Here is a 56,426-nt window from a genome sequence, read left to right on the forward strand (position 1 = left end):
CCGCCCGGCCCAGCCCATGAAGCCGGTCGACTAACAGTCGACCCTACCAGGAGCCCGCCACGAGGGGCTCCGCCGTTGGCCGGACACCCCGCGACAAACCCGCGCACGTGCGCAATCCCCACGAACGGCGGACAATGGAACCCTTGGCGGCCCGCCGCGCCGCCCCTCCCGCTTTCCGCTGCAAGGATTCCCCCATGGCCGCCCGCAAGTCCTCCGCCCCCCTGATCGAAGTCACCGCCCGTCCCGGCCAGCCGCTGGGCATGGCGCCGGCCACCTTCCTGCGCGATTTCTGGCAGAAGCGCCCGCTGCTGATCCGCAACGCCTTCCCCAACTTCCAGACCCCGGTGCAGCCGGAAGATCTGGCCGGGCTGGCCTGCGAGGAAGGCGTGCTTGCGCGCCTGATCGAGCACGACAAGACCCAGGACGGCTGGCGCGTGCGCACCGGCCCGTTCCAGGAAGACGTGTTCCCCGCCCTGCCCGACCACGACTGGACCCTGCTGGTGCAGGACGTGGACAAGTGGGACCCGGATGTGCGCGCCCTGATCGAGCACTTCAGCTTCCTGCCGCGCTGGCGCATGGATGATGTGATGATCAGCTTCGCCGCTACCGGCGGCTCGGTCGGCGCCCATGTCGACCAGTACGACGTGTTCCTGCTGCAGGCCCACGGCCACCGCCGCTGGCAGATCGATGCCAGCGAATCGATCAAGGGCAAGCAGCCGCCGCTGGGCTTCCGCCCGGACGTGGAGCTGAAGCTGCTGAAGGTGTTCAAGCCGACCCACGACTGGGTGCTGGCGCCGGGCGACATGCTGTACCTGCCGCCGAACGTGCCGCACCACGGCGTGGCCGAAGATCCGTGCCTGACCTTCTCGTTCGGCATGCGCGCGCCGTCCTCGGCCGAGTTGATCAGCGATTACCTGGACACCCTGATTGCCGATGCCGACGAGAACATCCGCTACCAGGATGCCGAGCTGAAGGTGCCGGCCGATCCGAACGAAATCGACACGGTGGCGATGGCACGCGTGATCACCGCGCTCAACGCCATCCGCATGAACGACCCGGACAAGCTGGGCGACTGGTTCGGCCGTTTCATCACCACCTACCGTGCAGCGGGCGAAGTGATGGCCCACCAGGCCGCGCCGGCCCCGGAGGAAGTGGTCCAGGCCCTGGCCTCGGGCCTGCTGCTGCAGCGCCACCCGTGGGCACGCCTGGCCTGGCGCCGGGCCAAGCGCGGCGCCAGCCTGTACGTCAGCGGCCAGGACTTCGCGCTGCCGGTTAAGGACGCCCAGCGTCTGGCCGGCGCCGAACAACTCGATGCCACCGCCTACCGTGGCCTGTCCGACAAGGGCCGCGCGGTGGTCCAGCAGCTGCTGGTCGGTGGCGTGTTCCAGCTGATCGATCCGAATGAGGTGTATGACGCTGAAGATGAGGATGACGGCGAAGACGCCGTGGTGCTCGGCGAGGTCGTCGAAGGCCGCGACCGTGTCGACGCGATCGACGCCGACGCGGTGTCCGACGATGTCCACACCGTGACCGTGCACGACGACGGCATCGAGGTCATCGTCAACTTCGAGGATCACGACGAAGACGACAGCGACGACGGTCGCGCCTGAGCCTTGCCATGATCCGGGTCCAGCAGGTCAGCCACGCCAACGCCCACGTCGCCATCCACGACGTGCGCCAACGCGTGTTCGTGCAGGAACAGGGCATCGCCGCCGAGCTGGAACGCGATGCGCTGGACCCGGTCAGCGCCCATGTGCTGGCGCTGGATGCCGACGGCCAACCGGTCGGCACCGGCCGGCTGGCCCCGGATGGCCGCATCGGCCGCATGGCGGTGCTGGCCAGCCATCGCAGCCGCGGGGTTGGCGAGGCCCTGCTGGAGGCACTGGTCGAGGCCGGGCGCCGCCTCGGCCTGGCCGAACTGCACCTGCACGCCCAGCTGCCCGCCCGCGATTTCTATGCCCGCCAAGGCTTCCTGCCCGAAGGCGAGGTGTTCGAGGAGGCCGGCATCGGCCACCAGCAGATGCGCCGCCGGCTGAGCGCCGCGAGCGCCATCGACAGCCGCGCCGAGGCGGTGGCCATCACTACGGCCATCATCCACCGCGCCCGTCGCCAGCTGTGGCTGCACAGCCGCCAGCTGGACCCGGGGCTGCTCGACGCGCCCCCGGTACAGGCGGCACTGCGCCGCTTCGTCACCGCCCGCCACGACAAGCAGCTGCGGGTGATCGTGCACGATGCCGCTGCGATCGCGTCTGCCGGGGCACCACTGCTGGCGCTGGCCCAGCGCCTGCCCAGTGTGATCCAGTTCCGCGAGGTCAGCGACCCGGTCGACCGTGCGCTGGCCTCGGCCTGCCTGCTCAACGATGCGGGCGACTTCTACTTTCGTCTGATCGGGCATCGGCTTGACGGCGAGGCCGGCATCGCGCTGCCGGCACGTTCGCAGCCGTTCGAGCAGCAATTGCAGCGCGTCTGGGACCGTTCGCGCGATTGCAGCGAACTGCGCGCGCTCGGCATCTGAGCGCGCACAGCCGGCTCAACCTGTCTGGAAGCGGCACCGGGGGACGCGGGATACCTCTGGTGGTGCCCCTTCGTGTCCGGTTGGGGGTACAATTTGGCTGTTTGAACGCGCCCGCGCAGGGCTATTCATCTTCCTGCCGGGTCCTTCTGAAGCCATACCCCACAAAGCGAATCAACACCCTCCATCGTGGACAATCAACTGAAGCAGTTTGCGCAATCTTCGCAACTCGCCGGCGGCAACGCCTCCTATGTCGAGGACCTGTACGAGCAGTACCTGGTCTCCCCGGATAGTGTCGATCCCAAATGGAAAACCTACTTCGACGGCTTCAAGGGCCGTGAAGCAGGTGACATTCCGCACTCGGCCGTCATCTCCCACATTGCGGACGCGGCCAAGGATGCGCTGAAGGCCGGTACCGGTAACGGTGCAGGCGACGAGCGCGAGCGCAATGTCGGTCGTCTGATCACCGCCTACCGTTCGCGCGGCCACCTGGACGCCCGCCTCGATCCGCTGGGCCTGGCCGCACCGGTCAACACCCCGGACCTGGGCCTGCCGTTCCACAGCCTGTCCGATGCCGACCTCAACAGCGAGTTCAGCACCGGCGGCGTCGGCGGCCAGCCGCGCATGAAGCTGCGCGACCTGCTGGCGCGCCTGAAGGCGACCTACACCGGCTCGATCGGTGCGGAGTTCATGCACATCTCCGAGGTCGAACAGCGCCAGTGGATCTACAAGAAGCTGGAAGCGGCCGGTGGCAACTACCAGCTGGACGCTGACACCCAGCGTCGCACCCTGGAGCGCCTGACCGCGGCCGAAGGCCTGGAGCGCTACCTGCACACCAAGTACGTCGGCCAGAAGCGCTTCTCGCTGGAAGGCGGCGACTCGCTGATCCCGATGATGGACACCATCATCCGCAGCGCCGGCAAGGATGGCGTCAAGGACGTGGTGATCGGCATGGCCCACCGCGGCCGCCTGAACGTGCTGGTCAACACCCTGGGCAAGAACCCGCGCAAGCTGTTCGACGAGTTCGAAGGCAAGTTCGAGCACGACGAACACGCCTCGGCCGGTGACGTGAAGTACCACATGGGCTTCTCCGCCGACGTCGCCACCGATGGCGGCCCGGTGCACCTGGCGCTGGCGTTCAACCCGTCGCACCTGGAAATCGCCGACCCGGTCGTGGCCGGTTCCGTGCGTTCGCGCCAGGAGCGCCGCAAGGACACCGCACGCAAGCAGGTCATGCCCATCCTGATCCACGGCGACGCGGCCTTCTCCGGCCAGGGCGTGGTCATGGAACTGTTCCAGATGTCGCAGGCCCGCGGCTTTGCCGTCGGCGGCACCGTGCACATCGTGGTCAACAACCAGGTCGGCTTCACCACCTCCAACCCGCTTGATACGCGTTCCACGCGCTATGCCACCGACGTGGCGAAGATGATCGCCGCCCCGGTGCTGCACGTGAACGGCGATGATCCGGAAGCGGTGGTGTTCGCCGCGCAGCTGGCCTTCGAGTTCCGCCAGAAGTTCGCCAAGGACGTGGTCATCGACCTGATGTGCTACCGCCGTTGGGGCCACAACGAGGCCGACGAGCCGGCGATCACCCAGCCGCTGATGTACCAGGTGATCCGCAAGCATGCCACCACCCGCGAAATGTACGCCGAGCAGCTGGAAAAGGCGGGCGTGATTGCCGCCGGTGCCGGCAAGGCGATGGTCGATGCCTACCGCGAGAAGCTGGACGCCGGTGAAGTGACCACCGAGCTGGCCAAGGTCGAGAAGACTCCGCCGACCAGCCCGCTGTTCGTCGATTGGCCGAAGCTGCTGGAAGGCAAGCTGTCCGACCCGGTCTCGACCAAGGTGGAGAAGAACAGGCTGGTCGAGCTGGCCAAACTGATCAACACCATCCCGGAAGAAGTGCAGCTGCACTCGCGCGTGGCCAAGGTCTACGACGACCGCCGCAAGATGGCCGCCGGCGAGATCCCGGGCGACTGGGGCTTTGCCGAGAACCTGGCCTACGCCACCCTGCTCGACGAAGGCAATGCACTGCGTCTGGTCGGCCAGGACGTGGGCCGCGGTACGTTCACGCACCGCCACGCGATCCTGCACGACCAGAAGACCGACAACTACTACATGCCGCTGCGGCAGCTGGTGGATTCGCCGGAGAAGGCCACCGTCATCGATTCGCTGCTGAGCGAAGAAGCGGTGATGGCCTATGAGTACGGCTTCTCCACCACCGATCCGAACACGCTGTGCATCTGGGAAGGCCAGTTCGGCGACTTCGCCAACGGTGCCCAGGTCGTCATCGACCAGTTCATCGCCGCCGGCGAAGCCAAGTGGGGCCGCATCTCCGGCCTGACCCTGCTGCTGCCGCATGGCTATGAAGGTCAGGGCCCGGAACACAGCTCGGCGCGCCTGGAGCGCTTCCTGCAGCTGTGCGCACTGGAGAACATGCTGGTGGTGGTGCCGTCGACCCCGGCGCAGGCCTTCCACATGCTGCGTCGCCAGCAGCACCTGACCACCCGCAAGCCGCTGGTGGTGATGTCGCCGAAGTCGCTGCTGCGCCACAAGCTGGCCGTGTCGACCCTGGACGAGCTGGCCAACGGCGAGTTCCAGCACCTGATCGGCGACGCCAATGCGGACGCCAAGAAGGTCAAGCGCGTGGTGCTGTGCTCGGGCAAGGTCTACTACGACCTGCTGGAAGACCAGACCAAGCGTGGCCAGGACGACGTGGCGATCATCCGCGTGGAGCAGCTGTATCCGTTCCCGCGTGCGCTGCTGGCTGCCGAACTGAAGAAGTACGGCAAGGCCACCGACGTGGTGTGGACGCAGGAAGAACCGCAGAACCAGGGAGCGTGGTACCAGATCCGCCACCATCTGCAGTTCTGCCTGGCCGATGGCCAGAACCTGCACTACGCCGGTCGCGCACGCTCGGCTTCGCCGGCTGCCGGTCACATGGCTGACCACGTCCGCGAACAGCAGCAGCTGGTCGCCGACGCACTGGTCAACCCGTTCAACGACACGTTCGCTGAATAATCCTCCCCCTATTTAGAAGACAAACCAGGAAGCTCCCGCAATGGCCACCGAAGTCAAAGCCCCGGTACTGCCCGAATCCGTCGCCGACGGCACCATCGCCACCTGGCACAAGAAGGTGGGCGACGCCGTCAAGCGCGACGAAAACCTGCTTGACCTGGAAACCGACAAGGTCGTCCTGGAAGTGCCGTCGCCGGTCGACGGCGTGCTCAAGGAGATCAAGTTCAAGGAAGGCGATACCGTGACCTCCAGCCAGGTCGTGGCGATCATCGAAGAAGGCGCCGTGGCTGCCGCCCCGGCCCCGGCCGCTGAAGAGAAGAAGGCTGAAGCCGCACCGGCCGCCGCTGCTCCGGCCGCTGCCGCCGCTCCGGCTCCGGCTGCCAAGTCGGCCGCCGACACCCTGCCGCCGGGCGCCCGCTTCACCGCCATCACCGAAGGCGTGAACCCGGCCGACGTCGACGGCACCGGCCGTCGCGGCGCGGTGACCAAGGAAGACATCGTCAACTTCGCCCGCAACGGCGGCGCCGGCAAGGCCGGTGGCGCACGCCCGGAAGAACGCGTGCCGATGACCCGCATCCGCAAGCGCATCGCCGAGCGCCTGATGGAGTCGAAGAACTCCACCGCCATGCTGACCACCTTCAACGAAGTCGACCTGTCCAAGGTCTCGGCTGCGCGCAAGGAGCTGCAGGACGAGTTCGTCAAGGCACACGGCATCAAGCTGGGCTTCATGAGCTTCTTCGTGAAGGCCGCTGCCAACGCGCTGCAGCGCTTCCCGCTGGTCAACGCCTCGATCGACGGCGACGACATCATCTACCACGGCTACTCGGACATCTCGATCGCCGTCTCGACCGAGAAGGGCCTGGTCACGCCGGTGCTGCGCAACGTCGAGCGCATGTCGTTCGCCGACATCGAGAAGACCATCGCCGACTACGCCAAGAAGGCCCGTGACGGCAAGCTGAGCCTGGAAGAACTGCAGGGCGGCACCTTCACCGTGACCAACGGCGGCACCTTCGGTTCGCTGCTGTCGACCCCGATCATCAACCCGCCGCAGAGCGCCATCCTGGGCATGCACGCCATCAAGGAGCGTCCGATCGCCCAGAACGGCCAGGTCGTGATCGCGCCGATGATGTACCTGGCGCTGTCGTACGACCACCGCATCATCGACGGCAAGGACTCGGTGCAGTTCCTGGTGGACATCAAGAACCAGCTGGAAAACCCGGGCCGCATGCTGTTCGGCCTGTAAGAAACCTCCCGCCCCTCCGCGCCTGCGCGGAGGGGTTCTGGTAATGCATCAAGGAATAATTCAATGGCTGAACAATTCGACGTCGTCGTCATCGGTGCCGGCCCGGCCGGTTACCACGCTGCCATCCGCGCGGCCCAGCTGGGCCTGAAGACCGCCTGCATCGACGCAGCGCTGGGCAAGGACGGCAAGCCGGCCCTCGGCGGCACCTGCCTGCGCGTGGGCTGCATCCCGTCCAAGGCGCTGCTGGATTCCTCGCGCCAGTTCTGGAACATGGGCCACATCTTTGGCGACCACGGCATCAGCTTCAAGGATGCCAAGATCGACGTCGAGGCGATGATTGGCCGCAAGGACAAGATCGTCAAGCAGTTCACCGGCGGCATCGGCATGCTGTTCAAGGCCAACAAGGTCGCCGCCTACTACGGCTTCGGCGAACTGCAGCCGGGCAACGTGGTCAAGGTCACCCAGCATGACGGTTCCATCGTCGAGCTGAAGGGTACCAACGTCATCATTGCGGCCGGTTCGGACTCGATCGAACTGCCGTTCGCCAAGTTCGACGGCGAGACCATCGTCGACAACGTCGGCGGCCTGGACTTCACCGAAGTGCCGAACCGCCTGGCGGTGATCGGCGCCGGCGTGATTGGCCTGGAACTGGGCAGCGTGTGGAAGCGCCTGGGCGCTGAAGTCACCATCCTGGAAGCACTGCCGGAGTTCCTGGCCGTGGCCGACGCCGAAGTGGCCAAGACCGCAGCCAAGGAATTCAAGAAGCAGGGCCTGGACATCCGCCTCGGTGCCAAGGTCTCCAAGACCGAGATCACCGGCAAGGGCAAGAAGAAGGAAGTCGTTGTCACCTACACCGACAGCGAAGGCGAAAAGGCCCTGACCGTGGACAAGCTGCTGGTGGCAGTCGGCCGTCGCGCCGCCACCAAGGGCCTGCTGGCGGAAGGCACCGGCGTCAAGATCAACGAGCGTGGCCAGATTGAAGTCGACGCGCACTGCCACACCGGCGTCAATGGCGTGTGGGCGGTCGGCGACTGCGTGCGCGGCCCGATGCTGGCGCACAAGGGCTTCGAGGAAGGCATCGCGGTGGCTGAGCTGATCGCCGGCCTGCCGGGCCACGTCAATTTCGACACCATTCCGTGGGTCATCTATACCGAGCCGGAACTGGCATGGGTCGGCAAGACCGAAGCCCAGCTGAAGGCCGAAGGCATTCCGTACAAGGCCGGCAGCTTCCCGTTCGCCGCCAACGGCCGTGCCGTGGCGATGATCGAACCGGCAGGCTTCGTGAAGATCCTGGCCCATGCCGAAACCGATCGCATCCTCGGCATGCACCTGGTCGGCGCCAACGTCTCCGAACTGGTGCACGAAGGCGTGCTGACCATGGAGTTCAGTGGCTCGGCCGATGACCTGGCCCGCATCTGCCACGCCCACCCGTCGCTGTCGGAAGTGATCCACGACGCGGCGATGGCAGTCAGCAAGCGCGCCATCCACAAGGCGAACTGATCTGCATCCGGGTAGGTGCCGACCGCTGGTCGGCACGCGCCTGCAAACGAAAAACCCCGCCTCGGCGGGGTTTTTCGTTGCCCATTTTCGTTTAGAGCCAAGCCCACGCTCGGCTCTACACCTTGGCAGCCGGCTTCTTCGGCGGATCGTCGCAGATGCGGTGTTGCACTACGGCCTCACCAATCTTCCATTCCTTCACCACCTTGCAGCGCTCCTTGACTTTCGGCACAGAAACCGCTGCAGCATTCGCCTCGTCAGCCGCAGCGGTCTGCTGGCGCTCCAGCCACACCGATGGCGGTGCTGGAGGTGAAGCCACGACGGGCGCAGCGATCAGTGCCAGAGCGGTCAACAGCATGACCCTCATGCGGCAACCGGCCCGCCGCCGAGCAACCGTGCCGGCAGCATGAACAGCGCACGCAGGAAGGCAAACAGCGCCGAGAAGGTGATGCCGACCAGACGGAACGGCAGGCTCAGCAGCCACACGAACGGCCAGGCGATCAGGGCGAGGATCGCCAGCGGCCAGCACAGCACGAACAGCAGGCACCACACACCGAGCGCGAACAGGGTCTTCATCACGGTCTCCTTGTGGCGGCACCCTGCCGCCTGCGGACACCTTGGCGCCCCGTCCCGCCGCCGACAAACGGTTTGCGACGAAACCGGGCTGGGGGCGATGAAACCGATCCAGCGCTGTTGTAGAGCCGAGCCCACGCTCGGCTGCTCATGGGAATGCGCCGACCAACGGTCCGCGACCACCGGAGGCAGAGAGCAGCCGAGCGTGGGCTCGGCTCTACAAGAGCTGCACCGCGCCCGGGCGGCCATGGGCCACCTGGAAGCGCGCCGCGGTGCGCACTGCGGCATCCGCGCGCAGCACGCTGTCGGCGAAGCGCAGTTCGGCATCCACGGCCTGCCGGTTCAGCTGCAGCTTCCACCAGCCGCGGCGGTCGCCGTCGAAGTAGCGGATATGCGGATTCTGCGGAATCGACGGACCGTAGTACGGGCCGTACGGTGTGTCGTCGCCGCCACTGCTGATCGCCGGGGCGATGAATTCGGTGGCCACGATCGGCGCGCGGGCCGCGTCGAAATCCAGCTTCAGGTCGTTGACGAAAGTGGAATGCCAGTCACCGCCGAGCACGATGGCATTGCCCCGCCCGCCCGCCTGCAAGGCCTGCAGCAGCCGGTTGCGTGCGGCGGGATAGCCATCCCAGGCATCGTTCCAGAAGCGCTCGCGTGGCGTGCCACCGTCCAGCCGCAGCTGCGCCATCAGCAGCTGCTGCACCACCACGTTCCAGCGCGTGCCCTGCGCGGCGGCCATCGACTGCGCGAACCACGCCTCCTGGCCCGTACCGAGCATGCTCTTGCGCGGATCCAGGGCCGCTTCGCAGCGCGGTGACTCGCCTACACCACAGGGATTGGCCGGGCGGAACTGGCGGCAGTCCAGCAGCGTCAGCTGCGCCAGATCGCCATAGCGCAGCCGCCGGTGTACACGCAGGCCGCCATTGCCAGCAGGCGTGCTGCGCATCGGCAGATGTTCGTAGAACGCACGGTAGGCCGCCGCGCGCCGCACGATGAAGTCTTCGGCCGAGACGCCGGGCTTCTCAGGATGGATGCCGGAGTAATCGTTCTGCACCTCGTGGTCGTCCCAGATCACTGCGAACGCGTGTGCGGCGTGCGCGGCCTGCAGGTCGGGATCGAGCTTGTACAGCGCGTACTGGTCGCGGTAGCGCTCCAGGCTCACCGTCTCGCCACTGAAGCGCGCCGCATCCAGCGTGCTGTCGCGCGCGTTCTGCAGCGGGCTGTATTCGTACAGGTAGTCGCCGGCATGCAGCACCAGGTCGACGTCACTCTGCGCGATGTCGCGCAGCACCGGGTAGTAGCCGCTGTTCCAGGCCTGGCAGGTGCACAGGGCCAGCCGCAGCTGCTGCAGCTGCGTGTCCAGCAGCGGCGCGGTACGGAAATGGCCGACCGCGCTTTCCTCGTCACCGTCGCAGGCAAAACGGTAGTAGTAATCGCGGCCTGGGCGCAGGCCATTGACCTCCACGTGCACCGAATGGGCCAACTCGGGCACAGCGGCAGCGACACCCCGTTGCACCAGCCGACGCATGCCGGGGTCTTCGGCCACGAACCAGCGCACCGGTACTGCCCGCGACGGCATGCCGCCGCCATTGAGCGGGTCCGGCGCCAGTCGCGTCCACAACACCGCACCCTGCGGATCCGGATCACCGGCAGCGACACCGAGGGTGAACGGATCACGGCCAAGCCGCGGCCGCGGGCCGGCCGTGGCCAGCCCCGGCATCGCCGCCAGTGCGATCGCCGCCCCCGTGCCTTGCCACGCCATGCGCAGCAGGCGACGACGGCTTGCCGGATCCACAGGCCCGCGCATCAGAAGTGCACGGTAGCGGTGGCCATCACCTGCCGCGGCGCGCCGACCTGCATGGTCGCCAGACTGCGGGTCGGATCGGCGGCGTAGGTGCCGTTGGTGTTGATCGAGGACAGGTAGCGCTTGTCGGTCAGGTTGGTCAGGTTCAGCGCCACGGTCAGGTTCTGCGCCGGGCCGAGCTTGCCGAAGTCATAGGCCACCGAGGCGTTGACCAGCCAGTAGCTCGGCACCGACACATCGTTGGTATAGGTCACGTAACGCTTGCCGACATGGTTGGCGGCCAGGCGCAGGTCCCACGGGCCCGGCGTCCAGGCCAGGGTGCTGGCGAACATCCATTCCGGGGTGTCGACGGTCGTCTTGCCGCGGGTCGGCACCACACCGTTGTTCACGTAGTCGTTGTCGTAGGTGCTGTCATTCCACGACAGTGCGTTGGACCAGGTCAGGTCCTGCATCGGCTTCAGCTGCAGGGTCGCCTCGGCGCCGCGGCTGGTCACCGAACCCACGTTGGAGAACAGCGCCGGGCAACCGAGGATGCCCACGCACTGCGCGATGGCCAGCAGGCGGTTGTCGAACTTGACGTCGTACACCGCCACCGAGGCTTCATAGCCCTGGCCATAGCCGCGCCAGCCCAGTTCGATGGTGCGCGACTGTTCCGGCTTCAGGCTCTGCGCGCTGGCGTCGAACGCGGCCTGCGGCACGTTGAACGGGCTGCCCACGCCCAGCGCGTACGCGGCCACGTTCTTGGCGAACGAACCGAAGATCTCGTTGCCTTCGTTGAGCTTGAAGTTGAAGCCGGCCTGCGGCAGCAGGCCCTTCTTCGAGGTCAGGCTGCTGTTGTTGGCATAGCTGCCCAGCGGCGTGCGCACGCGGGTGCGGGTGTGCGGCGACTTGGCGCCGATGTCGATGGTCAGGCGGTCATCGAACAGGCGGAAGCGGTCCTGCACGTAGAACTGGCGGGTGATGGTGGTGTAGCGCTGGTGCCACACGCGCTGGTCCGGGTTGCGCAGGAAGAAGTCGTCGGTGATCGGGCCGTCGATGTAGTAGAAGTTGCGCTGCACGCTGTGGCCGTTGTCCTCGTACCAGAGGCCGGCTTCCAGTTCGTGGCCACCGACGTTCCAGGTGAACGCCGAGGTCACGCCGGTGCGGTCGATCGCATACTCGGTGGTGCGGATCGAGATCGGGATCTCGCGGCTGGTGCCCGGGTTGGATGGATTGGACGGGCTGAACCAGTGACCCTGGCCGCGGTTGCTGTGGTTGTAGACATTCACCTTCAACCGCATCGAATCGTTCAGGCCGAAATCGCCGGCGATGCTGGACAGGTCATCGTTGCGCAGGCCGTGGCCGGAGTAGTACGCATCCCACGGGCTGTTGACGCCACCCGTGTACTTTCCGCGTGCCGCGGCAACCGCGCGATCCCAGTCCGGCGCGTAGTTGTCCCAGTCCCAGCCGAGGCGATCGATCATCTCCAGCGACAGGTCCTGGTAATCGGCCTCGACGCGGCGCGAGCCGTTGAACAGCGCGGTGATCCTGCTGTCCGTTCCGAAGTTGTAGGTGGCCTTGCCGTTGAACTGCTTCAGCTCCTGCGAGCCCTTGCCCTTCCACTTGTCACCTTCCGAGTACGCGCCGGACAGGTAGGCCGCAAAGCCCTGGTGGTCGCCGGTGTCGAGGCGCGCATAGCTGCGGCGCGCGTTGTCGCTGCCGAAGCCCTGTGCCAGAACCACGCCGTATTCAGTGGACGGATCGATCGAGTAGAACTGGAACACGCCGCCAAGGTTGCTGGTGGACGGCGTACCCAGCGCGCCAATGCCGGTGGAGACCTCCGCACCGCCCAGGTTCTCGCTGATCACCGCGCGGCTGATGTGCAGGCCGTTGCTGTTGCCGTAGGCCATGTTGCCCAGCGGGATGCCATCAAGGGTGTAGCCCAGGCGGTTCTGGTTGAAGCCACGCAGGCTGATGGTGGTGGACCATTCGTAGGCACCGGTGGCGTCGGCCGATTCGAAATGCACGCCCGGCTTGGTCGCCAGCAGCTTCAGCGGGTTGGCACCCGGCGGCAGGATCTTCATGTCCTCGGCGGTCACGCGCTGCACCTGGCGGGCTTCGCCGCGGCCGATCACCGAGATCGAATCGAGCGTGGTGGCCGACGGTGTGTCGATGGCGGGGGCGGTTTCAGCGACAGCCAGCGACGGCAGCGAAGCACAGACCAGCAGGGCCAGCAGATTGCGGCGGAGCGGAGCGTGGGACGGCATGGGGGCGGATTCCTCGGGCACGCTGGACGCCGAAGGGCGGCGTCGAAGGGCAGCAGCGGCGGAATCGTAGAAGCGTCGCGTTACATGTCATTTACACGCCACATACGGAAGATTGGCGTTTTGAATGGTTTGCCGGCCGTGGGGCGGTTGCCGGCCAGCGGCCGGCACTACGGTTATTCGAATGAACCGACCGAATCGTGGGCCAGGTTGTCGAAGCGGGTGTATTCGCCGAAGAACTTCAGCTTGCACGAGCCGGTCGGGCCACCACGGTGCTTGCCGATGATGATCTCGGCCAGGCCCTTGTCCGGCGAATTTTCCTTGTTGTAGTAATCATCGCGGTAGATGAAGACGATCATGTCCGCGTCCTGCTCGATTGCGCCCGATTCGCGAAGGTCGGCCATCACCGGACGCTTGTCGGTACGTGTTTCCAGCGAGCGGTTGAGCTGCGACAGCGCGATCACCGGCACGTGCAGTTCCTTGGCCAGGCCCTTCAGCGAACGCGAGATCTCCGAGATTTCGGTCGCGCGGTTCTCGCTGTTGCCCGGCACGCTCATCAGCTGCAGGTAGTCGATCACGACCAGGCCCAGGTCATGTTCGCGCTTGAGCCGGCGGCACTTGGAACGCAGCACTTCCGGCGACACGCCGGGCGTGTCGTCGATGAAGATCTTGGTTTCCTTCAGCATCTTGATCGCGCTGGTGACGCGGCTCCAGTCCTCGTCTTCCAGCTGGCCGGTACGCAGGCGCTGCGCGTTGATGCGGCCGTTGGAGGAAATCAGGCGCATCGCCAGCTGCGATGCCGACATTTCCATCGAGAACACCGCCACGCCCTTCTTCGACTTGATCGCCGCGTACTCGGCGATGTTCAGTGCGAAGGTGGTCTTGCCCATGGCCGGGCGCGCGGCAAGGATGATCAGGTCGGTCGGCTGCAGGCCGGAGGTCATCGCATCGAAATCGTTGTAGCCGGTCGGCAGGCCGGTGATGTTGCCGCCGTTCTCGAAGCGGCTGCGCAGCTCTTCGAAGGCATCCTTCAGAGCACCGGGCATCGCCACGAAATCGGTACGGCCGCGTGCGCCCTGTTCGGCGATGGCGAACACGCTCTTCTCCGCCGATGCCAGCAGCTCGCTGCTCTCACGGCCCTCGGGCTGGAAACCATCGTTGACGATGTCGGTGCCCACCTGGATCAGCTGCCGCAGCACTGCCTTGTCACGCACGATCTCGGCGTAGGCCACGATGTTGGCTGCCGACGGCGTGGTACTGGCCAGCTCGATCAGATAGGCACCATCGCCCACCAGTTCCATCTTGCCCTGCGATTCGAACCACTCGCCCAGGGTCACCGCATCGAACGGCCGCTCGCGCTCGGACAGCTCGCGGATCGCGCGATAGATCATCTGATGGTCGCGACGATAGAAATCGCCTTCGGTCAGCTGGTCGTTGACCCGGTCGTAGGCCTCCGGGGCCAGCATCAGGCCACCCAGCACCGCCTGCTCGGCTTCCACCGAATGTGGCGGTACCCGCAACTGGTCGATGCGCGACTCGTCGCGATCGCGATCAAAGCCATCACCGCGCTCTCTGCGGTTGGAACGGAAGCCGGGGCGAGCGGACATGCTGCGGTGTTTCCTGCAAAAGTGGGCCGGACGAGTGTAGGCATGCGCCGACCCCGGCGGCCATGGACAAGCCTGTGGATAAGCCGTGGAGAAACGGGGTATATCCGCCGGTGGCTGGCCAGATTGGCGTGGGGGCGTCGCACTGCCTGCGACGGGCGCCGTTGCGGCACCCGAGCGAGCATTATCGCAGATGGGGGTGGCAACCGCTGGCGTCAATCGCCCTTGACGTGAACCGCGATCAGCGCCAGGAAGCGGTCCACATAGCCCTGCAGGAACTTCTGCGTGCCTTCGTTGTGGACCGTACCGTCGGCATCGATCAGGCCGTCCTTGAAATGAATGAACGCCTCGGGCTGGCCGAGCACGTGCATGTCCAGGAAGGCCAGGCTGTTGCGCAGGTGCTGCTGGGCCACGGCGGTGCCGATCTGGCCGATGGAGGCGCCGATCACCGCCGCAGGCTTGCCGGCAAACGCACTGTCGCCATACGGGCGCGAGCCGATATCGATGGCGTTCTTCAGCACGCCCGGCACCGACCGGTTGTATTCGGGGGTCACAAACAGCACCGCGTCGGCAGCGCGCACCTGATCCTTCAGCCGGGTGCCCTGCGGCGGGTACTGGCCATCGAAATCCTGGTCGTACAGCGGCAGATCACCGATCTGCACGTACTGGAAGCGTGCACGGTCGCCGGCGATCTTCTCCAGCGCATGGGCCAGCCTGCGGTTGCAGGACTCCTTGCGCAGGCTGCCGACGAACACGGCGATGGTGGGGACGGACATCGGGACATTCTCCTCATGGTGCGGGAGACCCAGCCTAGTCGCCGGGCCCGTGCAGACCGGTGAAGATCAGCCGCCCGTCACGCCCGCACGCACCTGCCGCCAATGTGCCTGCCAGGCCTGGAACATCAGCACGTTCCACAGATGGGTATGCCACTTGCGCTGGCCGCCGAGGAACTGCTGCCACAGCGGCTGTACCGCAGCCGCCGACAGCACGCCCTCCCGCTCCAGCCGCGCCGGCTGCAGCAGGTCTTCAGCCCATGGCCGCAGGTCTCCCTTCAGCCAGTCACTGACCGGCGCGCCGAAGCCACGCTTGGGCCGGTGCACCATCGACTGCGGCACATAACGGCCCAGCACGCGCTTGAGCAGCACCTTGCTGGTGGTTTCACTGCGCTTGAAGCCCAGCGGCAGCGACCAGGCGAACTCGGCCACGCGTGAATCCAGCAGCGGCGCACGTGCTTCCAGGCTGACCGCCATCGAGGTGCGGTCGACCTTGCACAACAGGTCATCCGGCAGGTAGGTCACGTAATCGGCCAGCATCATCGCGTCGGCCGGTGTGCCGGCACCGTGCAACGGGTCGGCCAGGTCATAGAAGCAGCCCGCGGCCTGCGCCCCGGGCACTGCCGCCGCCGGGTCGCGCCAGCGCGAGATGCGGTTGCGGTACACGTCGCCGATGCCACGCGCGCCGGACTCGGCCAACAGCGCGGCCAGGCCGCCGGTACGCGAGGCCTCGCCCTGCTGCTGGGAGCGTGCGCCCATCCAGCGCCGCAGCGGCCCCGGCACACGGCCCAGCATCTGCCAGTTGCGCAGCGCGCGCACATAGCGGGTATAGCCGAAGAACAGCTCGTCGCCACCATCGCCGGACAGCGCGACGGTCACGCCCTGCCGCGCCAGGCGGGCGACCAGTGCGGTCGGCACCTGCGAGGCATCGGCAAAGGGTTCGTCGAACATCGCCGGCAACTGCGGCACCACCGCCAATGCATCGGCACCGCTGACGTAGAGTTCGGTGTGGTCACAGCCCAGATGCGCAGCCAGTTCCCTGGCCAACGGCGCCTCGTCGTGGCCCGAACCGGTGAAGCCGATACTGAAGCTGTGCACCGGCTGTCCGCTCTGTGCCTGCATCAGCGCGGCCACCAGCGACGAATCGGTGCCGCCTGACAGGAACACGCCCACCGGCACGTCGGCCACCATGCGCAGCGCCACCGCGTCCCGCAGCAGCCCGTCCAGCTGCTCCTCGGCTTCCTCGATGCGGCCTTGGAACGGCGCGGCCAACGCCGCCTGCATGCGTGCACGCGCATCCCAGTAGGGGCGCTGCGCCTGTTCAGGGCGGTGCGCCGATGCGCCCGCCGCTACGGCTTCGGCATCCAGTCGCAGCACGCGGCCCGGCATCAGCTTGTAGCAGCGCTGGTGGATGCTGTGCGGGGCCGGAATGTAGTCCAACCGCAGCAACAGGGTCAGTGCGTCGCGGTCGATGTCGTTGTCGAAGGCCGGGTGCTGCCACAGCGCCTTCAGCTCGGAACCGAACACCAGAGTGTTACCGGCCCAGCCGTAGTACAGCGGCTTCTTGCCGACGCGGTCACGGGCCAGCCACAGGCACTGCTCCTGGCGGTCCCACAGCGCGATGGCAAACATGCCGTTGCAGCGCTGCAGGGTGTCCTCGATGCCCCATTGCAGGATCGCTGCCAGCAGCACCTCGGTATCGGAGTGGCCACGGAAGGTGTGCCCCAGCGGCTCCAGTTCGGCACGCAGGGCGGCGAAGTTGTAGACCTCGCCGTTGTAGGCCATCACGTAGCGACCATCGTACGAGGCCATCGGCTGGTGGCCCAGCGGCGACAGGTCGAGAATGCTCAGCCGGCGGTGCGCCAGCGCGATGCCTGCCCCGGCATCGACCCAGCTGCCGCCATCATCCGGCCCGCGGTGGTGCAGCGCCTCGCCCATGGCCAGGACCTGCGCCTGCAGCACCTCGGCCGACGCCACAGGCGCCGGCAACAACATTCCCGCCAATCCACACATGCATCAAGGTTCCTGCGCCAGTTCAAGGGCGGCGCCAATCACCGCATTGTCGCTTGGAAGCCCGAACATTGCTGCCCCCGCCAGCGGGGTATAGGTATCGGCACCGCAGACCCGGCGCAGCGGCAGATGGCTGAAACCGGCCTCGACCAGTGCGGTCACCACGCCCTCGCCCACCCCGCCACTGTGGCGACCCTCGTCCAGCACCAGCACCCGCCGTGCACTGGCCGCCTGGCTGGCGATGAAACCTGCATCCAGTGGCACCAGCCAGCGCAGGTCGACCACCCGCACCTGCCAGCCCAGCTGCTGCTCGATCGCCCGCGCCGCGCGCAGCGCCATCGGCACGCCGTTGCCATAGGTGTAGACCACCAGGTCGCCTGCCTCCGGCGCATAGACCCGCCCCTCGCCCGGTACCAGCGCCTGGCCCTGGGCCGGGTAGTCGAACAGCCACTGGCCATCGCCCGGCTCATGCAGGTCCTTGCTCATGTACAGCGCGATCGGCTCCAGGAACACCGCCACACGTCCATCCACCCGGGCCAGCGCCGCCAGTGTGCGCAGCATCATCACCGCATCGTCGCCACGCGACGGGCAACCGACCACCAGGCCGGGAATGTCGCGCAGCGCCGTGATCGAATTATCGTTGTGGAAGTGGCCGCCGAAGCCCTTCTGGTACCCCAGCCCGGCCACCCGCACCAGCATCGGGTTGCGGTACTGGTCATTGGAGAAGAACTGCAGCGAACACGCTTCGCCGCGCAGCTGGTCGATGGCGTTGTGCAGGTAGGCCAGGTACTGGATCTCGGGAATCGGCAGCATGCCCATGTTGGCCAGGCCCTGCGCCATGCCCAGGATCATGGTTTCGTCCAACAGGGTGTTGAACACCCGGCGTGGGCCGAAGCGGCGCAGCAGATCCTTGGTGACGGTGTAGACACCGCCCTTCTGCGCGACGTCCTCGCCGAACAGCAGGCTCTGCGGATACTTCGCCAGCAGCTCCTGCAGGCCGTGGTTGATCTGGATGGCAAGGTGCCGTGGTGCCTGTCGCTCGGGCAGGGTCTCCGCACCGCCATACAGAGCTTCGCGCGTCTCGGCGGACACCTCGCGGCGTGCTTCGGCCTGCACCGCCGTTGGCGTGTACGGCGCCAGCGGCGCCATCACTTCCTGCAGCGACTGCAGCGTCGGGCGGCCTTCGGCGTCGGCAGCCGCCGCCATGCAGCGCGCGCGCATCGTTTCGTAGGCCACTTCGATGGCAGCCGCATCCATCCAGCCCGATTCCATCGCGATCTGCGCCGAGCGCAGCAGCGGATCCTGCGCCTCGGCCGCGCACAGCTCCGGCAGCGCGCGCCATTCCACTTCAAAGTCGGTGCCGGCGTGGCCCATCAGGCGCGTGGTACGCAGATGCAGGAAGGTCGGCCGCCGCGTGCGCCGGCAGTGGTCCACCGCGGCCTGCACCTGGGCGTGCCCGGTGGCCAGGTCCAGCCCATCGGCGAAGAAATAGTCGAGCCCCGGCTGGCGGCCGAAGCGCTCGGCAATCCAGCCTTCCGGCGTCTTCACCGAAATGCCCAGCCCGTTGTCCTCGCAGACGAACAGGACCGGCGCCGGCAGCTTCTGGTAGGCCGACCACATCGCGGTATTGAACGCGGTCTGCGCGGTGGCATGGTTGGCCGAGGCATCCCCGAACGAGCACAGCACGATGCTGTCGGCGGGAATCGGCAGCACCTGCCCCAGCCGCTTGCCACTCTCGATGGCCAGCGCGGTGCCCAGCGCCTTCGGCAGGTGCGAAGCAATCGTCGAGGTCTGCGGCAGCACCCACAATGGCTTGCTGCCCCACACCTTGTGGCGGCCACCACTGGCCGGATCATCCGCGCTGGCGGCGAAGGACAGTGCGGCATCGCGCAGCGGATCGATGCCCGGCACCTGGCGCGAACGCTCGGCCATGAAAGCACCGGAGCGATAGTGCAGGAACGCTGGATCGGTATGCCGGCAGGCCCGCGCCAGCAGCGCGTTGCCTTCGTGGCCGGAGGAACCGATGGTGTAGAAGACCTTGTTCTGCACGCGCAGCACGCGTGCCATCAGGTCCAGCTGGCGGCTGGCCAGCTGCGACTCGAACAGTTCACCGAAAGCAGCGGCGGTGAGCGTGCTGCCCGGCAGGATCGGCGCGTCCGGTGCCGGGCGCGATCGCGGGGTGCCGCGCCAGCCACGCACCGCATCGAGGAAGTTGACGTCGCATACCTCGGCGCGGTTGAGCGCGCGCATGCGTGCGGGAATCGGATCTGGAACCACAGCGAACATCGAACACCCTCCGTGTCGTTGTTGCATTCCGCCGGGCATGGCCCGGCGCTACCCTGTGGGGGTCACCCTGGTGAGAATCACGCGGCCTCGAAACGCGAGCGCACTTCGGCGGTCACTGCCGGCATCGGCAGGAAGCGCGGCTGCTCACGCACGCGCTGCAGCCAGGCGCGAACTTCCGGGAACGGCTGCAGGCTGATGCCGCCCTCGCCCGCCACATCGGTATAGGCAAACAGGGCGATATCGGCAATGCCGTATCCGATGCCGGTGAACCACTGCGCCTGGCGCAGGTGCTGCTCCATCACCGCCAGCGCGGTGGCGGCGCGTTCATGCAGGCGCGGCAGTTCGGCGCGGCGCGGCGAATCGGGTGCGGTCCAGCCGCGGATGAAGCGCGCCACTGCCACGCACGGCTCGTGCGTGTACTGCTCGAAGAACATCCAGCTCAACGCCTGCGCGCGCTCCCAGCCATCGGTGGGCAGGTACGGCGTGCCTTCGGCCAGCCAGAACAGGATCGCGTTGGATTCGGTCAACACGCGGCCATCGTCGCGGACGATGAGCGGCACCTTGGCATTCGGGTTGAGCGCCAGGAATTCGGGGGTATGGGTCTGGCCGTGGGCGCTGTCCACTTCCACCCAGCGGTAACGGCTGCCGAGCTGCTCCAGCAGCAGGCGGACCTTGTGGCAATTGCCCGAGACCGACATGCCATGCACCGTCAGCGGGACGCGCTCTTCCACCATTGCCTGCTCCATCACATCCGGCCGGCGGCCGGCTGCGTGCAGTCTGGCAAGCGCGTCTGTGAATGCCAAGCGCGGGTGCAGCATGGCGGGCTCGGCTCTACAACGGCGAACGGCGCTGTCGCCACTGCGCGCGCGACTGGCCCCAGATCTGCATCGGCTTGTCGTTGTACGGCGCTGGCAACTCCCCCATGCGCAGCATCGTGCTGCCGAGCTTGCGCGCGACCGCCCGCGAGTTGTCGTTGTTCTCGGCGATGGTGTGGATCACCTCGTCCCATCCGAGCGTGTCAAATGCCCAGTCGATCGCGGCGACCGCCGCCTCCGGCGCATAGCCCCTGCCCCAGCTGGCATGACGGATGCCCCAGCCCACTTCGGTACCGGGCCAGTCCTGCGGCTGCCACGGGCCCATCCGCCCGATCCATTCGCCGCTGGATTTCTCGATCACGCTGAACATCGAGAAGCCGAACAGCTGCCAGGCGCCAGCCAGGCTGCAGAAGCCACGCCAGGCCACCGACGGCGGCTGCACGCCACCGAGGGTGCGCATCGTTTCCTCGTCAGCGCAGAACGCCAGATACGGCTCGTAGTCCTCGCGCAGCAGCGGGCGCAGGATCAGGCGTTCGGTTTCAATGCGCAGGTCGAAGATGCTCATGCCGGCTCCGTGTCGAAAGGAGCATCCATGATGGTGGATTCGCGCCCCGCGCGGATGAATTTTGCCGGCTGCAACGAAACGGGCCGGCATGAGCCGGCCCGTCGGGTACTGCATGCTGCGTCGGGATTACTGGCGCGTGGCGGCCGCGGTGGTACCGGCAGCGGCGGTCTGCGTGACCAGCTGGCCATCGACCACCGGCAGGCGATCGCTGGCCGGCTTGTTGTCCATGCGCACGGTCTTCTCGGCGCCGTCGTAGCGGTAGGTCACGTTGTAACCCTTCACCACGTCGTTGGTACCCATGGCAATGCGGTTGCCCGGCTTGCTGGCCATGCGCATGGTGCCGGTGGTGCCGTCCTCGTTGCGATAGGTCACGTTGTAGCCGGTGACGCGGCTCGACTCCGAGGTCGCGGTCTCGGTGTGGCACTGGCGCTCGGTGCGGTTGACCACGCGGCCACCCACATGGCGCTTGTCGATCTGGTTGCCGATGAAGCCACCCGCCACGGCACCGGCTGCGGTCGCGGCTTTCTTGCCGTTGCCGCCGCCGACCTGGTTGCCCAGCAGGCCACCCACCACGGCACCGACCACGGTGCCGCCGACGTTGCCGTCACGTTCCGGCAGGCGCTCCTGCACCGTCACGTCCTGGCAGACTTCATGAGGGGTCTGGGTGGTGGACGTCTCACGCACCGCATCGGTGCCGATCACGGTGGCGTAGGCCTTCTGCTTCTCGGTGATCGGGTCGACCTTCAGAACATCGGCATATTCAAGCCCGCGCGGCGCGGAGGGGTCCAGCTTGTCACCACGTGCGCCGTCGTCAGCGGCATTGCCGTCAACGAGGCGCGATTCGCCATTGGGGGTTCCGGCGCTGATGGAATCGGGCGACGTGCCGCCACTCTTCATGAAGGCGGCGGTGGCGATGCCACCGACCAGCAGCGCGCCCGCTGCGACCAGGACAGTTGTAGTTGTGCTTTTCATGACCTGCTCCTTGCGGACCATCCGCAACGTTCTCGGGCCAGATTGCAGCATGCGCTGCCTGAACGGAATCTCCACATTTCCTGCTCATTGCTGTAACCCATTCAGCATCGGGAAATGCTGGGCCCGTGGTAGCGTTTGCATATTCCCCAGGAGGATTCCCGCCATGGCCAACCCGATGCTGCTGCCGGTACTGCAATGGGCACGCCGGCTGCGCTACCCCACCCTGTTCAAGCTCACCGCCGGCCTGTTCGCGCTGACCCTGTTCATCCCGGACCCGATTCCGTTCGTCGATGAGCTGGTATTGGGCTTCGGCACCCTGCTGCTGGCCAACTGGAAGCGCCGCAACGCTGCCACGCCACCACCGCTGGAACAGCGTTGAGCCTGCTGGTCGACAGCCACTGCCACCTCGATGCCGACGAGTTCGACAGTGACCGCGCCGCCGTGATCGCACGCGCGCAGGCCGCTGGCGTGCGGCTGCAGGTGGTGCCGGCGGTGACCGCGGGCAGCTGGCCGAAGCTGCGCGAGGTCTGCAGGCAGGCACCGGGACTGTACCCGGCCTATGGCCTGCACCCGATGTTCCTGGCCGAGCACCGGCCCGGCCACCTGCCGCTGCTGCGCGAGTGGATCGAGCGCGAACGCCCCTGCGCGATCGGCGAATGCGGCCTGGACTTCTTTGTCGAAGGCCTGGATGCCGAGGCGCAGCAGGCGTACTTCATCGGTCAGCTGGAACTGGCCCGTGAGTACGAACTGCCGGTGATCGTGCATGCACGGCGTGCGGTGGATGCGGTGATCACCGCGATCCGTCGCGTCGGCAGCCTGCGCGGCGTGGTGCACAGCTTTTCCGGCAGTCCGGAACAGGCGGCGCAACTGCACAGGCAGGGCTTCCTGCTCGGGCTCGGCGGCCCGTTGACCTACGAACGCGCGCAGCGGCTGCAGCGGCTGGTGCGCGAAATGCCGCTGGAACAACTGCTGCTGGAGACTGACGCGCCCGACCAGCCCGACGCCGGCATCCGCGGCCAGCGCAACGAACCGGCACGGCTGGCGGTCATCGCCCGCCATGTGGCCGCGCTGCGCGGGATGGAGCTGGACGCCGTGGCCCAGGCCACGACGGAGAATGCGCGGCGGCTGTTCGCGCTGCCGGCAATGTAGCGGAAGGTGCCGGCCGGTGGCCGGCATCTGCGCTGTTTCAATCGTTCCGGAGTTGCCGGCCAGCGGCCGGCACTACCCTCACGCGTCGGCGTGATCCTCGACCACTTCGGCCTTCACCTTCTTCGGCTCCAGCAGCATTTCCAATGCCTTGCCCACCGCTGCGAAGGCGAACGCGCCAGTGATGTGGGTCGCCGCGCCCAGGCCTGCGCCACAGTCCAGTTTCAGTGCCGCGTCGGCACCGAGGTTCGGGCGGATGCCACAGACGCTGCCATCAGCCTGCGGGTACTTCACGTTCTCCAGCGAATACACCGCCGGCACGCCGAAATAGCGCTTGGCGTTCTTCGGAAAATTGAACTCGCTGCGCAGCTTTTTGCGGATCAGCGCCAGCATGGCATCGTGCTCGGTGCGCGAAACATCGCGGATCCGCACCAGGGTGGGATCGGTACGCCCACCGGCGGCGCCGACGGTCAGCAGTGGCAGCTTGCGGCGGCGGCACCACGCAATCGTCTCGACCTTGACCCGGAAGCTGTCACAGGCGTCGATCACCAGATCGAAGCCCCGGTCCAGCAGCTCGGCCATGTTGGACACCGTCAGGAACGCCTGCACCGCATCAACCTCGATGTCCGGGTTGATCGCGCGGCAGCGCTCGGCCATCGCCTCGCCCTTGTTGCGGCCGTAGTTGCCTTCCATCGCCGGCAGCTGCCGGTTGGTATTGGACACGCAGATGTCATCGGCATCGATCAGGGTCAGGTGACCGACCGCGGAGCGCGCCAGCGCTTCCACCACCCATGAGCCGACACCCCCCATGCCCACCACCGCCACGCGGCTGCCCTGCAGGCGCTCGAGCGCACCCACGCCATACAGCCGTTCGATGCCGGCGAAGCGTTGTTTGACCTGTTCGTTCATCCGGCTATTTTAACGTGCAGGCGTCGGCGCCTGCAGCGCACCGGCATCGAACCCACCGTTGCACGCCCGGAGAGCCCGCCATGAACGCCAGCCCGCCCCGCCGCCCGTCCACCGCCTACCGCTATCTGTTCGTGCTGTGCCTGGGCCTGCTGATCGGCCTGATCGCCACGGTCATGGTGGGCCGCGCCCTGCAGGCGCGCCGCGACCCGTTCCCGGACAGCCTGATGCAGGTCATGCAGCGGCAATCAGAGCTGCTGCAGCAGGCCCGGCAGCAGAACCGCTGCAGCCTGGCCGACAGCGTGCCGCGCCTGCAGGCCGTACGCCTGCTGTCCAATGATCTGGATCTGGCCTTTCCCGGGCTGAAGGACAACGCGCAGTTCCAGCAGCACGCCAGCCAGCTGCGCGGCAACCTCAACGCCGCGCTGGCGTCTCCGCCCAGCGACTGCAAGGCACTGGCCCAGGTGGTGGAAACGGTGCAGGCCGACTGCCGCGCATGCCACCAGGACTTCCGCTGAGCCGCATTCATCCTGCAGCCGGGCAAGGCACGCATGGTTGGCGCGTCGTTCACGTTCGAAAGGAGAGGATTCGTCCACCCTGCTGCATGACGCAGTACCACCCAGACACCCGCCTTCACGGCCAGGAGACGCCCCATGAAGATCCAGCTCATTGCCGCCAGCGCCATCGCTACCCTCGCCCTGGCAGGCTGTGCCACCTCACCCGGCTACGGCGGTGGTGGCTACAACAACGGCTACAACAATGGCGGCTACGGCAACAATGGTGGCTACAACCAGGGCCGCTGCGCCGACTGCGGCATCGTCACCCGCATCAGCACCGTACAGTCCGGCCGTACCGCCCCCAGCGCTACCGGCGCCATCCTCGGCGGCATCGTCGGCGCCGTGGCCGGCCATGAGATCTCCGACCACACCGGTGGCAGCCGCGGCAACAAGAACATCGCCGCCGCCGCAGGCGCGGTCGGTGGCGCGCTGGCCGGCAACCAGATCCAGAAGAACGTGACCAGCGATACCTACGACATCAGCGTGCGCATGGACGATGGCCGCACCATCGTGGTGAACCAGCGCGACCTCGGCGGCATCCGCGAGAACACCTACGTGCGCGTGGTCAACGGCAAGGTCATCCTGCGCTGATCCGCACCGGGCCATGCGCAAAGAAAAAGGCCCGCTTGCGCGGGCCTTTTTCATGCCGACAGGCGGCGGGTATTACACCGGCTGCACCTTGTCAGCCTGCAGACCCTTCTGGCCCTGCACGACTTCGAAGCTCACAGTCTGGCCTTCCTTGAGGCTCTTGAAGCCCTGGGTCTCGATGGCGCGGAAGTGCACGAACACGTCCTCGCCATTCTGCCGGCTGATGAAGCCGAAGCCCTTCGCATCATTGAACCACTTTACGGTACCGGTCTCGCGATCAGCCATCTCACTAACTCCCTTTGACTCTCTCTTGTTGTTGGAAACGCCTGGTGGGCGGCTGACAAGCAAGGGGGAAGCGAGGTGCATCGATGCAGCGGATCGGGAAGATCTTGCTTCATCAGGCCACGATCCACGGTGACCTTGCCAAGCTCAGCGACTGCAACTTAACCCGCCCAAAACGAAAAATCAACTGGCAAAATCTTTCACTGTCAACCCCAAAACGGCCACCATACGGGACAGCATGGGACTCTCATTCATCTTATATCTGCTAGCGGTCATTTTTGTCCTCGTCGGCATCGCCGGAATCATTCTTCCGGCCCTGCCCGGGGTCCCGCTGGTGTTCATCGGACTGCTGCTGGCAGCGTGGGCCGACGGCTTCGTCCATGTGGGCTGGCCAACCCTGGTCGCACTGGGTGTACTGACCGTGCTCTCACTGCTGGCGGACGTGCTGGCCACAGTGGTGGGCGCGCAACGGGTGGGCGCCAGCCGGAAGGCGCTATGGGGTACGTTCGTCGGCAGCATCGTCGGCCTGTTCTTCATGCCGATCGGTTTGTTCGCCGGTCCGCTGATCGGCGCCCTGCTCGGCGAGTATTGGCACACCCGCGAGCTGGGCCGCTCGACCAAGGTCGGCCTGGCCACCTGGCTCGGCATCCTGCTCGGCCTGGCGCTGAAACTGGCGGTGGTGATCGCGATGCTGGGGCTGTTCGCCTTCGCCTGGTTCCTGTGAGCGGCGCAGCCTTCACGCCACACGCACGCAGTGGCCGTGCATATACCGTGGGGCTGGCCGCAATCCGGTGCAGCCGCCACACTGTGCGATCCCCATAGTCACCGAAGGGCCTGCTGGAATGACCCTCCCCTCGCTGCTTCCCCGCCTTGCACCGCTGGCGCTGGCCCTGGCCAGTGCGCCGCTGGCCGCGCAGGAGTTCGTGCCCAGCACCGACACCTCGCCGGCCGCTTGCGCGGCCATCACCACCGACGCGGCGCGCCTGGCCTGCTATGACCGGCTGTTCGCGCACACCCCGCAGGCCACGGCGGCTGCCGACGCCGCTGCCGAGGCGGCCGCGCAGGCCCTTCGCGAAGAGCGCAAGACCGCACGCGTGAGCCAGGGCGAAGAGAAACTGCGCGAACGGGTCAGCGACCTGTTCCGTCCGGCAACACCGGACAGCGCACTGGCCAACGCCGGCCGTGGTTCGTTGCTGGACAGCCGCTGGGAACTGGCCGAAGACTCCAAGCTGGGTCCATTCCAGCTGCGTGCCTACAAGCCGGTGTACCTGCTGCCGGCGTTCTGGACCAGCGACCGCAACACCACGCCGCATTCGCCGAACCCGGCCAACACGGTCACCACGCCGCAGGTGCTGGACAGTGCCGAACTGAAGTTCCAGATCAGCTTCAAGACCAAGATCGCCGAGAACCTGTTCGGCGACAACGGCGATATCTGGGCCGGCTACACCCAGAGCTCGCGCTGGCAGGCCTACAACGGCGAGGATTCGCGCCCGTTCCGCGAAACCAATTACGAGCCGGAAGTGATGATGGTGTTCCGCAACGGCTATTCGATCGGTGGCTGGCGCGGGCGCATGACCGGCATCGCGCTGAACCACCAGTCCAATGGCCGCGCTGATCCGCTGTCGCGCAGCTGGAACCGGGTGATGCTCAACATCGGCCTGGACCGTGAGAACTGGGCGCTGGTGCTGCGGCCGTGGTACCGCATTCCCGAGACGCGCAGCGACGACAACAACCCGGACATCGAGGATTACATGGGCCGCGGTGACGCGACCCTGACCTGGAACCGCAACGGCCACGAAGTCTCTTTGATGGCGCGCCATTCGCTGCGCACCGGCAGCCGCTCGCACGGCGCCCTGCAGCTGGACTACGGCTTCCCGATCAGCAACCTGCTGCGCGGCCATGTGCAGGTCTTCGACGGCTACGGCGAAAGCCTGATCGACTACAACCACAAGGCTACCTACGTGGGTGTGGGCGTGTCCCTGCTGGAGTGGTTCTGATGGACGTGACGATCTGGCACAACCCGGCCTGCAGCAATTCACGCGGCGCATTGAAGCTGATTCGCGATGCGGGCTTTGAGCCGGAGGTGATCGAGTACCTCGGCAATCCACCCGATGTGGCCACACTGCGCCAGGTGCTGGCCGAATCCGGATTGAGCGCGCGTGATCTGGTGCGCAGCAAGGAAGCGCAGTTCGCCGAACTGGGCCTGGAAGATGCAGGCGAGGCCACGCTGCTGGCCGCGATGGCCGAACATCCGCGGCTGATCAACCGCCCCGTGGTGCGCACGGACAAGGGCACGCGGCTGTGCCGCCCGCCCGAAACGGTGCTGGAGATCCTGTAATCCGCACTGCGTTGGTAGAGCCGAGCCATGCTCGGCTGCATTCATGGACTGCACGCGAACAGCAGCCGAGCATGGCTCGGCTCTACAGAACAGGTTACCGCCAGTCGGTGATGCCTTCGCGGCGGTACACCTCGGCGAACGCCGGGCGCGCCTTCATCGACGTGGCATGTGCCTTGAGCTCCGGCCAGGTGTCGCTGGGCTTCGGCATGTTGCGCGACCAGCGCATCAGCATCACCAGCATGTAGTCGACCACGCAGGGCGTGGTGCCCAGCAGGTAAGGGCCATGCGCCTGCAGGTGCGTGGCCACATGCTGCCAGGCCGCTTCAAGGCGCTGACGGGCCATCTCGCGACTCGCCTCGACGTTCGCCTCGCCCGCCACCTCATGCGGATAGAACCAGGCGCGATAGGCCGGCTGCAGCGTATTGGCACACCAGAACATCCAGCGGTAGGCATCGGCGCGCTGCGGCGTGCCCAGCGCGGGCAGCAGGTTGGCGTCCGGATGGCGATCAGCCAGGTACAACGCAATGGCCGCCGCTTCGGTCAGTACCAGGCCATCGATGAGCAGCGTCGGCACCACACCGGCCGGATTCAGTGCCAGGTACTGCGCCGACTTGTGCTCGCGCGCGTCGAAATCCAGCAGCACCAGTTCGTGCTCGATGCCCAGCTCGATCAGCAGCCAATGCACCACCAGGGCGGCGGTGCTGGTTGAACCATACAGCGTGGTGCTCATGCGCGGGTCCTGTGTGGATGGATCGACCGATTATGCGCCCACACCGGCTGTCGCCGCTCAGCCGCAACTGCTCATGCAGGTATCGCGGCGTTCGCCACAGGACATCATCGGCGCGCGCATCGTGCAGTCATGCGCCTTCAGTTCACAGGAACGGCGCAGTTCGGGGTTGGAAACGTCCTTGCAGCGCTTGTCCGGCGCCGGCACCACCTGCTGCTCGCAATTGCTCTGGCGACTGCCGAGCGAATCGTTCTGGGCCATGCAGCTGCGATAGCTGGCCTGGCATTGCATGCGGCACTGCGCGGAGGCAGGGAAATCCGCGCCTTCGTACGACGCTGGGGTGTTGCAGCCAGCCAGCGCCAGCAGCATGCCTACCACGATGAATCGATGCAGGGCCATGGACACGTCCTGTGCGAGGGTGCGCCGACCGTAGCAGAGCAAGGGCTACAGGCGCGTTAATCCTCCCTCCAGTTGCAACAACGGCGCCACACGGGCGCCGTTGTCTGCACCGAAACGTGCGGAATTACTCCACCACCACCGGAATCTTGCCGATGCGGGCCTGCCATTCGCGCGGGCCGGTCTTGTGCACCGATTCACCGGTGGAGTCGACGGCCACGGTCACCGGCATGTCCTGCACGGTGAACTCGTAGATCGCTTCCATGCCCAGGTCGGCGAAGCCGACCACCTTGGCCGCCTTGATCGCCTTGGACACCAGGTAGGCCGAACCACCGACGGCCATCAGGTAGGCCGACTTGTGCTTCTTGATGGCCTCGATGGCGGCCGGGCCGCGCTCGGCCTTGCCGACCATGCCCAGCAGGCCGGTCTGTGCCAGCACCTGCTCGGTGAACTTGTCCATGCGGGTCGCCGTGGTCGGACCGGCCGGGCCCACCACTTCGTCGCGCACCGGATCGACCGGGCCGACGTAATAGATGAAGCGACCCTTCAGATCGACCGGCAGTTCCTCGCCCTTGTTGAGCATGTCGACGATGCGCTTGTGGGCAGCATCGCGGCCGGTCAGCAGCTTGCCGTTGAGCAGCAGGGTCTGGCCAGGCTTCCAGCTGGCCACGTCTTCCGGCGTGATCGTGTCCAGGTCCACGCGGGTGCCCTTGGACGCGTCGTAGGTCAGCTTCGGCCAGTCTTCCAGCGACGGCGGGTCCAGCATCACCGGGCCGCTGCCATCGAGGGTGAAGTGCGCATGGCGGGTGGCCGCGCAGTTCGGGATCATCGCCACCGGCAGGTTGGCCGCGTGCGTCGGGTAGTCGTTGATCTTGATGTCGAGCACGGTGGTCAGACCGCCCAGGCCCTGCGCACCGATGCCCAGCGCGTTGACCTTCTCGTACAGCTCGAGGCGCAGCTCTTCGATGCGGTTGGACGCGCCACGCGCCTGCAGCTCGGTGATGTCGATCGGCTCCATCAGCGCTTCCTTGGCCAGCAGCATCGCCTTCTCGGCGGTGCCACCGATGCCGATGCCGAGCATGCCCGGCGGGCACCAGCCGGCGCCCATGGTCGGCACGGTCTTCAGCACCCAGTCGACGATCGAGTCGGACGGGTTGAGCATGGCGAACTTGGTCTTCGCTTCCGAACCACCGCCCTTGGCGGCGACGATCACGTCGACCTTGTTGCCCGGCACCACCTTCACGTTGACCACGCCCGGGGTGTTGTCCCTGGTGTTGATGCGCTTGCCGGCCGGATCAGCCAGCACCGAGGCGCGCAGCTTGTTGTCCGGGTGCATGTAGGCGCGGCGCACGCCTTCATTGGCCATGTCTTCCACGCCCATGGTGGCGTCGTCCCAACGCACGTCCATGCCGATTTCCAGGAACACGGTGACGATGCCGGTGTCCTGGCAGATCGGACGGTGGCCTTCGGCGCACATGCGTGAATTGATCAGGATCTGCGCCATCGCTTCCTTCGCGGCCGGCGACTCCTCGCGCTCGTAGGCGGCGGCAAGGTTCTTGATGTAATCGACCGGGTGGTAGTACGAGATGTACTGCAGCGCGTCGGCGATGGACTGGATGAGGTCTTCCTGCTTGATCGATGTCACGACTTGCTCGCTTGCTGGAGGCTGGCGGGGGTAATCCGCCCATTTTACCCCCTCCCCCGGCCGCAGGGTGGTAGTACCGGCCGCTGGCCGGCAATATCCACGCAAGCCCTCTGTCACGCCACGCGCCACTGCGGCGTCCTTGCCCACATGAACGCCGAAACCGCTTTCCAGACCCACCGCCCGCGCCTGATGGCCCTGGCCTACCGCCTGCTCGGCAGTCGCGCCGACGCCGAAGACGTGGTCCAGGATGCCTGGCTGCGCTGGTCCGGTGCCGATCCGGCGGCCGTCCGCGACCCCGAAGCCTGGCTGGTCACCACCACCACCCGGCTCGGCCTGGACCGGCTGCGCGCGGCCAAGCGCGAGCGCGTGCACTACGTCGGCCCATGGCTGGCCGAGCCGCTGGCGGTCACCCTGGAGCCCGACCCGGCGCCCGGCCCGGCCCAGCTGCATGCGCTGGCCGACGACGTCTCGGTCGCCTTCCTGACCCTGCTCGAACAGCTCGGCCCCGAGGAACGCGCCGCCTTCCTGCTGAAGGAGGCCTTTGACCACGACTACCGCGAAATCGCCGACCTGATCGGCCACAGCGAGGCCAACTGCCGGCAGCTGGTGCATCGCGCCCGGCAGCGGTTGCAGGCCGGACGACCGCGCTTCAACGCCGATGCCAGCCAGCACCGGCAGCTGCTGGCGCGCTTCATGGATGCCTCGCAGCGCGGCGACAGCAAGGCGATCCAGGCCCTGCTGCACACCAACGCGTTGCTGGTGTCCGACGGCGGCGGTGTGGTCACCGCAGCGGTGCGCCCGCTGCTGGGCGCCGAGCGCATCGGTCGCCTGTTCTGGGCCATTGCCCGCCGCGGCGCGGTGCATCCGGCGCAGTTGGGCTACGTCAACGGCGAGCCGGCGATCCTGCGCTTCCAGGGTGGCCGCCTGCACTCGGTCACCACCATCGAAGTGGTCGATGGCCGCATCGCCAACGTGTACAGCGTGCTGAATCCGGAAAAGTTGCCGAAGGTTGTCACGCGCGGTGACGGTGCGGCGTCCTGGTAGTGAAAGGCGGCCATCGTGGTCGCCGTGGAGCCCCCGATGTCCAATCACACTTCTCCCCGCGTCCCCTACACCCGCCTGGCTGCCGATGCCTTCAACGGCCTGCTGGCCACCAGCCAGGCGGTGCATGACAGCTCGATCGATCCGACCCTGATGGAACTGGTGTTCCTGCGCGTGTCGCAGCTCAACGGCTGCGGCTACTGCATGGACATGCACGGCACGGCGCTGCGCAAGGGCGGCATCGAGCCGCGCAAGCTGGACACCCTGCCCGCCTGGCACGAAAGCCGTTTCTTCGATGCCCGCGAGCGTGCAGCGCTGGGCTGGGCCGAGGCACTGACCCGGCTGACTGACGGTGCGCCGTCGCAGGCGGCGTTCGACGCGCTGGCACCGCACTTCGATGAGAAGGGCATCAGTGACCTGAGCATGGGGATTGCAGTGATCAACGCCTGGAACCGTCTGGGTGCGGGCCTGCTGCCGCCGCTGCCGGCCTGACCCACCCCGGCTTCGAGAGGTTCCAGCACCTGTTGGCAGGTGTCGACCTTGGTCGACACGGTAGATCCACGCCGTGCGTGGATGCGGGAGGGTCGGATCCCTTCGCTTCGCGAAGGGCTCTGATCCCCTCTGGGTCGCTGGGTTCATAGCCCTTTGCCGTGCAAAGGGATCTGACCCCGATGTCGGCCACACGGCTGCACTGACCCCCTCTGCACGTATCAGGCGCGCACAATACGCGCATGCCTGCCACCCCCACCGCTGGCGCTGCCGCCGCGAAGAAACCCAGCCTGCGCCAGCGCTTCAGGGCCATGCGCAACCTGCCGCCGTTTCTGCGCATGGTCTGGCAGACCAGCCCTGCGCTCACCCTGGCCAGCCTCGGGCTGCGCCTGATCCGCGCCCTGCTGCCGGTGGCGATGCTGTACGTCGGCAAGCTGATCATCGACAGCGCCCTGCACCTGAGCCAGCACGATGCCGGCTTCCCGCCGCTGGGGGAGGCGCTGTCCAGCGGCGTGCTCAATCCACTGCTGGGCCTGCTGGCGCTGGAATTCGGCCTGGCCATCGCCTCGGACCTGCTCGGCCGTTTGGTCAGCTATGCCGACGCCCTGCTTTCCGAACTGTTCGCCAACGTCACCAGCATCCGCCTGATGGAACACGCGGCAACGCTGGATCTGGAGGACTTCGAGGACCCGGACCTGCAGGACAAGCTGGACCGCGCGCGGCGCCAGACCATGGGCCGGATGAACCTGATGAGCCAGCTGTTCGGCCAGGTGCAGGACGCGATCACCGTGGCCAGCCTCGCCGTCGGCCTGCTGGTGTATGCGCCGTGGTTGATCCTGCTGCTGGCGCTGGCGCTGGTGCCGGCCTTCATCGGCGAATCGCACTTCAACGCAGCCGGGTACAGCCTCAACTTCCAGTGGACGCCCGAGCGCCGCCAGCTCGACTACCTGCGCCAACTCGGCGCCAGCGTGGAAACGGCCAAGGAAGTGAAGATCTACAACCTGCACCGCTTCCTGGTGGAGCGCTACCGGCGCCTGTCGGTGGCGTTGTTCCAGGCCAACCGGGCGCTGGCCCGGCGCCGCGCGTTCTGGGGCACGCTGCTGGCCGCGCTGGGTACGCTGGGTTACTACACCGCCTATGCCTACATCGCCTGGCGCACGGTGCGCGGCGATTTCTCGATCGGCGACCTGACCTTCCTCGCCGGCAGCTTCCTGCGCCTGCGCCAGCTGCTGGAGGGCCTGCTGATCGGGTTCTCGCAGGTGGCCAGCCAGGCGCTGTACCTGGATGACCTGTTCTCTTTCTTCCAGATCGAGCCGGAAATCCACTCGCGGGAAGACGCCGCGCGCGTGCCGCAGCCGATCCGCCAGGGCTTCGTGTTCGAGAACGTCGGCTTCCGCTATCCCGATGCCGAACAATGGGCGGTGCGCCATCTGGATTTCCAGCTGCACGCCGGCGAAGTGCTGGCCCTGGTCGGCGAGAATGGCGCGGGCAAGACCACACTGGTCAAACTGCTGGCACGCCTGTACGAACCGGACGAGGGCCGCATCCTGCTCGATGGCCGCGACCTGCGCGACTACGACCTGGACGACCTGCGCGCCAACCTCGGAGTGATCTTCCAGGACTTCGTGCGCTACAACCTCAGCGCTGGCGAGAACATCGGCGTCGGTCAGGTCGAGGCGATGGATGACCAGGCACGCATCGCCGATGCCGCGCGGCGCGGCATGGCCGAGGAAGTGATCGACGACCTGCCCGGCGGCTACGACCAGCTGATCGGCCGCCGCTTCAAGCAGGGCGTGGACCTCTCTGGCGGCCAGTGGCAGAAGATCGCCATTGCCCGCGCGTGGATGCGCAATGCGCAGGTGATGATCCTGGATGAGCCAACGGCAGCGCTGGATGCGCGCAGTGAGTTCGAAGTGTTCCAGCGGTTCAGGGAGCTGGCGGATAATCGTACGGCAGTGCTGATTTCCCACCGCTTCTCTTCGGTACGCATGGCCGATCGCATCCTGGTGCTGGCCGATGGCCGGATCGAGGCCAGTGGCACCCATGAGCAACTGATGGCCGAAGGCGGCCGTTATGCCGAGCTGTTCGAGCTGCAGGCGGCCGGTTATCGCTGAGAACGCCTCTCGTTCCGCCCAATGAGAACTTGTCTCATTTGAGATAGAATCCCTCCGACGACTTTTGATAGATACGCCCATGTCCTCCGCTTTTGGCGCCGAAACGGTGCTTGAGGTCCGTCACTGGACCGACGCCTACTTCAGTTTCACCACCACCCGCGACAGCGGCTTCCGCTTCGAGAACGGCCAGTTCGTGATGATCGGCCTGGAAACCGAGGCGCGGCCGCTGCTGCGTGCGTATTCCATTGCCAGCGCCAACTGGGAAGAGCACCTGGAGTTCTTCAGCATCAAGGTGCAGGACGGCCCGCTGACCTCGCGTCTGCAGCACATCAAGCCGGGTGACAAGGTGCTGGTCGGCAAGAAGCCCACCGGCACCCTGTTGATCAGCGACCTGCACCCGGGCAAGAACCTGTACCTGCTGGGCACCGGCACCGGCATGGCACCGTGGCTGTCGGTCATCAAGGACCCGGAAACCTACGAACGCTTCGAGAAGGTGATCCTCTGCCACGGCGTGCGCTACGAAAAGGACCTGGCCTATCGCGATTACTTCGAGAAGGAACTGCGCGAGCATGAGTTTCTGGGCGAGATGATCGGCGACAAGCTGCTGTACTACCCGGCGGTCACCCGTGAGCCGTTCGCCAACCAGGGCCGCCTGACCCAGCTGATGGAAAGCGGAGAGATGCAGCGCACCCTCGGCCTGCCGGAGCTGAACCCGGAAAACGACCGCGCGATGATCTGCGGCAGCCCGCAGATGCTGGCCGACCTGCGCAGTGTGCTCGACGCCCGCGGCTTCCAGGTCTCGCCTCGCATCGGCCAGCCGGGCCACTACGTGTTCGAGCGCGCGTTCGTCGAGAAATAAGGCGGCGCACCGGTAGAGCCGAGCCCACGCTCGGCTCGCGCGCACCGCGCGCCCTCAATGTCGGCCGGACAAGCAGCCGAGCGTGGGCTCGGCTCTACAACACCGCTTCGATCGCGCCGCGCAGTTGTTCCGGCTTGGTGGTGGGTGCAAAGCGATCCACCACGTTGCCCTGGCGATCGACCAGGAACTTGCTGAAATTCCATTTGATGCGGGCGCTGCCCAGCAGGCCGCGCTTCTGGCGTGACAGCCATGCCCACAACGGATCAGCCCTCTCGCCGTTGACCTCGATCTTCTCCGACAGCGGGAAGCTGACCGGATAATCCAGCGAACAGAACTGGCGGATCTGCGCGGCGTCGCCGGGCTCCTGTGCACCGAACTGGTTGCACGGGAAGCCGATCACCACCAGGCCACGCTCGCGGTAGTCCTGCCACAGCTGCTCCAGCCCGGTGTACTGCGGGGTGAAGCCACAGCGGCTGGCGACGTTCACCAGCAGCAACGGGTGGCCGTGATAACCGGCCAGCGCCTGCGGCTGGCCGTCGAGGTCGCGGAAGCTGAAATCGTAGGCAGTGGTCATGGCAGCGGGCCGTGGGCGGTGACTGCATGGTACCCGCGCCCGGCCCGGTAACATGCCTTTTGACACAAGTGCGGGCGCCGCCGGCCGGGTTACCCTCGGGCCCTTGTTTGCCTTACCGGAGTTCCTACCTTGACCACTCGCCTTGCCCTTGCCGTGGCCATGTCCCTCGGCCTTGCCCTGCCCGCCTTCTCGGCCGGCGCCGCCACCCCGGCTGCCAGCACCAATGCCCAGCAGGCCAATCCGTTTTTCGCCGAAAGCCCGCTGCCGCTGCACTTCCCGCAGTTCGACAAGATCAAGGACAGTGACTTCGCCCCGGCCTTCGACGCCGGCATGGCGCAGCAGCTGAAGGAAGTGGAGGCAATCGCCAACAACAAGGCCAAGCCGACCTTCGACAACACCATCATCGCCCTGGAAAAGAGCGGTGACATCCTCGACCGTGCGACCACTGTGTTCTTCAGCCTGGTCGGCGCCGACACCAACGACACCCGCAAGAAGCTGCAGGCCGACTACTCGGCCAAGTTCGCCGCGCACAGCGATGCGATCGCGCTGAACGGCAAGCTGTTCGCCCGCATCCAGGCGCTGTATGACACCCGCAGCCAGCTGGGCCTGGACGCCGAAGGCGTGCGCCTGGTCGAGAAGTACTACGACAACTACGTGCGCGCTGGCGCCAAGCTGTCCGAGGCCGACAAGGCCAAGTTGAAGGACATGAACGCCGAGCTGGCCAACCTCGGTACCAAGTTCAGCCAGAACGTGCAGTCGGAAGTGAACGCCTCGGCGATCACCGTCGACGACGTCAAGGAGCTGGACGGCCTGTCCAAGGAGCAGATCGCCGCCGCCGCCGAAGCCGCTAAGGCCCGCGGCCAGGACGGCAAGTATGTGATTACCCTGCTCAACACCACCGGCCAGCCGCCGCTGACCAACCTGGCCAACCGCGCCCTGCGCCAGAAGATCTACGAAGCCTCGACCACCCGCGGCAGCCGCGGCGGTGAGTTCGACAACACCGCGCTGGTCTCGCGCATCATGCAGCTGCGTGCCGACAAGGCCAAGCTGATGGGCTTCCCGAACTTCGCCGCCTACAACCTGACCAACCAGACCGCCAAGACCCCGGAAGCAGTCAACGCGATGCTGGGCAAGCTGGCCCCGGCCGCGGTGGCCAACGCCAAGCGCGAAGCCGCCGACCTGCAGGCGATGATCGACAAGGAACAGAAGGCCGCGCGCAAGCCGACCTTCCAGCTGGAACCGTGGGACTGGGCCTTCTACAGCGAGAAGGTGCGCCAGGCCAAGTACAACTTCGACGAGTCGCAGCTGAAGCCGTACTTCGAGATGAAGAACGTGCTGGAGAACGGCGTGTTCTACGCCGCCGGCCAGGAATTCGGCCTGACCTTCAAGCAGCGCACCGACCTGCCGGTCTACCACGATGACGTCACCGTCTACGATGTGTTCGACGCCGACGGCAGCCAGCTGGCGATCTTCATCTTCGACCCGTATGCACGCGCCTCCAAGCGCGGTGGTGCGTGGATGAACTCCTACATCTCGCAGTCCAAGCTGACCGGCTTCAAGCCGGTGGTCGCCAACCACCTGAACATCCCGAAGCCGCCGGCCGGCCAGCCGACCCTGCTGACCTGGGATGAAGTGAACACCACCTTCCACGAGTTCGGCCACGCCCTGCACGGCATGTTCTCCAACGTGAAGTACCCGTACTTCTCGGGCACCTCGGTGCCGCGTGACTTCGTCGAGTTCCCCTCGCAGGTCAACGAGATGTGGGCCGACAACCCGGTCATCCTGAAGAACTACGCCAAGCACTACCAGAATGGTTCGGCGATGCCGCAGGCACTGCTGGACAAGGTGCTGGCGGCGGCCAAGTTCAACCAGGGCTTCGCCACCACCGAGTACCTGGGTGCAGCCATGCTTGATCAGCGCTGGCACCAGATCGGCGCCGACCAGGTGCCGGCCGCCAAGGACGTGATGGCCTTCGAGCGCGCCGCGCTGGAGAAGGACGGCATCTACTACGCGCCGGTTCCGCCGCGCTACAAGACCCCGTACTTCAGCCACATCATGGGCGGCTACTCGGCCGGTTACTACGCCTACATCTGGTCGGAAGTGCTCGACGCCAACACCCAGAAGTGGTTCAAGGACAACGGCGGCCTGAGCCGCAAGAACGGCGACCACTTCCGCGCCACCCTGCTGTCCAAGGGCGGCAGTGTGGATGCCATGCAGCTGTTCCGCGATTTCGCCGGCCACGAGCCGCAGATCGAACCGCTGCTGGAAAAGCGTGGCCTGACCGGCGCCGGCAACTGATCGCCGCTGCGGCAGCCTGAAACGAAAACCGCCCGGGAAACCGGGCGGTTTTTTTGTGGCATCCACCCATGGCGTGGATCTACTGCAGTCCCGGTAGATCCCATCCATCCGTGGATGATCTCCGGTCACCGCCGGAACAGCCGCTCCCACCATCGGCTTTTTGGAGCAGCTGCAGGAGAGGCATGGGCACCCAGGAACTCCTGCAGTTGGGCCGCGGCGGCCTCCGCGTACAGCAACGCGCCATCGGGCGCGCAGTTGAGTAGATTGCTCATGCTGGTCGATGCATTGAGGTCCATCGGGTTCGGCTCGACCACCTCGCTTGCTTCCAGCAATCCGCATTCCTTGCCGATGGCATCATCGACAACGCTCCAGAACACGGCCAGTCGACCATCGGAAAACAGCTCGTCCAGACGCGCACGCAGTTCATTGTCCCCGCCGTAGTCCGCGCGCATCTGCTTCAGCCGGTCATGCGTGATGAACACACCACCACCGTAGTTCTCGCGCAGGTGGTTTCCGGCAGCGGCGTCCGCCCACTGCGGCGGCACCAGTTGCCGCCAGTCCGCGAAATAACGGGCAATCACTGGGTCGTCGATGAAGAACGAAAGGGCGCTCCCGCGAAGGTAATGATACCGGCGCAGGTGACCGGCCACGATCGCCAGGTACAACGCGTGCCCCTTCTCGAAAGGCACTTCGGCGCTGATCGAGCGAGCCTCGTCGATGCGTTCCTGCAACTGCTCCATGTAGAACGGCTCGATCCGGAACCGCTGTTGCAGCGCCTCGACCAGCGTCACGTCCTCCAGCGCACGGAAATAGATGTCACGGATCTCCGAATCCGCGACTGGATGGTAGGTGATGTCCCAACCCATGCTGCAACGCCTTCAGGAATGCGGTAATCCCGCCGACCCAACAGCTTAGCGTCGACGACGCCCACGCGCGGAGCAGACCGTGCAACACACGGATTTGGCGTCAGTGAGTGTCGCATCCGGCCCGCTCTCCCCCCCCCCCCCCGCGCACCCTTTAGCGTGGCGCCACGTACCCGCCCGGCACGCCTTCCGGCGACAGCACCAGCTGCCACAGCTGCGCGTGCCGGGTGCGGAAGGTCGCCATCGATCCGGCCAGGTAGAACCGCCACATGCGCCGGAAGTGCTCGTCATAACGCGCATCCAGCTGCGGCCACGCCACTTCCACGTTGCGTCGCCAGGCCTGCAGGGTCAGGTCGTAGTCGGTGCCGAAGTTGTGCCAGTCCTCCAGCACGAAATGCCCTTCGAAGGCCTTGGTGATCTGCACCGCCGACGGCAGCATTGAATTGGGGAAGATGTGGCGCGCGATCCACGGATCGGTGCGATGCCGCGAGATGTTGGTGCCGATGGTGTGCAGCAGCAGCAACCCGCGCGACGACAGGCAGCGTTTGGCCACCTCGAAGAAACTGGCGTAGTTCTTGTCACCGACGTGCTCGAACATGCCGATCGAGAAGATCGCATCGAACGGTTCGTGCAGTTCGCGGTAGTCCTGCAGACGGATCTCGATCGGCAGGCCCGCGCACAGTTCGCGCGCGAACCCGGCCTGTTCCTGCGAAATGGTCACGCCGACGCCACTGACACCGTAGCGCTCTGCGGCGAACTTCAGGGCTTCGCCCCAACCACAGCCGATGTCCAGCACGCGCTGGCCTGGGCGTAGGCCCAGCTTGCGGCAGACCAGGTCGAGCTTGGCTTCCTGCGCGGCGTCGAGATTGTCGGCATTGCGCCAGTAGCCGCAGCTGTAGACCAGGCGCTGACCGAGCATGGCCTGGTAGAGATCGTTGCCGAGGTCGTAGTGACGGCGGCCCACTTCGTAGCTGCCCTGCCCGACCTGCAGGTTGAACAGGCGCGCCTTCAGTGCATCGGCCACTTCGCGCCAACCGTGCACCCGTTCGTCCAGGTGCGCCTGCATCAGGTGGAAGAGGAATTCATCCAGGACGTTGGCATCCCACCAACCGTCCATGTAGCTCTCGCCCAGGCCGAGCGAGCCGTGGCCCATGACCCGCGCGAAAAAGCGCGGGTCATGCACCTGGATGTCCTGTGGCTGGGTGCCGCCGATGCGGACCCCGGCTTCGTGGAGCAGGCCGGCGACCCGCTCCTGCAACCCTGTATCCACACCACCTCCTCGACTGCGGTCAACCGCGTGCGAACAGCTCCACGTAGTCCTTGGCCACGTGCGGCAACAGCACCGCCGCCGGTACATCGGCGGTCTGGGTGCCGTCCGAGTATGGACCCACCTGGTACGGCGGGAAAACAAAGCGCAGCGCGGTGATCTGCCCCTTGTCGTCGGTCAGCGGCTGGAACTGGCTGAAATTGTCGGCCTGCGGGCCGGTACCGTCGGCGATCATGCGCGATGCGTTGCGCAGCGACTCCTGCAGCTGGGCCGGGTCCATGTCCTCGCCACTGAGACGGGTGGCCACGCGTTCGCGCAACTGGTCGGCGACGAAATCGCTGATCGCCTTCCAGCCCTTGGCATCGGCCACCAGCTTTTCGGCGCTGAGCATCTGCTGATGCTGCGGCAGCCACACGAAGCGCGCCACCAGCGGTTCGCCATGGGCGCCACCGGTATAGCGGCTGCCGTCGGCACTGACCACCACCAACTGCGGCGTTTCCAGCAACTTCTCGAAGCTCAGCGACAGCTCGTAGGGCATGGTCGGCTTGTCGTTGCCAAGCCCGTCCAGTGCCTGCTGCAGGTCGCTGCGAGCGCTGGTGGCATAGTCCTGCAGCGCGCGCGCCAGGCCCGGGTAGCGGTCGATGCCGGCCGGGTAACTGATGCCCACCACTTCGCGTTCGTTGTTCTCGATCACGTCTCGCAGGTCCAGCGGCGCCTCGGTGGCCGGCGTTTCGCCGGCGGCGGTGGCCTCGGCGGCGGGTGCCGCGTCGGCTGCCGGCGCCGGCTCGCTTTCACGCTGGCAACCGGCCAGCAACAGCACGCCCACCACGCCGGCCAGCACGGTGCCGTGCAATGGCCGGTTGTTTCCAATCTTCATCGGGATCCCCTGTTCATGTTTGTACATCATCGCCTGCCATGGCTGAAGCGTGGCCCGCTGGCATTCAGCCAACGAGCAGGTCGTGGTACTCCTCGTGCCGCTGCAGGAAGGCCTCGGCGTAGGAACATGCCGGCACCACCTTGTACTTCTGCTCGCGGGCAAAGCGCAGTGCCACGCGGGTCAGCTCACCTGCGATGCCACGGCCGGCAATCGGCTCGGGTACCTCGGTGTGGGTGATGACCATGCGCCTGCGTTTGATCTGGTAATCGAGCACCGCCAGCTGTCCACGCACACGGGCGGTGAAGCGGTGGTTGGCCAGGTCGTGTTCGACCTCATAGGCCAGACCGGGGGGCGTGACCGAAGCCATGGAACTGTCTCCTGCGGCGACTGCGTGGATGGTGCGCAGCCGGGCGCCATGATCGCGTGAAGCCTGAACAGGGGCAAGTCCAGTCCGTTCACGTCAGTTTTCGACCCTCAAGCTGGAGGGCCGGCGGCCGCTATCGCCTGTGGAGGGGTCCGGCCAGGCTGGCACGGCCCTTGCGACCGTTGATCATGCGCACCACCGCGGAGGCACCAATGCACCCCAGTGATTCCCATACTGATACCGACCGTGCCCTGCTGGAGGGCCTGCTGCAACTGGCGGTGGAAGGGCAGACCGAAGACCAGGATTTCCAGCGCATCGGCGAGGAAGTGTTCGCCCGCCTGATGGACACCTACGGCCAGCAGACCGCAGCCTGAGCCTGCCGGGGCGGATCGCTGCCGATCCGCCCCGCTGCCGCCATCAACCGCCGCCGAGGCGGAAGGTCGGGTTGGAGAGCTCGCGCAGGAAGTGGTTGAAGATGCTCGGCTGCATGGCCAGCATGAAGATCACGCCGAACGCCGCGCCCGCCAGATGGGCACTGTGGTTGATGCGGTCACCGCCGCGCTTGTCCATCCAGATGCTGTAGCCGACATAGAACGCGGCGTAGACGATGGCTGGCGCCGGGATGAAGAACACCAGGATGATCGACCACGGCTTGATCAGGATGAAGGCGAACAGCACCGCCGACACCGCACCGGACGCACCCAGGCTGAGGTAGTTCGGATTCTTCTGGTTCTTCAGGTAGCTGGGCAGGATCGAAACCAGCAGCGCGCCAATGTAGAACGCCGGATAGGTCAGGTAGCTGCCGGTCAGCTGCACCATCACGCTCTCGATGAATCCCCCGAAGAAGAACAGGGTGATCATGTTGAAGATCAGGTGCGACCAGTCAGCGTGGATGAAGCCATAGGTCACCAGCCGGTCGTACTGGCGGTGACGGTCGATGGCCGGCGGCCAGAGGATCAGGCGGTCGGCCAGCTTGCGGTTGTTGAACGCCATCCACGACAGGATGGCGGTGATGGCGATCAACAGCAGATTGACGGGGGTCATGTCAGGCTCAGGCGCTACGGTAGTTGTCGACCATACGATAGCGTTTCGCATACCAACCGAAGGCCAACGCCGCGATGAAGGCGAAGCCGGCGAAGAAGAACATCAGGAACGCCGCCTCGCTCAGGCCCGTGCCGGCGATCTGGTGGGTCACCGTGTCATTGCGCACCGCCGCGTTGGACAGCAACACCCACAGGTTGCCGATGGTGGTGGTCAGGTTCCAGAAGCTCATCACCACGCCCTTCATCGCCTGCGGCGCCTGGCTGTAGGCGAACTCCAGGCCGGTAGCCGAGACCAGCACCTCACCAAAGGTCAGCAGCGCGTACGGCAGGATCTGCCAGAAGATCGACATGGCATTGCCACCGTCCATTACCACCTGGATGCCACCGATGACGATCCAGGCCAGGCCGCTGAAGGCGATACCGGCGGTCATGCGGCGCAGCGCGGTCGGCTCGAAGCCGAAGCGGCGCAGGGCCGGGTACAGCACCAGGTTGTTGAACGGGATCAGGATCATCACCAGCAGCGGGTTCAGCGCCTGCATCTGCGAGGCGGTGAACCAGCTCGGCATCTGCATCTGCTGGCCCTGCAGGACCCAGGTCGAGGCCTTCTGGTCGAACAGCGAGAAGAACGGCGTGGTCAGCGCGAAGATCACCAGCACGCGCAGTACCGAACGCACACCTTCCACGGCTTCGGCCGGATGCTGGCCGCGGGCGCGGTCCAGCTGCAGCCAGGTGCCACCCCCGATGCCGGCAAGGATGGCCACCAGCGCCAGGCACAGGCAGATCACGATGCCCAACGAACCGACCAGGCCGAACGAGGCCACTGCCAGCACCCCGCCGAGCACGGCGATCACCAGGCCCGGACGGCCCTGGCCGGCGACGCGCGCGGTCAGCGCGGTGCGCACCACGTTGGCGAACGAGTGCGGGTCCTTCGGCGGCAACGGCACCAGCACGTAGCGCTTGCGGCCCAGCCAGAACACGAAGGTGGCGATGAACATCAGGATGCCCGGAATGCCGAACGCCCACTGCGGGCCCCAGTTCTTCAGCACCAGCGGGATCAGCAGCGAGGCGAACAGCGAGCCGAAGTTGATGATCCAGTAGAAGGCGTCGAAGACGATCTTGGCCAGGTGCTTGTTGCTCTGGTCGAACTGGTCACCCATGAACGAGGCCACCAGCGGCTTGATGCCACCGGCACCCAGCGCGATCAGGCCCAGGCCGAGGAAGAAGCCTTCGCGGCTGTTTTCGAACAGTGCCAGGCACAGGTGGCCGGCGCAGTAGACCAGGCTGAACCAGAGGATGGTGTGGTACTTGCCGAAGAACTTGTCGGCCAGCCAGCCACCGAGCAGCGGGAAGAAATACACGCCGATCATGAAGCTGTGCATGATGTCCTTGGCTTCACCGGCACGGCCCTCTGCAGTGATTTCCTGCAGCAGCAGCGAGGTGATCAGGAACTGCACCAGGATGTTGCGCATCCCGTAGAAACTGAACCGTTCGCAGGCCTCATTGCCGATGATGTACGGAATCTGGCGCGGCATCCTTCCCTGGCCGGCGATGGGGGCAACTGCGTCGTGGCTCATCCTGTAAGGCATTCCTGCAAAGCGAAAGGCGCAAGGTTACCGGAACCGGGGCTTGCGAAGCACGCTGCAGGGCTGCATGACGACGGTGCCAATCCATGGCAGGCCGTCCTGGCCCCGCCGGAAGTCACGGAACCTGCACGACAAAAGCGTAAACTTATCGTTATGCGCCCCCTCGCCCACGCCCGCCTCCTGCTCAGCTGTCTTGCGCTGTTGCTGGCGCTGCAGGCACAGGCGCGGCCGCAGGCGCCGGCGTCCGCCACCGGCGGGGGCGAGGCTCGCCAACTGACGGTGGCCGCGCTGGAACTGCCCAGCCGCGATGACACGCAATGGAAACAGCGCCGCGAGCAGGTCGCGCAGCTGCTGACCGACCTGCAACCGGACGTGATTTCGGTGCAGCAGGTGCTGCAGCAACAGGGCCGCAACCCGGCCTGCTGGCTGGCCAGCCGGCTGCGCTACAGCTGCGACTTCGTTACCGCCGATCCGCCCAGCCAGCCGCTGCGGCATGGCAACGCGATGCTGACCCGGTTGCCGGTCAGCGAGGATGGCGTGACCCTGCTGCATCCACCCGGCACCTTCAGCGCCGCCGGCATGATGCGGCTGAAGCTGGGCGAGGCGCTGGTCAACATCTATGTGGCGCGACTGCGCCCGGACCTGGACGAGGCCACTGCCCGCCAGCATCAGACCAGCGATCTGATGACCTGGATCGGCGCCACCTCCGAGGGCATGCCCAGCCTGATCGCCGGTGATTTCTCCGCCAACACGGTGGAACTGGTGCGCAGCACGCCCGGCTTCCAGCCGGCCCGGCGCAATCCCGGCGGCCGCGCCGATCCGCCCGCGGCCAGTGGCGGCGGTGCGAGTGGCCATGGCCTGGATGTGCTGTTCCAGGTCAAGCACTTCGGCGGCATCCGCCAGCAGCCGATCCTGCTGCCGGCCGACGGCGACCTGCCCGGCCTGCGCCTGGGCGTGATGGCCACCCTGCGCCTGCAGGGCGATACGGCCACCGCCGAATAGCCCCGCCTTCGGCCCCGGTGGGTGCCAACCTTGGTCGGCACATTCCCACTGCGCTCGCATCATCTCCCGTGCCGACCAAGGTCGGCACCCACCAGAGGTCCTGCCCGGCGTCCAGAAGCTGGGAAACAAAAAGGCCGGGGTCTCCCCCGGCCTTCTCATGTCATTCCGTCACGCAATCAGGCGATCGCTTCCTGGTAACGGCGCTCGACTTCGTTCCAGTCGATGACGTTGAAGAACGCGCCGATGTATTCCGGACGGCGGTTCTGGTACTTCAGGTAATACGCGTGCTCCCACACGTCCAGGCCGAGGATGGGGGTGTTGCCTTCCATCAGCGGGCTGTCCTGGTTGCCGGTGCTCTCGACCACGACCTTCTTGTCCGGGGTCACGCTCAGCCACGCCCAGCCGCTGCCGAAACGGGTCAGCGCAGCCTTGGTGAAGGCGTCCTTGAACTTGTCGAAGCCGCCCAGGTCCTTGTCGATGGCCTTGGCCACGTCGCCCACCGGGTTGCCGCCAGCATTGGGAGCCATCACGGTCCAGAACAGCGAGTGGTTGGCATGGCCGCCACCGTTGTTGCGCACCGGACCCTGCAGGTTCTCCGGCAGCGACTTGAGCTTCTTCACCAGTTCTTCGACCGGCAGGTCAGCGTACTCGGTGCCTTCCAGCGCCGCGTTGACGTTGTTGATGTAGGTCTGGTGATGCTTGGTGTGATGGATTTCCATCGTCGCCGCATCGATATGCGGTTCCAGCGCGTCGTAGGCGTAGGACAGCTTGGGCAGGGTATAGGCCATGATGCATCTCCTGATTGCGAGGGCACCCGACGGTGTCGGGCGTTGCGCGGTGAATGATGGGGACAGACCCCCAGATTACCAAGGGGGATGTAAAGGAAATTGCGTCCTGCCAGTGAGCACGACGGCAATTGTTACGCAGCAGTGACGCGACGCCGTCCTCATGCACCGTGCAGCGCACTGGCGCTACAGTCCCTGCACCACCCTCGCCCGCTCCCTGCCCATGCGCAACCCCCGGCTGCTGATCACCGCCATCGCCCTGCTGCTGCTCGGCCTGGTCGTCAACCATTTCATGCAGCGCCCGCCGGCGCCGCAGTTCGCGCCGGACCTGCAGGGTACGCCTGCCGCGCGCGCGCCGGCCACGGCCGCAACCGGCAACGACAGCGGCCTGCCCGCGTTCCTGCCCGCCGAAGCCCGGCAGACCATCGCCCTGATCCAGCGCGGTGGTCCCTTCCCGCACCGCCAGGACGGCAGCACCTTCGGCAACCGCGAACAGCAGCTGCCACAGCGTCCGCGTGGCTACTACCGCGAATACACCGTCGACACCCCCGGTGCGCGTACCCGCGGCACGCGCCGCATCGTCACCGGTGGCGATCCGCCGGAGGCGTGGTACTACACCGACGACCACTACGAATCGTTCCGCAGCTTTACCGTACCGGCCCAGGGAGCGCAGTGATGAGCCACGATGATTTCGGCCTCGGCCTGCATGACATCAACAATGCTGGGGTCTACGCCATCGACAGCGACGACATCGACGCACTGGCCGCAGCGATGCGTGATGCCGGGCTGAAGGTGATCCGCATCGATCTGGAAGGCGTGGCCGACAAGCGCACCCTGCTCGCCCGGCTGGCCGCGCAACTGGATTTTCCGGCCGGCTTCGGCGGCAACTGGGATGCGCTGTCGGACAACCTGCGCGACCTGCAATGGCTGCCGGCCAACGGTTACGCGCTGTTCCTGGCCGACGTGGACACGTTGCGCGCCTCCACGCAGAAGGACTTCGACACCCTGCTGGATGTGATGGACGAGACCAGCCGCGACTGGGTCGGCCGCGACGTGCCGTTCTGGGTGTTCCTGTCGCAGAGCGCGTAAGGTCACTGCCCTGGCGGATGTCGACCTTGGTCGGCATGCGCCGGTGCCTTGGTAGAGGCCGACCCTGGTCGGCGCTTCTGTGCCAACCAGGGTTGGCACCCACCAAAGCGCGGGGCGGCCGGCGTGTGGGGTCCGGCCCCTTGCCTAGCGGCTCCCGTTATCTTCCTGCAGTTCCTTCTTGAACGGGATATCCGGTGGCGGTCGCGCCACCGCCGGCTGGTCCTGCATGTTCGGATTGGTGAGGCCACAGCCACCACCAGCCTGCAGGATCGAGATCACACAGGATATCTTCGTGCCGGTGCCCGGCAACGGAATCTCCATCGACTTGATGCCCTTGCGCACCCACTCGGCCAGCAGCGATTCCTGCGGGACCCAGTACTTGTCGAACGAAGTGGGCGTGTAGTCGTACGGCGGTCGCTTCAACCACGTGCCCGATTGCGCGATGCGTTCCTTGCTCCAGCCATCGTTGGCACCACCGGGTGCACCGCGCTCGGCACGACCCTCGCCTTCCTGGCCCGGCACGCGGACGCTGCCATCGGCATTGAACAGGCCACTGCCCTTGCCGGTGGTGCTGGCCTGGCGGGCGCCGTTGTCGGCGCCGTCATGGTTGCGGCTCGATGCACCCCAGTCATCGCCCTTGGCGGGCGTGGCCCAGTTGCCCGGATCGGGGGCTGGACGCGCTCCAGCCTGGGCCGGGGTCGTGGTGGATGCAGCAGGCCGCGCAGTGCTGCTGCTCGCCTGCGTCGCGCTGCCACTGGATGCCGGCGCAGGTGTTGCCGCAGGTGCACTCCCATTCGAAGACGAAGGGGCTGCCGCCGGTGCCGAGGCTACTTCGCGCTCGCGCACCTGTACGTCACGACCCGCTGGCGCATGCACTGCCGGCTCACGACCGGCGACGGTTGCCATCCGCACCTGAGGATCGACCACTGCCTGCACTTCACGCTCGCGCACCTGCACGTCGCGCTGCGGCACGCGCACCTGCACATCGGCCGTGCGCAGCGGCTGCGACACCGCCGGTGCATCGACCGTACTGACTTCGCGCTCCTGCACCGGGATGTCACGCAGCTGCGGCGTCCGCACCGCGATCTCCGGCGCACGCGGTGCGGTTGGGGTTGGCGGCGCCTGCACCGGCTGCACGCTGCGCTCGCGCACCGTGGGTGTGGTGTCACGCGGCACGATGCTGACCTCGGTGCGCGGCACGCTGACCGGCGGCACCACGAAATCGGTGCTGGCCTGCGCCACTTCGGTGGCCTGCACCGGCGACGGTGGCGGGGCCGCAAGCGGGGCCGGCTCGGCGTCGGCCGGCGGCGACGGCACACTGGCTGTCGGTGCTGGAGCCGGTGCGGGCGCAGGCGCCGACGCGGCTGCAGGACGCGGCTCAGGTGCCGTCGCTGCCCCCGCTTCCTGGCCGGCGGCAACCTGCCCGGCCGGTGCAGCGGCAGCCGCTTCGGCGCCGGGCTGATCACCCCCGCCTTCCTGGCTGGCGCGACCGACGAATTCCACCTGCACACGCTCGCCTTCGGCGCCCTCTGCTTCCGGTGCCGTGGTGCGGATCACCGCAACCCACAGCAGCAGCACGAAGAACAGCAGGTGCAGCAGCGCGCTGGCCAACGCCGAGGTCCAGCGCATCCAGCGCTGATCGCGCGGCGCTGCGTCCCAGTCCTGCCAGAACAACCGGCGCAGCGACTGCCACGATGACAGCCGGGGCGACTGGCCCGGCGGTCCCGGCAGCGGGCGCGGCAGCAATACCGCAATCACTTCGCGGGCGTGGAACGGCCGCGGCAGCGGGCCCAGCGAACGCAGCCACAGCGCCCAGCCATAGGGCAGGCGCGTGGACTTCTCGAGGACGGCGCGTGGCTGCTGGCGGGCCAGCAGCAGGTCGATAAGTTGCTCGGCCCGGGTCAGAGGCACGCGTCAGCGATCAGGCGGCGTTGCCGCGAGGGATGTACGGCGCGTGGCCACTGTCGTGGTCGGTCGCGTCGCGCACGGCAGTCACACCCGGCACGCGGCCCATCAGGGTCTTCTCGATACCCTGCTTGAGCGTCACATCGGCCATGCCACAGCCCTGGCAGCCACCACCGAAGCGCAGCAGCACCACGCCTTCGGCCGACACTTCCTGCACGGCCACCTTGCCGCCATGCGAGGCCAGCTGCGGATTGACTTCGTTCTCGACCACCCAGTGCACGCGCTCGACCAGCGACGCGGCATCGCCGGGGGCCTCGCCCTTGATGCGCGGCGCCTTGATGGTCAGCTGCTGGGTACCGGCACTGCCGGCGACGATGTCGATCTCGGCGCCGTCGAGCCAGCCGACGCTGCTCGCATCGACGTAGAGGGTGAAGCCATCGCAGTCCACCGCCCACTCATCACCGAGCAGGTCGCTGGGTTCGGCGAACTCAAGCCGGGCATCGGCGCGCGGGGTGCCGGGGTCGACTGCACTCAAGCGCACGCCCATGCCGGGCACGCCCTCGCGTTCGATCAGCTTGCGGAAATGGGTCTGGGCAGTGTCGGAGATCTGGATCATCAGGCTATTCTAGCCAAGTAAGCGTCAGCCGCTCATTCGGTTTATACACCGTCCGGCGCATTGTTCAGTCAACACGAGGTGGAGATTCCCATGGCCGACCTGATTCCACTGGCCCAGGCCCGTTGCGTGCCGCGCAAAGGCAGCGACCACAAGCTTGGCGAAGCCCGCCTGGCTGAACTGCTGCCGCAGATTCCCGGCTGGGAGCTGAGCGAGGGTGGCCAGGCGCTGTCGCGCACCTTCCGCTTCAAGGACTACTACGCCACCATGGCCTTCGTGAACGCGCTGGCCTGGATCGCCCACCGCGAGGACCACCATCCGGACCTGGGCGTGCACTACGACCGCGCGGTCGTGCGCTTCTCCACCCACGACGTGGGCGGCCTGAGCGAGAACGACTTCATCTGCGCGGCAAAGACTTCGGCCCTGACGGAGCAACTGCCATGAACGTACGCTTGTTGAGCCTGTCCCTGATGGCTGCGACCGGCCTGGCCGGCTGTGGCGCGTCCGAACCGCCCGCACCACCACCGCCGCCGCCGACAGAAGTGGCCGCAGTGAAGACGCCGCCGCCGCAGTACCCGCTGGAGCTGGCCTGCATGGGCGTGGGTGGCACCAGCACCTTCAAGGTGACCATCGGCACCGACGGCAAGCCGAGCGAGGTCGCGCTGTTGACCGGGGCCGGCAACCCGCAACTGGATGAACTGGCCAAGACCGCCGTGCAGGGCTGGCAGTTCAACGCTGCCACCCGCAACGGCCAACCGGTGCCGGCCACCATCCAGGTGCCGGTCAGCTTCAACCCGCCGCAGCCGAAGCCAGACCAGTGCTTCGCCATCGAAGAACGGCTGCGCCGCGGCGGCTGATCGCCCGTACCCCGACGAGGCCAGCCGACGCCCGCCTCGCCCTCGCCGCCCCGGCCTTGCCCGGGGCGGCTGTCTGTTGACCAGGACCGCGTCGGTACATGCTGCAGATTCCCCCCGAAAACATCTGGATCGCGCTGGCGGTCACCCTCGCGGCCGGCCTCGCCACCGCCATCGGCAGCCTGCTGGTGCTGTTCTCGCGCCGCCCCAATCCGCGCCTGCTGGCGTTCGGCCTGGCTTTCGCCGGCGGCGCGATGGTCTATGTGTCGCTGTCAGAGATCCTCAACAAGTCCATTGCCTCCTTCGCACTGGCCTATGGAGAGCGCACCGGCTTCACCTACGGCACCCTGGCTTTCCTGCTGGGCGTGATCGTGATCGTGCTGATCGACCACTTCATTCCCAATCCGCATGACAGCCTCGACAAGCAGGACCCGGCGTTCCGCGAGAACAGCCGCGAGTACCTGAAACGGGTTGCCCTGCTGACCTCGGTCGCGATCACCGCGCACAACTTCCCGGAAGGGTTGGCAACCTTCTTTGCCACACTGGAAAGCCCATCGGTGGGCATGCCACTGGCTTTCGCCATCGCCATCCACAACATTCCCGAGGGCATCGCGATCGCGGTGCCGGTGTACTTCGCCACCCAGAACAAGTTCTATGCGTTCAGCGCCAGCCTGCTGTCGGGCCTGGCCGAACCGGTGGGCGCGGCGCTTGGCTACTGGCTGCTGTCCGGATCACTGTCGCACGCCACCTTCGGCTGGGTGTTCGGGCTGATCGCCGGCGTGATGGTGTTCCTGGCGCTGGATGAGCTGCTGCCGGCGGCCAAGCGCTATGCCAAGGGCCACGAGACGGTTTACGGGCTGGTGGCCGGCATGGGCACGCTGGCGATCAGCCTGGTGCTGTTCAAGTGGTGAGGGGTTTGCGGCCAACGGACTGAGCCCCTCGCGGCTGGCGCATTCCACAGTATCGAGCGGTCACGGGCGGGGTCGGTTCGCGGGGGACGCCGTTAATCCGTCCTTGGAGGCTTGTCCGCGCCATCCATTGCGCGGACACCCCCGCGAACCGCCCCCGCCCGTGCCCCTCATTTTTCCGTGCGTGCCAGCCGCGCAATGAAAGAATGAAAAGCGAAGCCCGCGCTGCGCGCGTGAGTCGAGCGTGGCTCGACTCTACCCGGGCCGCCGCGCGGCCCGGGTCTGCTTTTCTTTTGATGTTCCGTGGCTGACGCGCACGCGATCTGTCGAGGGGCGGTCGGGATGGGTTGGCGGGGGTGTCCGCGGCATGGATGCCGCGGCCAAGCCCCCAAGGATGGGTTCACGGCGTCCCCCGCCAACCCATCCGGACCGACCAAAACCGGAACCCCATGTTGGACGCCAGCCGGAGGGGGCTGCGCCGGTTGGCCGGTCAGCCCCGAAGGGGTTACTTCAGGCGGTCCAGCGCCTCGGCCAGCTCATCCGCCAGCGGCGCGTTCAGCACGTACGGGCTCTTGCCGTCGTCCAGTGCGAATTCCAGCGAGGCCGCATGCAGGAACAGGCGCTTCAGTCCGATCTGCTCACGAAGCCGCTTGTTGACCGCCGGATCGCCGTATTTGTCGTCACCGGCCACCGGATGACCCAGGTGCTGGGCATGCACGCGGATCTGGTGGGTGCGACCGGTTTCGATACGCACCTCGCAGTACGAATGGCCGCCGCGACGCTCCAGCACGCGGAAGTGGCTGATCGATTCCTTGCCGATCGCGTTCACCTGCACATGGCGCTCGCCACCCTGGCGCAGGCCCACGTGCAGCGGCGCATCGACGGTCATCACGCCGTCGGGCATGCGCCCGGCCAGCAGGGTCAGGTAGCGCTTGCGGATACCGGCGCCATGGTCTTCACGCAGCAGCGCCTGCAGCTCGCTCAGGGCCGAACGCTTCTTGGCCACGATCAGCAGGCCCGACGTGTCGCGATCCAACCGGTGGACCAGCTCGAGGGTCTGGCCCGGGCGCAGCGCGCGCAGGGTCTCGATGGCGCCGAAGCTGATGCCGCTGCCGCCGTGGCTGGCTACGCCAGTGGGCTTGTTCAGGGCTAGCAGGCGGGCATCCTCGAAGACGATGGCCTGCTCCAGGCGGCGCATGAACGCCTCCGGCGGACCGGCCTTGTCTCCTTCTTCACTGAGACGAACCGGCGGCACGCGCACCTCGTCGCCCGCCTCCAGCTTGCGCTCGGCCTTGGCACGGCCACCATTCACCCGCACCTGGCCGCTGCGCACCAGCTTGTAGACCAGGCTGCGCGGGGCGCCCTTCAGCTGGCCGAGCAGGAAGTTGTCCAGACGCTGGCCGGCGCGGTCGGCGGGAACGGTGATCATGCGCACGGAAGGCTTGTCGCCAGCGGGCTTGGTGGGGTCTTGGGCAGTCATCAGGCTGTTTATTCTGTTACACTCGGGGGGCGAGATAAGGGATTGATTTCGTTGGAAGTTACTCAGGGCCAGAAGCCCAGCTTCCGACGAATCCGGCACAGTGCGCGACCACCGCCCGCGGGGCGGCCATGTTAGCGGCTCACCGGCCTTCCCGGCCATCGCCGGATGCCTGACACGCAACCGTGCTGAACATGTCCCGCGTGGCGCTCCAGCCTGGCTGACAGCTGCCTGCGGCCTGTAACACCCCAAAACCCATAAGAGTGAAGCGCTCCCGCGGCCTGCCGTGGTGTCGTAGCGCTGGAAACCCAAGCCGCCCTCCCCGCGCTTGCGCGAATGGGCGGCGAACCGTGTCCAGAGGCGAAACCCCATGGCGTTCCGCGCGGTAGCCGCTTGCGAGGAACGCAACAATGAAGCGAATGCTGATCAACGCCACGCAGGCTGAAGAGCTGCGTGTTGCCATCGTGGATGGCCAGTCGTTGTATGACATCGACATCGAGCAGCCGTCGAAGGAACAGAAGAAGTCCAACATCTACAAGGGCCGGATCTTCCGCATCGAGCCCTCGCTGGAAGCGGCCTTCGTCGAATACGGTGGTGGCCGCCATGGCTTCCTGCCGCTGAAGGAAATCTCCCGCGATTACTTCCAGGCCGGTGTCGACCACAACAAGGCCGGCATCCGCGAACTGCTGAAGGAAGGCCAGGAGATCGTCGTCCAGGTCGACAAGGAAGAGCGTGGCAACAAGGGCGCCGCCCTGACCACGTTCATCTCGCTGGCCGGCCGTTACATGGTGCTGATGCCGAACTCGCCCAGCGCCGGCGGTGTCTCCCGTCGCATCGAGGGCGAAGACCGGGCCGCCCTGAAGGACGCCCTGGACAAGCTGAACATCCCCGACGAAATGGGCGTGATCATCCGTACCGCTGGCGTCGGCCGCGATGCGGAAGAGCTGCAGTGGGACCTGGACTACCTGCTCAACGTCTGGCGTGCCATCGCCGAAGCCGCGCTGAGCAAGCCGGCCCCGTTCCTGATCTACCAGGAATCGCGCCTGATCGTGCGCGCCCTGCGTGACTACCTGCGCGCCGACATCGGCGAGATCCTGGTGGACACCGAGGAGATGTACGAGCACGCCCGCGAGTTCATGCAGCAGGTGATGCCGCAGACCCTGCGCAAGCTCAAGCATTACAAGGACGACATCCCGCTGTTCAACCGCTTCCAGATCGAATCGCAGATCGAAGGCGCCTACGAGCGCAACGTGCGCCTGCCGTCGGGCGGCTCGATCGTGGTCGACCAGACCGAAGCGTTGACCGCCGTTGACGTCAACTCCTCGCGCGCCACCAAGGGCAGCGACATCGAGGACACCGCGTTCCAGACCAACCTGGAAGCGGCCGAGGAAGTGGCCCGCCAGCTGCGCCTGCGCGACCTGGGTGGCCTGGTGGTCATCGACTTCATCGACATGGCCTCCAACAAGCACCAGCGCGAGGTCGAGAACCGCCTGGCCAACGCGCTGAAGTACGACCGCGCCCGCGTCCAGGTCGGCCGCATCTCGCGCTTCGGCCTGCTGGAAATGAGCCGCCAGCGCCTGCGCCCGAGCCTGGGCGAGTCCAGCCAGATCGTCTGCCCGCGTTGCGACGGCCACGGCCGCATGCGCAGCGTCGAGTCGCTGTCGCTGTCGATCATCCGCGTCGCCGAAGAGCATGCGATGAAGGAGAACACCGGGCAGGTGCTGGTGCAGGCCCCGGTGGAGATCGCCAATTACCTGTTGAACGAAAAGCGCAGTGCCCTGCGCGAGATCGAGCAGCGCCACGAGGCGCCGATCGTGATCGTCGCCGACGAGCAGCTGCACACCCCGCACTACACCGTCACCCGCCTGCGCGAGAACGAGCTGGGTGAAGAGAGCAACAAGCCCAGCTACCAGCGCGGCACTCCGCGCAAGCTGCCGGTGCACGCTCTGACCAAGGGCCAGCTGAACATCCCGCCGCCGGCGGTGACCCAGGTCAAGCACACCTCCCCCGCCCCGGTGCGCGAGGAAGTGGAGCCGGCCGCAGCTGCCCCGGCCCCGGTCGTGGCAGCGCCGGTGGCGCCGGCCCCGAGCGGCGGCGTGATCGGTTGGCTCAAGCGCGTGTTCGGTGGCGAACCGGCCCCCGCGCCGGCGCCGGTCGCGCCGGCAGGGCGTCAGTCGCAGGACGGTGGCCGCAAGGACCGCAACAAGGATCGCAACAAGGACCGCAAGGACCGTCGCGACGACAATCGTGGCAACGGCGGCAACGGCAACGCGCAGCAGCAGAAGGACGGCAGCAACCGCAAGGACCGTGGTGAGCAGCGCAAGGACGGCCGCAACGGCAATGCCCAGCAGCAGCCGCAGCAGGGCAAGCAGAAGGAGTCGCAGCAGAAGGATGGCCAGCAGCAGCCGCAGCAGCAGAACAAGCCGCGCAACGAGCAGCAGGGCCAGAACCATAACCAGAACCAGCAGCAGCCGAAGCTGAAGCAGCCCAAGCAGCCGCGCCAGCAGCAGGACGGTGACAAGCCAGCCGAGAAGCCGCAGCGCGGTGCCGCCGAAGCACCGGCCGAGGCCGTGACCGCGGCAGCAGCCGTGGCCGCCACCGCCGTCGCCGCCAATGTGGTGACCGCGCAGGAAGCCACTGCACCGGTCGCCCCGGTTGCGCCGGTGGCCGCCGCTCCGGTGGACACTGCAGCACCGGTCGAGACCGGTGCCAACGCTGCCAGCGAGACCGAGGTGGTTGCGATTGCCGGTGAAGAGGCTGCAACCGACACTAATGGCGAGCAGGCAGGCGAAGGCGCGACGCGACGTCGTCGTGGCCGTCGTGGTGGCCGTCGCCGTCGTCGCGGGGGCGCCGAGAACGCCGCCGGCAGCGACGTCCTGGGCGATGACCAGGACGATGGTGACGACGGTGATGACGCCGACGGCGCCGAGCCGAACGTCGACAGCACTGCCGGCACTGCGCCGGTCGCTGCTGCGCAGCCGGCCCGTTCGCAGCCGGAGTTCGACTTCGATGACGAAGCCGAACCGACCGCTGCCGACGCCGCGAAGCCGGTCCGTGCTGCCGCCGCCGTTGCCGCGGCACCGCTCGCCGTAGTGAGCAGCGCCGTGGTCGAAGCCGCTGCCCCGGTCGTGGCTGAAGTACAGGCCCCGGTCGAAGCTGCTGCGAAGACTGAAACGGCGTCCTCGCCGGTGCAGACCAGCATGCTCGATGCCATCGACGCCGCGACCCCGGCCCAGCCGGTAGCCGCTGCCGCGCCGGCAATCGAAGCCATTGCACCGGTGACCGAAGCAAAGCCGGCCGCGGTTGAAGCAGCCCCGGTTGTTGAAGCAGCTTCGGTTCTTGAAGCTGCTCCGGTGATCGAAGCGAAGCCGGAGATTGTTGAAGCCGCTCCGGTGGTCGATGCCGAGCCGGTGGTCGTTGAGGCTGCGCCGGTGGTTGAAGCCAAGCCGGTCGTCGTGGCCGCCGAGCAGCCGGTCGCTCCGGTGGCGGTGGAAGCCGCGCCAGTGGACGCTTCGGCCCCGGTCGCCGAAGCAGTGGTGACGCCGTCGATTGACCCGGTCGCCGATGGCCACACCGACGCTGCAGCCCAGGCTGCAGAAGCCAAGGCCGACGAAGAAGACGAAGAAGCCGCCAAGCGCACGCCGCCGGCGAACTGATCGCTCTTTGTCGCGTGAAAACGAAACGGCGGGGATCAATGATCCCCGCCGTTTTGTTTGTGCATCGGGCGCGTGCAGCGCTCTGGTAGCGGCCGACCCTGGACGGCGCCGTTGTTGGAGCGGACGCGGACACGCCCGTGCCAACCAAGGTTGGCACCTACCAGGACATCAGCGCGCCGGCGCGAACTGCAGGCGTGTCCACACGCCGTAGTGATCGGATGCCCAGCGACCGCTGTCGTCGGGCTGGTCGAACAGCAGCTTC

General features: G+C 66.6%; 53 protein-coding genes (1 of these 53 running past the window's edge). 25 read left to right on the forward strand and 28 right to left on the reverse strand.

Annotated features, from left to right (window positions below; all coding sequences use genetic code 11):
* Nucleotides 1-194 precede the first annotated feature (194 nt).
* The 5 genes from HLA98_RS16300 to lpdA all read left to right on the forward strand — a co-directional run bounded on the left by HLA98_RS16300 (nt 195) and on the right by lpdA (nt 8,273).
* The gene (locus HLA98_RS16300) at nt 195-1,610 is read left to right on the forward strand and encodes a ribosomal protein uL16 3-hydroxylase (protein WP_057500655.1); all 1,416 of its coding nucleotides are present in this window, start codon (nt 195-197) and stop codon (nt 1,608-1,610) included.
* A gap of 8 nt (nt 1,611-1,618) precedes the next feature.
* Nucleotides 1,619-2,515: a GNAT family N-acetyltransferase gene (locus tag HLA98_RS16305; protein ID WP_057500656.1), complete on the forward strand. Its 897-nt coding sequence runs from the start codon at nt 1,619-1,621 to the stop codon at nt 2,513-2,515.
* A 186-nt stretch (nt 2,516-2,701) separates the two neighbouring features.
* The gene (locus HLA98_RS16310) at nt 2,702-5,533 is read left to right on the forward strand and encodes a 2-oxoglutarate dehydrogenase E1 component (protein ID WP_057500657.1); all 2,832 of its coding nucleotides are present in this window, start codon (nt 2,702-2,704) and stop codon (nt 5,531-5,533) included.
* A 40-nt stretch (nt 5,534-5,573) separates the two neighbouring features.
* Complete coding sequence (gene sucB / locus HLA98_RS16315; RefSeq protein ID WP_049449173.1) at nt 5,574-6,773, forward strand: dihydrolipoyllysine-residue succinyltransferase; 1,200 nt, start codon at nt 5,574-5,576, stop codon at nt 6,771-6,773.
* Between the two features lie 63 nt (nt 6,774-6,836).
* Complete coding sequence (gene lpdA, locus HLA98_RS16320; RefSeq protein WP_057500658.1) at nt 6,837-8,273, forward strand: dihydrolipoyl dehydrogenase; 1,437 nt, start codon at nt 6,837-6,839, stop codon at nt 8,271-8,273.
* A 115-nt stretch (nt 8,274-8,388) separates the two neighbouring features.
* On the opposite strand, the gene HLA98_RS16325 is transcribed toward lpdA, so the two are convergent.
* From HLA98_RS16325 to HLA98_RS16375, 11 genes are all read right to left on the reverse strand, one after another.
* Nucleotides 8,389-8,628: a hypothetical protein gene (locus HLA98_RS16325; protein ID WP_232015502.1), complete on the reverse strand. Its 240-nt coding sequence runs from the start codon at nt 8,626-8,628 to the stop codon at nt 8,389-8,391.
* A 5-nt stretch (nt 8,629-8,633) separates the two neighbouring features.
* Nucleotides 8,634-8,846 (reverse strand): hypothetical protein, encoded by a 213-nt coding sequence (locus HLA98_RS16330; protein WP_005410275.1) that lies wholly within the window; start codon nt 8,844-8,846, stop codon nt 8,634-8,636.
* 214 nt (nt 8,847-9,060) lie between these two features.
* On the reverse strand, nt 9,061-10,653 hold the full coding sequence (locus HLA98_RS16335) for an alkaline phosphatase D family protein (RefSeq protein WP_057500660.1): 1,593 nt from the start codon (nt 10,651-10,653) through the stop codon (nt 9,061-9,063).
* Nucleotides 10,653-12,896: a TonB-dependent receptor family protein gene (locus HLA98_RS16340; RefSeq protein WP_057500661.1), complete on the reverse strand. Its 2,244-nt coding sequence runs from the start codon at nt 12,894-12,896 to the stop codon at nt 10,653-10,655. The genes HLA98_RS16335 and HLA98_RS16340 overlap by 1 nt, the downstream gene beginning before the upstream one ends.
* A gap of 173 nt (nt 12,897-13,069) precedes the next feature.
* Nucleotides 13,070-14,500, reverse strand: coding sequence for a replicative DNA helicase (locus HLA98_RS16345; RefSeq protein WP_010486827.1), 1,431 nt, complete (start codon nt 14,498-14,500; stop codon nt 13,070-13,072).
* A 212-nt stretch (nt 14,501-14,712) separates the two neighbouring features.
* Nucleotides 14,713-15,273: an NADPH-dependent FMN reductase gene (locus HLA98_RS16350; RefSeq protein WP_053443285.1), complete on the reverse strand. Its 561-nt coding sequence runs from the start codon at nt 15,271-15,273 to the stop codon at nt 14,713-14,715.
* 66 nt (nt 15,274-15,339) lie between these two features.
* Entirely contained in the window at nt 15,340-17,283 is a 1,944-nt protein-coding gene (asnB, locus tag HLA98_RS16355; protein WP_057500662.1) for an asparagine synthase (glutamine-hydrolyzing), read from the reverse strand.
* Between the two features lie 3 nt (nt 17,284-17,286).
* A complete protein-coding gene (locus tag HLA98_RS16360; RefSeq protein ID WP_057500663.1) occupies nt 17,287-19,566 on the reverse strand; it encodes a transketolase C-terminal domain-containing protein in 2,280 nt (759 codons plus the stop codon).
* Nucleotides 19,567-19,643: 77 nt separating this feature from the next.
* On the reverse strand, nt 19,644-20,300 hold the full coding sequence (locus tag HLA98_RS16365) for a glutathione S-transferase family protein (protein ID WP_057500664.1): 657 nt from the start codon (nt 20,298-20,300) through the stop codon (nt 19,644-19,646).
* 97 nt (nt 20,301-20,397) lie between these two features.
* Nucleotides 20,398-20,946, reverse strand: coding sequence for a GNAT family N-acetyltransferase (locus HLA98_RS16370; protein ID WP_057500665.1), 549 nt, complete (start codon nt 20,944-20,946; stop codon nt 20,398-20,400).
* Nucleotides 20,947-21,072: 126 nt separating this feature from the next.
* Entirely contained in the window at nt 21,073-21,918 is an 846-nt protein-coding gene (locus HLA98_RS16375) for a glycine zipper 2TM domain-containing protein (RefSeq protein ID WP_057500679.1), read from the reverse strand.
* Between the two features lie 163 nt (nt 21,919-22,081).
* On the opposite strand from HLA98_RS16375, the gene HLA98_RS16380 reads away from it, so the two are divergent.
* Together HLA98_RS16380 and HLA98_RS16385 are read left to right on the forward strand one after the other, a co-directional pair.
* Nucleotides 22,082-22,297, forward strand: coding sequence for a DUF6116 family protein (locus HLA98_RS16380; RefSeq protein ID WP_049449187.1), 216 nt, complete (start codon nt 22,082-22,084; stop codon nt 22,295-22,297).
* On the forward strand, nt 22,294-23,067 hold the full coding sequence (locus HLA98_RS16385) for a TatD family hydrolase (RefSeq protein WP_057500666.1): 774 nt from the start codon (nt 22,294-22,296) through the stop codon (nt 23,065-23,067). The genes HLA98_RS16380 and HLA98_RS16385 overlap by 4 nt, the downstream gene beginning before the upstream one ends.
* A gap of 78 nt (nt 23,068-23,145) precedes the next feature.
* Here the strand turns inward: HLA98_RS16385 and HLA98_RS16390 are convergent, their stop codons facing one another.
* Entirely contained in the window at nt 23,146-23,973 is an 828-nt protein-coding gene (locus tag HLA98_RS16390; RefSeq protein ID WP_057500667.1) for a tRNA threonylcarbamoyladenosine dehydratase, read from the reverse strand.
* A gap of 80 nt (nt 23,974-24,053) precedes the next feature.
* On the opposite strand from HLA98_RS16390, the gene HLA98_RS16395 reads away from it, so the two are divergent.
* Together HLA98_RS16395 and HLA98_RS16400 are read left to right on the forward strand one after the other, a co-directional pair.
* Complete coding sequence (locus HLA98_RS16395; RefSeq protein ID WP_057500668.1) at nt 24,054-24,488, forward strand: cytochrome c; 435 nt, start codon at nt 24,054-24,056, stop codon at nt 24,486-24,488.
* 135 nt (nt 24,489-24,623) lie between these two features.
* The gene (locus HLA98_RS16400; RefSeq protein WP_049449195.1) at nt 24,624-25,118 is read left to right on the forward strand and encodes a glycine zipper 2TM domain-containing protein; all 495 of its coding nucleotides are present in this window, start codon (nt 24,624-24,626) and stop codon (nt 25,116-25,118) included.
* 72 nt (nt 25,119-25,190) lie between these two features.
* Here HLA98_RS16400 and HLA98_RS16405 read toward each other — a convergent pair whose 3' ends face one another.
* Nucleotides 25,191-25,400 (reverse strand): cold-shock protein, encoded by a 210-nt coding sequence (locus tag HLA98_RS16405; RefSeq protein WP_010486802.1) that lies wholly within the window; start codon nt 25,398-25,400, stop codon nt 25,191-25,193.
* Nucleotides 25,401-25,635: 235 nt separating this feature from the next.
* Here HLA98_RS16405 and HLA98_RS16410 point away from each other — a divergent pair, with 235 nt between their 5' ends.
* The 3 genes from HLA98_RS16410 to arsC all read left to right on the forward strand — a co-directional run bounded on the left by HLA98_RS16410 (nt 25,636) and on the right by arsC (nt 27,735).
* On the forward strand, nt 25,636-26,121 hold the full coding sequence (locus tag HLA98_RS16410; protein WP_057500669.1) for a DUF456 domain-containing protein: 486 nt from the start codon (nt 25,636-25,638) through the stop codon (nt 26,119-26,121).
* Between the two features lie 118 nt (nt 26,122-26,239).
* Complete coding sequence (locus HLA98_RS16415) at nt 26,240-27,394, forward strand: phospholipase A (protein WP_049449197.1); 1,155 nt, start codon at nt 26,240-26,242, stop codon at nt 27,392-27,394.
* The gene (arsC, locus tag HLA98_RS16420) at nt 27,394-27,735 is read left to right on the forward strand and encodes an arsenate reductase (glutaredoxin) (protein WP_057500670.1); all 342 of its coding nucleotides are present in this window, start codon (nt 27,394-27,396) and stop codon (nt 27,733-27,735) included. The genes HLA98_RS16415 and arsC overlap by 1 nt, the downstream gene beginning before the upstream one ends.
* 94 nt (nt 27,736-27,829) lie before the next feature.
* Here arsC and HLA98_RS16425 read toward each other — a convergent pair whose 3' ends face one another.
* The 3 genes from HLA98_RS16425 to HLA98_RS16435 form a co-directional block, all read right to left on the reverse strand.
* Nucleotides 27,830-28,465, reverse strand: coding sequence for a glutathione S-transferase family protein (locus HLA98_RS16425; protein WP_049449201.1), 636 nt, complete (start codon nt 28,463-28,465; stop codon nt 27,830-27,832).
* Between the two features lie 57 nt (nt 28,466-28,522).
* Nucleotides 28,523-28,861 carry a hypothetical protein gene (locus HLA98_RS16430; RefSeq protein WP_057500671.1) on the reverse strand — a complete coding sequence of 113 codons (339 nt, stop codon included), beginning with the start codon at nt 28,859-28,861 and terminating at the stop codon, nt 28,523-28,525.
* A gap of 124 nt (nt 28,862-28,985) precedes the next feature.
* Nucleotides 28,986-30,503, reverse strand: a complete 1,518-nt coding sequence (locus tag HLA98_RS16435) for a fumarate hydratase (RefSeq protein WP_057500672.1) — start codon at nt 30,501-30,503, stop codon at nt 28,986-28,988.
* 147 nt (nt 30,504-30,650) lie between these two features.
* Here HLA98_RS16435 and HLA98_RS16440 point away from each other — a divergent pair, with 147 nt between their 5' ends.
* The 4 genes from HLA98_RS16440 (at nt 30,651) to HLA98_RS16455 (ending at nt 35,006) form a co-directional block, all read left to right on the forward strand.
* Nucleotides 30,651-31,547, forward strand: a complete 897-nt coding sequence (locus tag HLA98_RS16440; RefSeq protein WP_057500673.1) for an RNA polymerase sigma-70 factor — start codon at nt 30,651-30,653, stop codon at nt 31,545-31,547.
* 36 nt (nt 31,548-31,583) lie between these two features.
* Nucleotides 31,584-32,036: a carboxymuconolactone decarboxylase family protein gene (locus tag HLA98_RS16445; protein ID WP_057500674.1), complete on the forward strand. Its 453-nt coding sequence runs from the start codon at nt 31,584-31,586 to the stop codon at nt 32,034-32,036.
* A gap of 239 nt (nt 32,037-32,275) precedes the next feature.
* A complete protein-coding gene (locus HLA98_RS16450) occupies nt 32,276-34,147 on the forward strand; it encodes an ABC transporter ATP-binding protein (RefSeq protein WP_057500675.1) in 1,872 nt (623 codons plus the stop codon).
* A gap of 79 nt (nt 34,148-34,226) precedes the next feature.
* The gene (locus HLA98_RS16455) at nt 34,227-35,006 is read left to right on the forward strand and encodes a ferredoxin--NADP reductase (protein WP_049449213.1); all 780 of its coding nucleotides are present in this window, start codon (nt 34,227-34,229) and stop codon (nt 35,004-35,006) included.
* A 94-nt stretch (nt 35,007-35,100) separates the two neighbouring features.
* Here HLA98_RS16455 and HLA98_RS16460 read toward each other — a convergent pair whose 3' ends face one another.
* A complete protein-coding gene (locus HLA98_RS16460) occupies nt 35,101-35,580 on the reverse strand; it encodes a glutathione peroxidase (RefSeq protein ID WP_057500676.1) in 480 nt (159 codons plus the stop codon).
* Between the two features lie 129 nt (nt 35,581-35,709).
* Here HLA98_RS16460 and HLA98_RS16465 point away from each other — a divergent pair, with 129 nt between their 5' ends.
* Entirely contained in the window at nt 35,710-37,878 is a 2,169-nt protein-coding gene (locus tag HLA98_RS16465) for a M3 family metallopeptidase (RefSeq protein WP_057500677.1), read from the forward strand.
* Nucleotides 37,879-38,003: 125 nt separating this feature from the next.
* On the opposite strand, the gene HLA98_RS16470 is transcribed toward HLA98_RS16465, so the two are convergent.
* The 4 genes from HLA98_RS16470 to HLA98_RS16485 all read right to left on the reverse strand — a co-directional run bounded on the left by HLA98_RS16470 (nt 38,004) and on the right by HLA98_RS16485 (nt 41,252).
* Nucleotides 38,004-38,744 (reverse strand): hypothetical protein, encoded by a 741-nt coding sequence (locus HLA98_RS16470; RefSeq protein ID WP_057500678.1) that lies wholly within the window; start codon nt 38,742-38,744, stop codon nt 38,004-38,006.
* 151 nt (nt 38,745-38,895) lie between these two features.
* A complete protein-coding gene (cfa, locus tag HLA98_RS16475) occupies nt 38,896-40,011 on the reverse strand; it encodes a cyclopropane fatty acyl phospholipid synthase (RefSeq protein ID WP_129550507.1) in 1,116 nt (371 codons plus the stop codon).
* Between the two features lie 19 nt (nt 40,012-40,030).
* On the reverse strand, nt 40,031-40,912 hold the full coding sequence (locus tag HLA98_RS16480; RefSeq protein ID WP_057500142.1) for a PdaC/RsiV family protein: 882 nt from the start codon (nt 40,910-40,912) through the stop codon (nt 40,031-40,033).
* 37 nt (nt 40,913-40,949) lie between these two features.
* Nucleotides 40,950-41,252, reverse strand: a complete 303-nt coding sequence (locus HLA98_RS16485; RefSeq protein WP_006455911.1) for a GNAT family N-acetyltransferase — start codon at nt 41,250-41,252, stop codon at nt 40,950-40,952.
* A 209-nt stretch (nt 41,253-41,461) separates the two neighbouring features.
* Here HLA98_RS16485 and HLA98_RS16490 point away from each other — a divergent pair, with 209 nt between their 5' ends.
* Entirely contained in the window at nt 41,462-41,623 is a 162-nt protein-coding gene (locus HLA98_RS16490; RefSeq protein WP_162838400.1) for a hypothetical protein, read from the forward strand.
* 43 nt (nt 41,624-41,666) lie between these two features.
* On the opposite strand, the gene HLA98_RS16495 is transcribed toward HLA98_RS16490, so the two are convergent.
* Both HLA98_RS16495 and HLA98_RS16500 read right to left on the reverse strand, forming a co-directional pair.
* The gene (locus HLA98_RS16495) at nt 41,667-42,293 is read right to left on the reverse strand and encodes a rhomboid family intramembrane serine protease (RefSeq protein WP_057500143.1); all 627 of its coding nucleotides are present in this window, start codon (nt 42,291-42,293) and stop codon (nt 41,667-41,669) included.
* Between the two features lie 7 nt (nt 42,294-42,300).
* Entirely contained in the window at nt 42,301-43,866 is a 1,566-nt protein-coding gene (locus HLA98_RS16500; RefSeq protein ID WP_057500144.1) for a POT-type proton-dependent oligopeptide transporter, read from the reverse strand.
* 162 nt (nt 43,867-44,028) lie between these two features.
* On the opposite strand from HLA98_RS16500, the gene HLA98_RS16505 reads away from it, so the two are divergent.
* A complete protein-coding gene (locus tag HLA98_RS16505; RefSeq protein WP_057500145.1) occupies nt 44,029-44,877 on the forward strand; it encodes an endonuclease/exonuclease/phosphatase family protein in 849 nt (282 codons plus the stop codon).
* Between the two features lie 176 nt (nt 44,878-45,053).
* On the opposite strand, the gene HLA98_RS16510 is transcribed toward HLA98_RS16505, so the two are convergent.
* Entirely contained in the window at nt 45,054-45,665 is a 612-nt protein-coding gene (locus tag HLA98_RS16510) for a superoxide dismutase (protein ID WP_005410310.1), read from the reverse strand.
* Between the two features lie 220 nt (nt 45,666-45,885).
* Between HLA98_RS16510 and HLA98_RS16515 the strand changes: the two genes are divergently transcribed.
* A complete protein-coding gene (locus tag HLA98_RS16515; RefSeq protein WP_057500149.1) occupies nt 45,886-46,338 on the forward strand; it encodes a guanyl-specific ribonuclease in 453 nt (150 codons plus the stop codon).
* The gene (locus HLA98_RS16520) at nt 46,338-46,751 is read left to right on the forward strand and encodes a barstar family protein (protein ID WP_049449230.1); all 414 of its coding nucleotides are present in this window, start codon (nt 46,338-46,340) and stop codon (nt 46,749-46,751) included. Before HLA98_RS16515 ends, HLA98_RS16520 begins: the two co-directional genes overlap by 1 nt.
* Before the next feature lie 144 nt (nt 46,752-46,895).
* Here HLA98_RS16520 and HLA98_RS16525 read toward each other — a convergent pair whose 3' ends face one another.
* Nucleotides 46,896-48,662: a hypothetical protein gene (locus tag HLA98_RS16525; protein WP_057500146.1), complete on the reverse strand. Its 1,767-nt coding sequence runs from the start codon at nt 48,660-48,662 to the stop codon at nt 46,896-46,898.
* Between the two features lie 10 nt (nt 48,663-48,672).
* Nucleotides 48,673-49,272: an NfuA family Fe-S biogenesis protein gene (locus tag HLA98_RS16530; protein WP_057500147.1), complete on the reverse strand. Its 600-nt coding sequence runs from the start codon at nt 49,270-49,272 to the stop codon at nt 48,673-48,675.
* 90 nt (nt 49,273-49,362) lie between these two features.
* Here HLA98_RS16530 and HLA98_RS16535 point away from each other — a divergent pair, with 90 nt between their 5' ends.
* The 3 genes from HLA98_RS16535 to zupT all read left to right on the forward strand — a co-directional run bounded on the left by HLA98_RS16535 (nt 49,363) and on the right by zupT (nt 51,034).
* Complete coding sequence (locus tag HLA98_RS16535; protein WP_006456031.1) at nt 49,363-49,713, forward strand: 4a-hydroxytetrahydrobiopterin dehydratase; 351 nt, start codon at nt 49,363-49,365, stop codon at nt 49,711-49,713.
* A complete protein-coding gene (locus HLA98_RS16540; protein WP_057500148.1) occupies nt 49,710-50,126 on the forward strand; it encodes an energy transducer TonB in 417 nt (138 codons plus the stop codon). Before HLA98_RS16535 ends, HLA98_RS16540 begins: the two co-directional genes overlap by 4 nt.
* Before the next feature lie 98 nt (nt 50,127-50,224).
* Nucleotides 50,225-51,034 carry a zinc transporter ZupT gene (gene zupT, locus HLA98_RS16545; RefSeq protein ID WP_010486740.1) on the forward strand — a complete coding sequence of 270 codons (810 nt, stop codon included), beginning with the start codon at nt 50,225-50,227 and terminating at the stop codon, nt 51,032-51,034.
* Nucleotides 51,035-51,536: 502 nt separating this feature from the next.
* On the opposite strand, the gene HLA98_RS16550 is transcribed toward zupT, so the two are convergent.
* Nucleotides 51,537-52,511, reverse strand: coding sequence for an RluA family pseudouridine synthase (locus HLA98_RS16550; RefSeq protein WP_057500218.1), 975 nt, complete (start codon nt 52,509-52,511; stop codon nt 51,537-51,539).
* Nucleotides 52,512-52,918: 407 nt separating this feature from the next.
* On the opposite strand from HLA98_RS16550, the gene HLA98_RS16555 reads away from it, so the two are divergent.
* Nucleotides 52,919-56,164 (forward strand): Rne/Rng family ribonuclease, encoded by a 3,246-nt coding sequence (locus tag HLA98_RS16555; protein ID WP_057500217.1) that lies wholly within the window; start codon nt 52,919-52,921, stop codon nt 56,162-56,164.
* 168 nt (nt 56,165-56,332) lie between these two features.
* On the opposite strand, the gene HLA98_RS16560 is transcribed toward HLA98_RS16555, so the two are convergent.
* Nucleotides 56,333-56,426 carry the final stretch of an endonuclease/exonuclease/phosphatase family protein gene (locus HLA98_RS16560; protein ID WP_057500216.1) on the reverse strand. Its footprint extends 794 nt past the window's final position, so only the last 94 of its 888 coding nucleotides appear in the window; the start codon falls outside the window, past its right edge; the stop codon is at nt 56,333-56,335.

The sequence above is a fragment of the Stenotrophomonas africana genome (assembly GCF_013004645.1).
In the GTDB taxonomy this organism is placed as follows: domain Bacteria; phylum Pseudomonadota; class Gammaproteobacteria; order Xanthomonadales; family Xanthomonadaceae; genus Stenotrophomonas; species Stenotrophomonas africana.

Bases quoted from the DNA above. Each gene is read 5' to 3' on its own strand.
- HLA98_RS16300 (WP_057500655.1), top strand. From the start codon at position 195: ATGGCCGCCCGCAAGTCCTCCGCCCCCCTGATCGAAGTCACCGCCCGT.
- HLA98_RS16305 (WP_057500656.1), top strand. From the start codon at position 1,619: ATGATCCGGGTCCAGCAGGTCAGCCACGCCAACGCCCACGTCGCCATC.
- sucB (WP_049449173.1), top strand. From the start codon at position 5,574: ATGGCCACCGAAGTCAAAGCCCCGGTACTGCCCGAATCCGTCGCCGAC.
- lpdA (WP_057500658.1), top strand. From the start codon at position 6,837: ATGGCTGAACAATTCGACGTCGTCGTCATCGGTGCCGGCCCGGCCGGT.
- HLA98_RS16325 (WP_232015502.1), bottom strand. From the start codon at position 8,628: ATGCTGTTGACCGCTCTGGCACTGATCGCTGCGCCCGTCGTGGCTTCA.
- HLA98_RS16330 (WP_005410275.1), bottom strand. From the start codon at position 8,846: ATGAAGACCCTGTTCGCGCTCGGTGTGTGGTGCCTGCTGTTCGTGCTG.
- HLA98_RS16335 (WP_057500660.1), bottom strand. From the start codon at position 10,653: ATGCGCGGGCCTGTGGATCCGGCAAGCCGTCGTCGCCTGCTGCGCATG.
- HLA98_RS16340 (WP_057500661.1), bottom strand. From the start codon at position 12,896: ATGCCGTCCCACGCTCCGCTCCGCCGCAATCTGCTGGCCCTGCTGGTC.
- HLA98_RS16345 (WP_010486827.1), bottom strand. From the start codon at position 14,500: ATGTCCGCTCGCCCCGGCTTCCGTTCCAACCGCAGAGAGCGCGGTGAT.
- HLA98_RS16350 (WP_053443285.1), bottom strand. From the start codon at position 15,273: ATGTCCGTCCCCACCATCGCCGTGTTCGTCGGCAGCCTGCGCAAGGAG.
- asnB (WP_057500662.1), bottom strand. From the start codon at position 17,283: ATGTGTGGATTGGCGGGAATGTTGTTGCCGGCGCCTGTGGCGTCGGCC.
- HLA98_RS16360 (WP_057500663.1), bottom strand. From the start codon at position 19,566: ATGTTCGCTGTGGTTCCAGATCCGATTCCCGCACGCATGCGCGCGCTC.
- HLA98_RS16365 (WP_057500664.1), bottom strand. From the start codon at position 20,300: ATGGTGGAAGAGCGCGTCCCGCTGACGGTGCATGGCATGTCGGTCTCG.
- HLA98_RS16370 (WP_057500665.1), bottom strand. From the start codon at position 20,946: ATGAGCATCTTCGACCTGCGCATTGAAACCGAACGCCTGATCCTGCGC.
- HLA98_RS16375 (WP_057500679.1), bottom strand. From the start codon at position 21,918: ATGAAAAGCACAACTACAACTGTCCTGGTCGCAGCGGGCGCGCTGCTG.
- HLA98_RS16380 (WP_049449187.1), top strand. From the start codon at position 22,082: ATGGCCAACCCGATGCTGCTGCCGGTACTGCAATGGGCACGCCGGCTG.
- HLA98_RS16390 (WP_057500667.1), bottom strand. From the start codon at position 23,973: ATGAACGAACAGGTCAAACAACGCTTCGCCGGCATCGAACGGCTGTAT.
- HLA98_RS16395 (WP_057500668.1), top strand. From the start codon at position 24,054: ATGAACGCCAGCCCGCCCCGCCGCCCGTCCACCGCCTACCGCTATCTG.
- HLA98_RS16400 (WP_049449195.1), top strand. From the start codon at position 24,624: ATGAAGATCCAGCTCATTGCCGCCAGCGCCATCGCTACCCTCGCCCTG.
- HLA98_RS16405 (WP_010486802.1), bottom strand. From the start codon at position 25,400: ATGGCTGATCGCGAGACCGGTACCGTAAAGTGGTTCAATGATGCGAAG.
- HLA98_RS16410 (WP_057500669.1), top strand. From the start codon at position 25,636: ATGGGACTCTCATTCATCTTATATCTGCTAGCGGTCATTTTTGTCCTC.
- HLA98_RS16415 (WP_049449197.1), top strand. From the start codon at position 26,240: ATGACCCTCCCCTCGCTGCTTCCCCGCCTTGCACCGCTGGCGCTGGCC.
- arsC (WP_057500670.1), top strand. From the start codon at position 27,394: ATGGACGTGACGATCTGGCACAACCCGGCCTGCAGCAATTCACGCGGC.
- HLA98_RS16425 (WP_049449201.1), bottom strand. From the start codon at position 28,465: ATGAGCACCACGCTGTATGGTTCAACCAGCACCGCCGCCCTGGTGGTG.
- HLA98_RS16430 (WP_057500671.1), bottom strand. From the start codon at position 28,861: ATGGCCCTGCATCGATTCATCGTGGTAGGCATGCTGCTGGCGCTGGCT.
- HLA98_RS16440 (WP_057500673.1), top strand. From the start codon at position 30,651: ATGAACGCCGAAACCGCTTTCCAGACCCACCGCCCGCGCCTGATGGCC.
- HLA98_RS16445 (WP_057500674.1), top strand. From the start codon at position 31,584: ATGTCCAATCACACTTCTCCCCGCGTCCCCTACACCCGCCTGGCTGCC.
- HLA98_RS16450 (WP_057500675.1), top strand. From the start codon at position 32,276: ATGCCTGCCACCCCCACCGCTGGCGCTGCCGCCGCGAAGAAACCCAGC.
- HLA98_RS16455 (WP_049449213.1), top strand. From the start codon at position 34,227: ATGTCCTCCGCTTTTGGCGCCGAAACGGTGCTTGAGGTCCGTCACTGG.
- HLA98_RS16460 (WP_057500676.1), bottom strand. From the start codon at position 35,580: ATGACCACTGCCTACGATTTCAGCTTCCGCGACCTCGACGGCCAGCCG.
- HLA98_RS16470 (WP_057500678.1), bottom strand. From the start codon at position 38,744: ATGGGTTGGGACATCACCTACCATCCAGTCGCGGATTCGGAGATCCGT.
- HLA98_RS16480 (WP_057500142.1), bottom strand. From the start codon at position 40,912: ATGTACAAACATGAACAGGGGATCCCGATGAAGATTGGAAACAACCGG.
- HLA98_RS16485 (WP_006455911.1), bottom strand. From the start codon at position 41,252: ATGGCTTCGGTCACGCCCCCCGGTCTGGCCTATGAGGTCGAACACGAC.
- HLA98_RS16490 (WP_162838400.1), top strand. From the start codon at position 41,462: ATGCACCCCAGTGATTCCCATACTGATACCGACCGTGCCCTGCTGGAG.
- HLA98_RS16495 (WP_057500143.1), bottom strand. From the start codon at position 42,293: ATGACCCCCGTCAATCTGCTGTTGATCGCCATCACCGCCATCCTGTCG.
- HLA98_RS16500 (WP_057500144.1), bottom strand. From the start codon at position 43,866: ATGAGCCACGACGCAGTTGCCCCCATCGCCGGCCAGGGAAGGATGCCG.
- HLA98_RS16505 (WP_057500145.1), top strand. From the start codon at position 44,029: ATGCGCCCCCTCGCCCACGCCCGCCTCCTGCTCAGCTGTCTTGCGCTG.
- HLA98_RS16510 (WP_005410310.1), bottom strand. From the start codon at position 45,665: ATGGCCTATACCCTGCCCAAGCTGTCCTACGCCTACGACGCGCTGGAA.
- HLA98_RS16515 (WP_057500149.1), top strand. From the start codon at position 45,886: ATGCGCAACCCCCGGCTGCTGATCACCGCCATCGCCCTGCTGCTGCTC.
- HLA98_RS16520 (WP_049449230.1), top strand. From the start codon at position 46,338: ATGAGCCACGATGATTTCGGCCTCGGCCTGCATGACATCAACAATGCT.
- HLA98_RS16530 (WP_057500147.1), bottom strand. From the start codon at position 49,272: ATGATCCAGATCTCCGACACTGCCCAGACCCATTTCCGCAAGCTGATC.
- HLA98_RS16535 (WP_006456031.1), top strand. From the start codon at position 49,363: ATGGCCGACCTGATTCCACTGGCCCAGGCCCGTTGCGTGCCGCGCAAA.
- HLA98_RS16540 (WP_057500148.1), top strand. From the start codon at position 49,710: ATGAACGTACGCTTGTTGAGCCTGTCCCTGATGGCTGCGACCGGCCTG.
- zupT (WP_010486740.1), top strand. From the start codon at position 50,225: ATGCTGCAGATTCCCCCCGAAAACATCTGGATCGCGCTGGCGGTCACC.
- HLA98_RS16550 (WP_057500218.1), bottom strand. From the start codon at position 52,511: ATGACTGCCCAAGACCCCACCAAGCCCGCTGGCGACAAGCCTTCCGTG.
- HLA98_RS16555 (WP_057500217.1), top strand. From the start codon at position 52,919: ATGAAGCGAATGCTGATCAACGCCACGCAGGCTGAAGAGCTGCGTGTT.